At 68.8% G+C, this 54,240-nt stretch carries 64 protein-coding genes (2 of these 64 only partly in view); 38 read left to right on the top strand and 26 right to left on the bottom strand.

Annotated features, from left to right (window positions below):
* The 6 genes in view from D7I44_RS08885 to D7I44_RS08860 are tightly spaced (at most 8 nt apart) and all read right to left on the bottom strand, a layout consistent with a single transcriptional unit that may run on beyond the window.
* Positions 1–628: the 5' portion of a sugar kinase gene (locus D7I44_RS08885; protein WP_120789170.1), read on the bottom strand. 338 nt of this gene lie to the left of the window's left edge; the window shows 628 of its 966 coding nt (coding positions 1–628); it begins with the start codon at positions 626–628; its stop codon lies off the left edge, out of view.
* Positions 625–1,302, bottom strand: a complete 678-nt coding sequence (locus tag D7I44_RS08880; protein WP_120789169.1) for a bifunctional 4-hydroxy-2-oxoglutarate aldolase/2-dehydro-3-deoxy-phosphogluconate aldolase — start codon at positions 1,300–1,302, stop codon at positions 625–627. The genes D7I44_RS08885 and D7I44_RS08880 overlap by 4 nt, the downstream gene beginning before the upstream one ends.
* Positions 1,302–2,081 (bottom strand): ABC transporter ATP-binding protein, encoded by a 780-nt coding sequence (locus tag D7I44_RS08875; RefSeq protein WP_181445637.1) that lies wholly within the window; start codon positions 2,079–2,081, stop codon positions 1,302–1,304. Before D7I44_RS08875 ends, D7I44_RS08880 begins: the two co-directional genes overlap by 1 nt.
* Positions 2,078–4,003, bottom strand: a complete 1,926-nt coding sequence (locus D7I44_RS08870) for a dipeptide/oligopeptide/nickel ABC transporter permease/ATP-binding protein (RefSeq protein ID WP_120790868.1) — start codon at positions 4,001–4,003, stop codon at positions 2,078–2,080. Before D7I44_RS08870 ends, D7I44_RS08875 begins: the two co-directional genes overlap by 4 nt.
* Before the next feature lie 5 nt (positions 4,004–4,008).
* Positions 4,009–5,025 carry an ABC transporter permease gene (locus D7I44_RS08865; RefSeq protein WP_120789168.1) on the bottom strand — a complete coding sequence of 339 codons (1,017 nt, stop codon included), beginning with the start codon at positions 5,023–5,025 and terminating at the stop codon, positions 4,009–4,011.
* Between the two features lie 8 nt (positions 5,026–5,033).
* Positions 5,034–6,662, bottom strand: a complete 1,629-nt coding sequence (locus D7I44_RS08860) for an ABC transporter substrate-binding protein (RefSeq protein WP_120789167.1) — start codon at positions 6,660–6,662, stop codon at positions 5,034–5,036.
* 370 nt (positions 6,663–7,032) lie between these two features.
* On the opposite strand from D7I44_RS08860, the gene D7I44_RS08855 reads away from it, so the two are divergent.
* Genes D7I44_RS08855 through D7I44_RS08835 form a run of 5 tightly spaced genes read left to right on the top strand, consistent with a single transcriptional unit; the run spans position 7,033 to position 11,762 of the window.
* Positions 7,033–7,794, top strand: coding sequence for a ribonuclease activity regulator RraA (locus D7I44_RS08855; RefSeq protein ID WP_120790867.1), 762 nt, complete (start codon positions 7,033–7,035; stop codon positions 7,792–7,794).
* A complete protein-coding gene (locus D7I44_RS08850) occupies positions 7,791–8,948 on the top strand; it encodes a mandelate racemase/muconate lactonizing enzyme family protein (RefSeq protein ID WP_120789166.1) in 1,158 nt (385 codons plus the stop codon). The genes D7I44_RS08855 and D7I44_RS08850 overlap by 4 nt, the downstream gene beginning before the upstream one ends.
* A complete protein-coding gene (locus tag D7I44_RS08845) occupies positions 8,948–9,826 on the top strand; it encodes a fumarylacetoacetate hydrolase family protein (RefSeq protein WP_120789164.1) in 879 nt (292 codons plus the stop codon). The genes D7I44_RS08850 and D7I44_RS08845 overlap by 1 nt, the downstream gene beginning before the upstream one ends.
* The gene (locus D7I44_RS08840; RefSeq protein ID WP_120789163.1) at positions 9,823–10,776 is read left to right on the top strand and encodes an aldo/keto reductase; all 954 of its coding nucleotides are present in this window, start codon (positions 9,823–9,825) and stop codon (positions 10,774–10,776) included. The genes D7I44_RS08845 and D7I44_RS08840 overlap by 4 nt, the downstream gene beginning before the upstream one ends.
* Entirely contained in the window at positions 10,773–11,762 is a 990-nt protein-coding gene (locus D7I44_RS08835; protein ID WP_120789162.1) for a Gfo/Idh/MocA family protein, read from the top strand. The genes D7I44_RS08840 and D7I44_RS08835 overlap by 4 nt, the downstream gene beginning before the upstream one ends.
* 6 nt (positions 11,763–11,768) lie before the next feature.
* On the opposite strand, the gene D7I44_RS08830 is transcribed toward D7I44_RS08835, so the two are convergent.
* Genes D7I44_RS08830 through D7I44_RS08820 form a run of 3 tightly spaced genes read right to left on the bottom strand, consistent with a single transcriptional unit; the run spans position 11,769 to position 14,469 of the window.
* The gene (locus D7I44_RS08830) at positions 11,769–12,098 is read right to left on the bottom strand and encodes a GNAT family N-acetyltransferase (RefSeq protein WP_120789161.1); all 330 of its coding nucleotides are present in this window, start codon (positions 12,096–12,098) and stop codon (positions 11,769–11,771) included.
* A gap of 20 nt (positions 12,099–12,118) precedes the next feature.
* Positions 12,119–12,859: an MIP/aquaporin family protein gene (locus tag D7I44_RS08825; protein WP_120789160.1), complete on the bottom strand. Its 741-nt coding sequence runs from the start codon at positions 12,857–12,859 to the stop codon at positions 12,119–12,121.
* A gap of 2 nt (positions 12,860–12,861) precedes the next feature.
* Positions 12,862–14,469, bottom strand: a complete 1,608-nt coding sequence (locus D7I44_RS08820; protein ID WP_120789159.1) for a long-chain-fatty-acid--CoA ligase — start codon at positions 14,467–14,469, stop codon at positions 12,862–12,864.
* 106 nt (positions 14,470–14,575) lie between these two features.
* Here D7I44_RS08820 and D7I44_RS08815 point away from each other — a divergent pair, with 106 nt between their 5' ends.
* Positions 14,576–14,911: a ferredoxin reductase domain-containing protein gene (locus D7I44_RS08815; RefSeq protein WP_162940161.1), complete on the top strand. Its 336-nt coding sequence runs from the start codon at positions 14,576–14,578 to the stop codon at positions 14,909–14,911.
* Between the two features lie 174 nt (positions 14,912–15,085).
* On the opposite strand, the gene D7I44_RS08810 is transcribed toward D7I44_RS08815, so the two are convergent.
* Positions 15,086–16,750 (bottom strand): acyl-CoA dehydrogenase family protein, encoded by a 1,665-nt coding sequence (locus tag D7I44_RS08810; protein ID WP_120789157.1) that lies wholly within the window; start codon positions 16,748–16,750, stop codon positions 15,086–15,088.
* A gap of 26 nt (positions 16,751–16,776) precedes the next feature.
* A complete protein-coding gene (locus tag D7I44_RS08805) occupies positions 16,777–17,268 on the bottom strand; it encodes a MarR family winged helix-turn-helix transcriptional regulator (RefSeq protein ID WP_120789156.1) in 492 nt (163 codons plus the stop codon).
* Between the two features lie 58 nt (positions 17,269–17,326).
* Here D7I44_RS08805 and D7I44_RS08800 point away from each other — a divergent pair, with 58 nt between their 5' ends.
* Entirely contained in the window at positions 17,327–17,992 is a 666-nt protein-coding gene (locus D7I44_RS08800) for an NAD(P)-dependent oxidoreductase (protein WP_120789155.1), read from the top strand.
* A 115-nt stretch (positions 17,993–18,107) separates the two neighbouring features.
* Here the strand turns inward: D7I44_RS08800 and D7I44_RS08795 are convergent, their stop codons facing one another.
* Positions 18,108–18,998, bottom strand: a complete 891-nt coding sequence (locus D7I44_RS08795; RefSeq protein ID WP_120789154.1) for an oxidoreductase — start codon at positions 18,996–18,998, stop codon at positions 18,108–18,110.
* Between the two features lie 92 nt (positions 18,999–19,090).
* Between D7I44_RS08795 and D7I44_RS08790 the strand changes: the two genes are divergently transcribed.
* From D7I44_RS08790 to D7I44_RS08780, 3 genes are all read left to right on the top strand, one after another.
* The gene (locus D7I44_RS08790) at positions 19,091–19,687 is read left to right on the top strand and encodes a TetR family transcriptional regulator (protein ID WP_120789153.1); all 597 of its coding nucleotides are present in this window, start codon (positions 19,091–19,093) and stop codon (positions 19,685–19,687) included.
* 97 nt (positions 19,688–19,784) lie between these two features.
* Positions 19,785–20,756, top strand: a complete 972-nt coding sequence (locus D7I44_RS08785) for an IS481 family transposase (RefSeq protein ID WP_120789152.1) — start codon at positions 19,785–19,787, stop codon at positions 20,754–20,756.
* Between the two features lie 41 nt (positions 20,757–20,797).
* Positions 20,798–21,088, top strand: coding sequence for a DUF1905 domain-containing protein (locus tag D7I44_RS08780; protein WP_120789151.1), 291 nt, complete (start codon positions 20,798–20,800; stop codon positions 21,086–21,088).
* A 33-nt stretch (positions 21,089–21,121) separates the two neighbouring features.
* On the opposite strand, the gene D7I44_RS18155 is transcribed toward D7I44_RS08780, so the two are convergent.
* Genes D7I44_RS18155 through D7I44_RS08775 form a run of 3 tightly spaced genes read right to left on the bottom strand, consistent with a single transcriptional unit; the run spans position 21,122 to position 22,609 of the window.
* Positions 21,122–21,295, bottom strand: coding sequence for a hypothetical protein (locus D7I44_RS18155; protein ID WP_162940160.1), 174 nt, complete (start codon positions 21,293–21,295; stop codon positions 21,122–21,124).
* Positions 21,296–21,346: 51 nt separating this feature from the next.
* A complete protein-coding gene (locus tag D7I44_RS18150) occupies positions 21,347–21,520 on the bottom strand; it encodes a hypothetical protein (protein WP_162940159.1) in 174 nt (57 codons plus the stop codon).
* Between the two features lie 57 nt (positions 21,521–21,577).
* A complete protein-coding gene (locus D7I44_RS08775) occupies positions 21,578–22,609 on the bottom strand; it encodes a serine hydrolase domain-containing protein (protein ID WP_120789150.1) in 1,032 nt (343 codons plus the stop codon).
* A gap of 177 nt (positions 22,610–22,786) precedes the next feature.
* Here D7I44_RS08775 and D7I44_RS08770 point away from each other — a divergent pair, with 177 nt between their 5' ends.
* From D7I44_RS08770 to D7I44_RS08710, 14 genes are all read left to right on the top strand, one after another.
* On the top strand, positions 22,787–23,077 hold the full coding sequence (locus D7I44_RS08770) for a hypothetical protein (protein WP_162940158.1): 291 nt from the start codon (positions 22,787–22,789) through the stop codon (positions 23,075–23,077).
* Positions 23,074–24,117 (top strand): hypothetical protein, encoded by a 1,044-nt coding sequence (locus tag D7I44_RS08765; protein ID WP_162940157.1) that lies wholly within the window; start codon positions 23,074–23,076, stop codon positions 24,115–24,117. Before D7I44_RS08770 ends, D7I44_RS08765 begins: the two co-directional genes overlap by 4 nt.
* A complete protein-coding gene (locus tag D7I44_RS08760; protein ID WP_120789147.1) occupies positions 24,114–25,019 on the top strand; it encodes a hypothetical protein in 906 nt (301 codons plus the stop codon). The genes D7I44_RS08765 and D7I44_RS08760 overlap by 4 nt, the downstream gene beginning before the upstream one ends.
* Before the next feature lie 163 nt (positions 25,020–25,182).
* Positions 25,183–25,989: a nuclease-related domain-containing protein gene (locus D7I44_RS08755; protein WP_120789146.1), complete on the top strand. Its 807-nt coding sequence runs from the start codon at positions 25,183–25,185 to the stop codon at positions 25,987–25,989.
* A gap of 65 nt (positions 25,990–26,054) precedes the next feature.
* Positions 26,055–26,609 carry a CGNR zinc finger domain-containing protein gene (locus D7I44_RS08750; RefSeq protein ID WP_120789145.1) on the top strand — a complete coding sequence of 185 codons (555 nt, stop codon included), beginning with the start codon at positions 26,055–26,057 and terminating at the stop codon, positions 26,607–26,609.
* Between the two features lie 54 nt (positions 26,610–26,663).
* The gene (locus tag D7I44_RS08745; protein ID WP_120789144.1) at positions 26,664–26,993 is read left to right on the top strand and encodes a type II toxin-antitoxin system RelE/ParE family toxin; all 330 of its coding nucleotides are present in this window, start codon (positions 26,664–26,666) and stop codon (positions 26,991–26,993) included.
* A gap of 23 nt (positions 26,994–27,016) precedes the next feature.
* Positions 27,017–28,099, top strand: a complete 1,083-nt coding sequence (locus D7I44_RS08740) for an ImmA/IrrE family metallo-endopeptidase (RefSeq protein WP_120789143.1) — start codon at positions 27,017–27,019, stop codon at positions 28,097–28,099.
* Positions 28,100–28,181: 82 nt separating this feature from the next.
* Entirely contained in the window at positions 28,182–28,757 is a 576-nt protein-coding gene (locus D7I44_RS08735; RefSeq protein ID WP_162940156.1) for a nuclease-related domain-containing protein, read from the top strand.
* Positions 28,758–28,971: 214 nt separating this feature from the next.
* A complete protein-coding gene (locus D7I44_RS18655; RefSeq protein ID WP_281271708.1) occupies positions 28,972–29,094 on the top strand; it encodes a hypothetical protein in 123 nt (40 codons plus the stop codon).
* Positions 29,095–29,248: 154 nt separating this feature from the next.
* Positions 29,249–30,373 (top strand): nuclease-related domain-containing protein, encoded by a 1,125-nt coding sequence (locus tag D7I44_RS08730; protein WP_162940155.1) that lies wholly within the window; start codon positions 29,249–29,251, stop codon positions 30,371–30,373.
* Positions 30,374–30,558: 185 nt separating this feature from the next.
* Positions 30,559–30,810, top strand: coding sequence for an AbrB/MazE/SpoVT family DNA-binding domain-containing protein (locus D7I44_RS08725; RefSeq protein WP_120789140.1), 252 nt, complete (start codon positions 30,559–30,561; stop codon positions 30,808–30,810).
* Entirely contained in the window at positions 30,807–31,181 is a 375-nt protein-coding gene (locus D7I44_RS08720) for a type II toxin-antitoxin system VapC family toxin (protein WP_120789139.1), read from the top strand. The genes D7I44_RS08725 and D7I44_RS08720 overlap by 4 nt, the downstream gene beginning before the upstream one ends.
* A 202-nt stretch (positions 31,182–31,383) precedes the next feature.
* Complete coding sequence (locus tag D7I44_RS08715) at positions 31,384–32,073, top strand: hypothetical protein (RefSeq protein WP_162940154.1); 690 nt, start codon at positions 31,384–31,386, stop codon at positions 32,071–32,073.
* A 27-nt stretch (positions 32,074–32,100) separates the two neighbouring features.
* Positions 32,101–32,868 carry a hypothetical protein gene (locus tag D7I44_RS08710; RefSeq protein ID WP_120789137.1) on the top strand — a complete coding sequence of 256 codons (768 nt, stop codon included), beginning with the start codon at positions 32,101–32,103 and terminating at the stop codon, positions 32,866–32,868.
* On the opposite strand, the gene D7I44_RS08705 is transcribed toward D7I44_RS08710, so the two are convergent.
* Positions 32,862–33,806, bottom strand: coding sequence for an ADP-ribosylglycohydrolase family protein (locus tag D7I44_RS08705; protein ID WP_120789136.1), 945 nt, complete (start codon positions 33,804–33,806; stop codon positions 32,862–32,864). The genes D7I44_RS08710 and D7I44_RS08705 overlap by 7 nt on opposite strands.
* Positions 33,807–34,023: 217 nt before the next feature.
* On the opposite strand from D7I44_RS08705, the gene D7I44_RS08700 reads away from it, so the two are divergent.
* From D7I44_RS08700 to D7I44_RS08680, 5 genes are all read left to right on the top strand, one after another.
* Positions 34,024–34,380: a TM2 domain-containing protein gene (locus D7I44_RS08700; RefSeq protein ID WP_245980162.1), complete on the top strand. Its 357-nt coding sequence runs from the start codon at positions 34,024–34,026 to the stop codon at positions 34,378–34,380.
* Between the two features lie 155 nt (positions 34,381–34,535).
* Positions 34,536–34,802 (top strand): type II toxin-antitoxin system Phd/YefM family antitoxin, encoded by a 267-nt coding sequence (locus tag D7I44_RS08695; RefSeq protein ID WP_245980160.1) that lies wholly within the window; start codon positions 34,536–34,538, stop codon positions 34,800–34,802.
* Entirely contained in the window at positions 34,786–35,178 is a 393-nt protein-coding gene (locus D7I44_RS08690) for a type II toxin-antitoxin system VapC family toxin (protein WP_120789135.1), read from the top strand. The genes D7I44_RS08695 and D7I44_RS08690 overlap by 17 nt, the downstream gene beginning before the upstream one ends.
* 4 nt (positions 35,179–35,182) lie before the next feature.
* On the top strand, positions 35,183–36,526 hold the full coding sequence (locus tag D7I44_RS08685) for a M20/M25/M40 family metallo-hydrolase (RefSeq protein ID WP_120789134.1): 1,344 nt from the start codon (positions 35,183–35,185) through the stop codon (positions 36,524–36,526).
* A gap of 9 nt (positions 36,527–36,535) precedes the next feature.
* Positions 36,536–36,790, top strand: a complete 255-nt coding sequence (locus D7I44_RS08680; protein WP_120789133.1) for a glutaredoxin family protein — start codon at positions 36,536–36,538, stop codon at positions 36,788–36,790.
* 73 nt (positions 36,791–36,863) lie between these two features.
* On the opposite strand, the gene ypfJ is transcribed toward D7I44_RS08680, so the two are convergent.
* Positions 36,864–37,760: a KPN_02809 family neutral zinc metallopeptidase gene (gene ypfJ / locus D7I44_RS08675; protein WP_120789132.1), complete on the bottom strand. Its 897-nt coding sequence runs from the start codon at positions 37,758–37,760 to the stop codon at positions 36,864–36,866.
* Positions 37,761–37,863: 103 nt separating this feature from the next.
* Between ypfJ and D7I44_RS08670 the strand changes: the two genes are divergently transcribed.
* Positions 37,864–38,319: a heme-binding protein gene (locus D7I44_RS08670; protein ID WP_162940153.1), complete on the top strand. Its 456-nt coding sequence runs from the start codon at positions 37,864–37,866 to the stop codon at positions 38,317–38,319.
* A 6-nt stretch (positions 38,320–38,325) separates the two neighbouring features.
* On the opposite strand, the gene D7I44_RS08665 is transcribed toward D7I44_RS08670, so the two are convergent.
* Positions 38,326–38,796 carry a MarR family winged helix-turn-helix transcriptional regulator gene (locus D7I44_RS08665; protein ID WP_120789130.1) on the bottom strand — a complete coding sequence of 157 codons (471 nt, stop codon included), beginning with the start codon at positions 38,794–38,796 and terminating at the stop codon, positions 38,326–38,328.
* Between the two features lie 46 nt (positions 38,797–38,842).
* Between D7I44_RS08665 and D7I44_RS08660 the strand changes: the two genes are divergently transcribed.
* The 6 genes from D7I44_RS08660 to D7I44_RS08635 all read left to right on the top strand — a co-directional run bounded on the left by D7I44_RS08660 (position 38,843) and on the right by D7I44_RS08635 (position 44,264).
* The gene (locus D7I44_RS08660) at positions 38,843–39,592 is read left to right on the top strand and encodes a hypothetical protein (protein ID WP_245980152.1); all 750 of its coding nucleotides are present in this window, start codon (positions 38,843–38,845) and stop codon (positions 39,590–39,592) included.
* 4 nt (positions 39,593–39,596) lie between these two features.
* Complete coding sequence (locus tag D7I44_RS08655; protein WP_181445636.1) at positions 39,597–40,079, top strand: nitroreductase family deazaflavin-dependent oxidoreductase; 483 nt, start codon at positions 39,597–39,599, stop codon at positions 40,077–40,079.
* Positions 40,080–40,130: 51 nt separating this feature from the next.
* Entirely contained in the window at positions 40,131–40,523 is a 393-nt protein-coding gene (locus D7I44_RS08650) for a helix-turn-helix transcriptional regulator (RefSeq protein ID WP_120790864.1), read from the top strand.
* Between the two features lie 9 nt (positions 40,524–40,532).
* Positions 40,533–40,937, top strand: a complete 405-nt coding sequence (locus D7I44_RS08645) for a VOC family protein (protein WP_120789127.1) — start codon at positions 40,533–40,535, stop codon at positions 40,935–40,937.
* 36 nt (positions 40,938–40,973) lie between these two features.
* Complete coding sequence (locus D7I44_RS08640) at positions 40,974–42,014, top strand: hypothetical protein (protein ID WP_120789126.1); 1,041 nt, start codon at positions 40,974–40,976, stop codon at positions 42,012–42,014.
* Between the two features lie 66 nt (positions 42,015–42,080).
* Positions 42,081–44,264 carry a beta-glucosidase gene (locus D7I44_RS08635; protein WP_120789125.1) on the top strand — a complete coding sequence of 728 codons (2,184 nt, stop codon included), beginning with the start codon at positions 42,081–42,083 and terminating at the stop codon, positions 44,262–44,264.
* A gap of 68 nt (positions 44,265–44,332) precedes the next feature.
* Here D7I44_RS08635 and D7I44_RS08630 read toward each other — a convergent pair whose 3' ends face one another.
* A complete protein-coding gene (locus D7I44_RS08630; RefSeq protein WP_120789124.1) occupies positions 44,333–45,781 on the bottom strand; it encodes an MFS transporter in 1,449 nt (482 codons plus the stop codon).
* 138 nt (positions 45,782–45,919) lie between these two features.
* Here D7I44_RS08630 and D7I44_RS08625 point away from each other — a divergent pair, with 138 nt between their 5' ends.
* On the top strand, positions 45,920–46,513 hold the full coding sequence (locus D7I44_RS08625; protein ID WP_120789123.1) for a TetR/AcrR family transcriptional regulator: 594 nt from the start codon (positions 45,920–45,922) through the stop codon (positions 46,511–46,513).
* Between the two features lie 86 nt (positions 46,514–46,599).
* Here D7I44_RS08625 and D7I44_RS08620 read toward each other — a convergent pair whose 3' ends face one another.
* Positions 46,600–47,154, bottom strand: a complete 555-nt coding sequence (locus tag D7I44_RS08620) for a TetR/AcrR family transcriptional regulator (protein WP_245980150.1) — start codon at positions 47,152–47,154, stop codon at positions 46,600–46,602.
* 30 nt (positions 47,155–47,184) lie between these two features.
* A complete protein-coding gene (locus D7I44_RS08615) occupies positions 47,185–48,426 on the bottom strand; it encodes an MFS transporter (RefSeq protein WP_120789121.1) in 1,242 nt (413 codons plus the stop codon).
* A gap of 156 nt (positions 48,427–48,582) precedes the next feature.
* On the opposite strand from D7I44_RS08615, the gene D7I44_RS08610 reads away from it, so the two are divergent.
* Positions 48,583–50,184: an amino acid permease gene (locus D7I44_RS08610; RefSeq protein WP_120789120.1), complete on the top strand. Its 1,602-nt coding sequence runs from the start codon at positions 48,583–48,585 to the stop codon at positions 50,182–50,184.
* Here D7I44_RS08610 and D7I44_RS08605 read toward each other — a convergent pair.
* The 5 genes in view from D7I44_RS08605 to D7I44_RS08585 are tightly spaced (at most 34 nt apart) and all read right to left on the bottom strand, a layout consistent with a single transcriptional unit that may run on beyond the window.
* A complete protein-coding gene (locus tag D7I44_RS08605; protein WP_120789119.1) occupies positions 50,165–50,770 on the bottom strand; it encodes a hypothetical protein in 606 nt (201 codons plus the stop codon). The genes D7I44_RS08610 and D7I44_RS08605 overlap by 20 nt on opposite strands.
* A 34-nt stretch (positions 50,771–50,804) precedes the next feature.
* The gene (locus tag D7I44_RS08600; protein ID WP_120789118.1) at positions 50,805–51,689 is read right to left on the bottom strand and encodes a carbohydrate ABC transporter permease; all 885 of its coding nucleotides are present in this window, start codon (positions 51,687–51,689) and stop codon (positions 50,805–50,807) included.
* Positions 51,686–52,660, bottom strand: a complete 975-nt coding sequence (locus D7I44_RS08595) for a carbohydrate ABC transporter permease (protein ID WP_181445611.1) — start codon at positions 52,658–52,660, stop codon at positions 51,686–51,688. The genes D7I44_RS08600 and D7I44_RS08595 overlap by 4 nt, the downstream gene beginning before the upstream one ends.
* Positions 52,644–54,026, bottom strand: coding sequence for an ABC transporter substrate-binding protein (locus tag D7I44_RS08590; protein WP_120789116.1), 1,383 nt, complete (start codon positions 54,024–54,026; stop codon positions 52,644–52,646). The genes D7I44_RS08595 and D7I44_RS08590 overlap by 17 nt, the downstream gene beginning before the upstream one ends.
* A gap of 27 nt (positions 54,027–54,053) precedes the next feature.
* Positions 54,054–54,240, bottom strand: the final stretch of a protein-coding gene (locus tag D7I44_RS08585; protein ID WP_120789115.1) for a glycoside hydrolase family 13 protein. 1,511 nt of this gene lie beyond the right edge of the window; the window shows 187 of its 1,698 coding nt (coding positions 1,512–1,698); its start codon lies off the right edge, out of view; it ends in the stop codon at positions 54,054–54,056.

Genomic DNA, 54,240 nt, shown 5'->3' with positions numbered 1-54,240 from the left:
GCCCCGGCCAGTCGGCGATCGCGAGGCGCGCCTCGTCGACCCCGGCGAAGACGAGATCCGCTGCGGGCAGCAGCTCGCGGTAGAGGTCCGAGGCCGCGCTCTCCGACCACAGCGACGAGCGGTGGTTCACGTCGAACGAGATCGGCACACCGGCCGACTTCGCGACCGCGACCGCCTCGAACAGCGTCTGTCGAGCCGTCTCCGAGATCGCGGCCGTGATGCCGGTGAGGTGAAGCACCGATGCCCCGGCGACCACCTCGGCCGGGACGTCCCCCGGCCGCAGCCGCGACCCCGCGCTGCCCGTGCGGTGGTAGACCACGGACTGGGTGCCGGGCGTCGGCCTCAGCTTGAGCATGAGGCCGGTGCGCGCGCCGGCGTCCACGATCACGTGGGCCTGCACACCCTCGCCGCGGATGTCGCGGGCCACCATGCGGCCGAACTCGTCGTCACCCACCCTGCCGATCCAGACGACGGGAACGCCGAGGCGCGCCAGCGCGATCGCCGCGTTCGACTCGGTGCCGCCCGTCGTCGCGGTCAGCCGCGCACCGTGCCAGAGCGGACCGGCCGCCTCCGCGCTGAGCAGGCCCATGGTCTCACCGAAGGTCACGATCGGGCGCGGCTCGGTCATCGCGCGCCCCTCCGATCGCGGACCGCCGCGACGAGGCGGCGCGCACGCTCGGTGAGCGCGTCGAGGTCGCCGCCGCGGAACGCGTCCTGCAGCAGGGGCCCGCCGACGCTCACCGCGACGGCGCCGGCGTCGATCCACGCGGCGGCGTCGTCCGCCCCCACTCCGCCGGAGGGAACCACCGGCAGTCCAGGGAACGGACCGCGCAGCTGGCCGAGATAGTCGGGCCCGACGGTCGAGGCAGGGAAGAGCTTCACGGCCGACGCGCCGTGCTTCCAGCCCGCGAACAGCTCGCTGGGGGTGAGGCCCCCCGGGATCACCGGCACCCCGCGGCGCACGCAGAGCCCGATGACCGCGAGGTCGGTGTTGGGCGTGACGATGAACTCGGCGCCCGCGTCGACCGCCGCCGCGGCATCCGCCTCGCTCGTCACCGTGCCGATGCCGAACTCGGCCTGCTCGCCCAGCGCCGCACGCAGCCGCGGCAGCTCCTCGATCGCGCCGGCCGTGGTGAGCGTCAGCTCGATCGAGCGCACGCCGCCCGCCGCGAGCGCGCGCACGACCGGCAGGTACTGCGCGGCATCGCGCGCCCTGAGCACCGCGACCACGCCGGACGCGCACATCACGGCGGGCAATGGGATGCGGGCGCCGAGCGCGTCCGTGCGTGCGGATGCCGCCATCAGCGTGCTTCGAGCGCGAGCTCGTCGTCGTCCGCCAGGAGGCGGCGCTGGCCGATCTCCGGAATGGCGGCGAGCAGTGAGCGGGTGTACGGATCCTCGGGTCGATCGATCACGTCCTGGACGGGGCCGTGCTCGACGATCCGGCCGCCGTACATCACCGCGAGCTCGTCGGCCATGTACCGCACGACGGCCATGTTGTGGCTGATGAAGAGCATCGTCAGCCCCAGCTCGCGCTGCAGCCGTCGCAGCAGGTTGAGCACGACCGCCTGTACCGACACGTCGAGCGACGCGGTCACCTCATCGGCGATCAGGACGTCAGGCTCGGCCGCGAGCGCCCTGGCGATCGCAACGCGCTGCCGCTGCCCGCCGGAGAGCTGCCCCGGCCGCGAGTTCTGCAGACCGGGGTCGAGCGAGACGAGCTTGAGCAGCTCGGTCACCCGCCCCCTGTCGAACCGTGGCAGGCCCTCTGCGACGCACTGCGCCACCGTGAACCGCGGGTCGAGCGAGCTGCGGGAGTCCTGGAACACCATCTGCACGCGGCGGCGACCACGCCGCCGGGCGCCGGCGGACACCGCGGAAAGATCGAGCTCGCCGATGCGGATCGCCCCGCGCGATGGCGTCAGGCCGACGATCGCGCGCGCGGTCGTGCTCTTGCCCGAGCCGGATTCCCCGACGAGGCCCAGCACCGCGCCGGGGGGAACGTCGAAACTGATGCCCTTCACGACGGTGGACGACCCGAAGCGCACCTCAAGGTTCTCCACACTCAGACCAGCGGTCACGACAGCACCTCTTCGGGTTCCTTGAGACGGACGGGAAGCTTCTCGCCGGCGATCAGCGGGTGCCAGCACGCCGCACGGTGCGACGTGTCGCCCACGGGCTCGAGCGGCGGCCGCTCGCTGCGGCATCTCGCGTCGGCGCGCGGGCAGCGGTCGGCGAAGTAGCAGCCGGCGAGCTCCTGATCGGCGCGGGGCATGGTGCCGTCGAGGGAGGGCAGCGGCGCCTCTTTGTCGATCGACATCGTCGGGCTCGAGGCCACGAGCAGCGCGGTGTACGGGTGCGCGGGCGTCTCGAGCAGCGCGGCGGTCGGTGCCTCTTCGACGATGAATCCGGCATACATCACGAGGATCCGGTCGGAGATCTCGGACACCACGGCGATGTCATGCGAGATGAACAGGATGCTCGAGTGCGTCTCCTTCCCGACCCGCGAGATGAGCCGCAGGATCTGCCGCTGCACGGTCACGTCCAGCGCCGTCGTCGGTTCGTCGGCGATCAGCAGCCGCGGCTCGCCCATCAGCCCGATCGCGATGCAGACGCGCTGCTTCATCCCGCCGGACAGTTCGTGCGGATGCTGTTTGTAGCGTCGCGCCGGATCGTTGATGGCCACCGCCCGCAGCGCCTCGATCGCCCGCTCCCGCGCGCTCCGCTTCGGCTCGTGCAGGTGGATCATCGCGGGCTCGAGCAGGTGCGTGCCGATCGTGACGGCAGGGTTCAACGCCTCACCCGGGTCTTGGAAGATCATCGCGAGGCTGCGACCGAGCAGCTCGTCGGCGTTCTTCCCGGCCTCGAGCAGCTCGGTGTCGAGGAACTCCAGCTGCTTGGCATACACGGAGCCCGGCGCCTCGACGAGCTGCGCCACCGCCGCCGTCGCCTGGCTCTTGCCCGACCCCGACTCGCCGACGATGGCGACCGTCTCGCCGGCGTTCACGGTGAACGACACGTCGCGCACCGGTGTCGACACGCCGTCGCGGCTGCCGTACACGACGCGGAGGTGGCTGACCTCGAGCAGGCGGTCGTGCCCGGCGCTGAGCTCGGCAGCGCCCACGGTGTCGGCCGGCAGCTCGGCCGGCGCGGCCGAGACGGTGCGGGGCGCCTCGTTGCGACCGCCGATCAGGTCGGAGATCCACTCGCCGAGCATGTTGAACGTCAGGCCGGCCAGCACGATCGCGATCGCCGGGGCGATCGCTCCGCCCGGCGTCGTGTAGACGCTCGCGAGGCCGTCGCTCAGCATCCGCCCCCAGTCGTAAGCGGGTGGCTGCACGCCGAGGCCGAGGAAGCTGAGGCCGGCGAGCGACAGGATCGCCGTGCCGATGTGGATGGTCGAGTACAGGATGAGGGGCTCGGCGATGTTCGGCAGGATGTGCCGGAACACGACCCGCACGGGCCCCTTGCCGAGCACGTGCGCGGCTTCGACGTACTCGCGGGTCGCCGTCGACGCGGTCAGCGTCTGCGTCAGGCGGGCGAAGCCCGGCGCGAACGCCGCGCCGACGGCGAGCACGCTGCCGACCGAGCCGATGCCGAAGATCACGGCGAAGAAGATCGCGAGGAGCATCGCGGGGAAGGCGATGAGCAGCGCGATCACAGCGCCGATCAGCCGCCCGAGCCGGCGCGACATGCCCGCGATCAGCCCGAGGGCGACGCCGACGCAGCCGCCGATCAGGGTGGACAGCACGGCGAGAACGAGCGAGCGCGAGGTCGCGAGCAGGGTGCGGGCGAGGATGTCTCGCCCGAGGGCATCCGTGCCCATCCAGTGCTGCGCGCTCGAGCCCTGCGACGCGTGGGCGACGTCCGTATGGCCGGCCGCGGCGCCCCAGATCGCGGGCCCCGCGACGCACAGGAAGATGAAGAACGCGAGGAGCACGAGGGGTGGGATTCCACTCGTGATGAGACGGATGCGACGGCGCGTGGTGGTGGTCGTGGCCATGGTCGTCACCCGCCGATCCGGGACTTGGGGTCGAGGATGCCCAGCACGACGTCGACGATCATGTTGAGGATGAGCACGGTGGCGCCGAGCACGAGCAGCACTCCTTGGATCTCGGGGTAGTCCTTCTGCGACACGGCCTGCGAGATGACGGTGCCGACGCCGGGCCACGCGAACACGTTCTCGACGAGCACGGTGCCGGCGATGAGCCCGGCCAGGATCATCGCGCCGAAGGTCAGCGACGCGGTCATCATGTTGGGCAGCACATGCCGCCAGTAGCGCAGCAGCGTCGGGATGCGCCGCGCCTTCGCCGCGCGGATGTACTCGGCGTCGAGCACCCTGAGCGCCTCGACGCGCACGATGCGCGAGAGCGAGGCGGCCGGGCCGACGACGAGCGCGGCGATCGGCAGCACGAAAGAACGCAGCCCGTGGTCGCCCGCGGCCGGGAATGCCTGCAGCCCGATCACGAAGATCACGCTCAGCAGGGTCGCGAGCACATAGTCGGGAATCGAATTGAGCAGGCCGGTGATGCCGACGAACAGCGTTCGGGTGACCCGACCCCTGCCGCCGCGGGTTCGCACCGCCGTGAACAGGCCGACGGGCATGGCGATCACGATGACGAGCACGAACGCGGGCAGCGCGAGCTTCAGCGTGTTGGGGAACCGGGTGAGCAGCAGCTGCGAGACCGGCGCGTCGGCGATGATCGACTGCCCGAAGTTGCCCGTGACGACGTTCTTCAGGTAGTCGACGTACTGGATGAACAGCGGCCGGTCCAGCCCGAGCTGGTGGCTCCGCAGCGCCACCAGCTGGTTGGTCGCCTGGTCGCCGAGGGCGGCTCGAACCGGGTCGCCGGGGATCAGGTGGATCATGACGAACGTCGCCGAGGTCAGGATGAACAGCGAGACGATCAGCCGGACCAGCCGGCGCCCGATGAACAGAGTCCACCGGACGCCGGCCGAGCTGGCGGCGTCGCCTGAGCGTCCTTCCCTCGCCGGCTGCGTCACCGAGATGAGTTGAGTCGACATCCGACCGATTACTTGTAGAGGCGGATGCTGGTGGGAACCGCGAACAGGCCCACGGTCTCCAGCGACGCCTTCGACGTGTAGAACGGGCGGTCGCCCTGCGAGAGCGGCACGACGTCGGCGCGCTTCAGCAGAGCCTCGTGCGCACCGTTCCACAGCTTGCAGGCCTGCTCGGCCGGCGCAGCCGCGGCCTGCGCGGACAGGTTGTTGAAGTCGGCGTTGACCACGTCGCCGGAGTTGCGGCCGCCGTTCTGCGGGGTCGCGCCACCGTAGAAGGTCGACATCATGTACGGGAACTCGAGGTTGATGGCGCTGTAGAACATGTCGAAGTCGCCGGTCGAGTACAGGGCTTGCGACCACGCGTCGTTGGTCTCGCCCACCAGGTTCGTGCCGATGCCGACGGCCTTCAGCTCCTGCCCGATCAGCTCGGCCGCTGACTCGGTCTGCGGCGCGCCGGTCTGGTAGATGAGCTTCAGGGTCAGCGTCTTGCCGTCCTTCTCGCGGATGCCGTCGGAGCCGACCGTCCAGCCGTCGGCCTCCAGCAGCTGCTTGGCCTTCGACGGGCTGTACGAGGGCAGATTGCCCTTCGTCTCGTTGGCGGGGCACTGCACAGGCTGCTCGGCGAACATGTTGTCGACGGTGCTGCCGTGCTGGGCGGTGCTGACCGGCGCGATGTCCTTCGGGTTGAGCGCGGCCGCGGCGGCGAGCCGCACCTGCTCGTCGTTCAGGATGCGGCCGGGGGCCTCGTTCGGGTTGAGCTCGCCGACGATGACCGGCACGTCGTTCCGGTTGATGCCGGGCGTCTTGTCGAGCCGGTTGCGGTCGGGACCGGTGATCTGGGCCGCGTTGACCTCGCCCGAGATGAGCTGGTTCGCCATCGTCGACTCGTCGGCCACGAAGTTGATCGTCACGGTCTTGGGGGTGCCGGCCGCGGAGGTCTTGGCGCCGCTGGGACCCCAGGTGTAGTCCGGCCGGACGGCGAGGTCGTAGTGGTCGCCCTGCGCGTAGTCCGTGATCTTGAACGGACCGGTGCCGGCGGATGCGTGCGCGAAGGCGGCCGGGTTGGCGAGGCCCTGCGGGCACACCAGCGGAACCGCGCCCGCGCCCTGCAGCAGCGTGCCGAACGGGGTCGTCGAGGTGATGGTGAACGTGCCGGCCGAGTCGTCGGCCGAAACCGTGTACTTCACGGGCACGGAGAACTGAACCCAGGGCGAGAGCGTCTTCGGGTCCTTGATGTAGTTGAAGTCCGCCGCGATGTCGCTCGGCTTGAGCGTCGTCCCGTCGCTGCACGTGACGTCCTTGCGGATGTTGTACGTGACGGCGTCGGTCGTGACCTTCCAACTGCTCGCGACAGCGGGAACGGCATCGCCCTTCTTGCTGCGACCGACGAGCGAGTCATAGGCGAAGTCGTCGATCTGGCGGTTCGGGCCGCTGGTGCTCGCGTACGGGAAGATGCTGCCCGGGTCGGTGCCGAGGTCGAGGCGGAAGGTGCCGCCGGTCTCGAGCGTCTTGCCGGACTGGCTGCTGCCGCTGCCGTTGTTGCTGCTGCTTGCACTGCCGCCACTGCAGGCGGTCAGCGTGAGAGCCACCGCCAGCGTCGTGACCGCCACCGGGGCGACCAAGGCGAATTTGCGTTTCATGTCACTGCACTTTCTGCCCGCAACGCTGCGGGCGTCACCCTTGAGATGGCGAGTCGGTCTTTTTCGAGCCGATACTTTCGGGATCAAGACCCGACTTTTCGAGACCGTGGCAAAAGTACATCGGGCTCTCACCTCCGTCAAGACACATTTTCGAGCCGGTTTCGTAACGATTCGGAGCCGCGTTTACGCTGGACATTCCTGGCAACCCGACATTATGGTTGCGTCTTGCGGGCCGCTTCGCGCTCGAAACTCGGTCCAATGTTGTGTACCGAAAGCGCGAATGTTGGATCGCCTAGAGATGAAGAATTCGAAAATCCAACGAAAGTGGTCGGCTTCAGCCTCGATCAGGTTCGTGCACGAGAGGACCGACATGGCAGTCACGCCGATACAGACTCCGGACATCACCCGCCCGGATCCGGAACTGGTGCGGGCGCTGTCGCAGATCGGCAGCGCCACCGCCAGCAGCGAGCTCAACCGCCTCGGCATCCGCAGCGCCCACATCGTGGGGCCGACGGCGCACACGCCGGGCGCCTCCATCGCCGGGCCCGCGCTCACGCTGCAGTTCATGCCCAAGCGCGAGGACCTCTACCAGGTCGACGAGTACGCAGAGCCGGAGCGCCAGCTCCACCGCCACGTGATGTACCACACCCAGCCGGGCGACATCATCGTGGTCGACGCCCGCGCCAACATGACGAGCGGCGTCTTCGGCGAGATGATGCTCACCTACTTCGCCGGCAAGGGCGGCCTCGGCGTCATCGTCGACGGCTGCATCCGCGACTTCGGCCGCGCCAAGGAGCTCGGGCTCGGCCTCTGGATCCGCGGGGCGACACCGAACTTCCACTCGCAGACCGACATCTTCCCCACGGCGGTGAACGTGCCGGTGGCCTGCGGCGACACCGTCGTCGTGCCGGGCGACATCATCATCGCCGACGACGACGGCGCCGTGGTGGTGCCAATCGCACTCGCCCCCAAGCTGCTCGAGGAGGCCAGCAAGCACGCGGAATGGGAGGAGTTCTCGCGCCTGCGGCTGTCGCAGGGTGGGGACATGAGGCTCTACTACCCGCTCGCCGAAGCAGCCCGGCCCGAATACGAGGCCTGGCGCGCCGCCTCGATGGAGGACGCGCGTCGATGAGGATCAGCGAGCTCGTTCCCTGGCTGGTCCGCTCCTCCGGTTCGTACTGGGGCGAATTCCTGTTCCTCGAGGTGCGCACCGACGAGGGCGTCAGCGGCTGGGGCGAGATCACCACCACGACCCGTATGGCCAACCGCAGCGCCGCCGTCATCCTGCGGAACCTGAACGAGCTGCTCGTCGGCGAGGACGCCGCGGCGATCGAGCGCATCTGGCACAAGGTCTTCCGCTCGTTCACCTACATGGGCAGCCGCGGCGCGGCCAGCAATGTGACGAGCGCGGTGGACATCGCGCTCTGGGACCTGCGCGGCAAGGCGCTCGGACTGCCGGTCCACGCGCTGCTGGGCGGCCGGGTGCACGACGAGCTGCGGCTCTACACGCACCCGGATCAGAGCAGGTTCACGACGCCGGAGGGCCTCGTCGACGAGATCGGGTTGATCACCGGCTCCGGCCACACGGCGATCAAGTTCGACCCCTTTCCGCACCCCGTCGGCGCCCCGCCGACCAACGACGCCTATCTTGACGGCTACCTGCCGCGTCAGCTCGAGCGCGAGGCGATCGAGCTGACCGCAGCGATCCGCGAGGCGGCCGGCCCCGACGTCGAGCTGCTCATCGACGCGCACGGCCGCTTCGACGTGCCGACCGCGATCCGCCTCTGCCGCGCACTCGAGGCGGAGGCGGACATCCACTGGTTCGAGGAGCCCGTGCCGCCCGAGAGCTATCACGCTCTGCGGCAGGTGCGCCAGCGCACCGGCATCCCCATCTCCGTCGGCGAGCGCCTGCACACGCGCTGGGATTTCGTGCCCGTGTTCGAGCAGGAGCTCGCGGATTTCGCGATGCCCGACGTCACCTGGACCGGCGGCATCAGCGAGCTCAAGAAGATCTCGACCATGGCGGAGGCGTACAACGTGCCGATGTCGCCGCACGACGCCGCCGGCCCCGTCAACCTGCTGGCGGGCGGACACGTCATGGCCACGGTGCCGAACTTCTACCGCCTCGAATCCAGCAGCTACGACCTGCACGGCTACAACGAGCTGCTCACGGAGCCGCTCACCAACGTCGGCGGCGCGCTCCAGCTACCCGATCGGCCGGGCCTCGGGGTCGAGTTCGATCTCGACCACCTGCGCGCCAACGTCCTCGACGGGTTCGGTGGCTGATGCGGCTCGTCAGATACCGATCGGCGGCGCGCGCCGCCGCCGCAGTCGGGCTGCTCGACGACGAGCGCATCACCCCGCTGACGAGCGTCGCGACCCTCGGTCAGCTCTGGCGCCTGCGGCGCGACGAGCTGGCGGAGCTGCTTCAGACCGCGGCATCCGGAACCGCCACGCTCGACCTCGACGAGGTCGAATTGCTCGCGCCGATCGACGGCCGCACCGAGGTGTGGGCCTGCGGCGTGACCTACGAGATCTCGCGCGAGGCGCGCGTGGAGGAGAGTGAGAAGGCGGCCGACGTCTACACCCTCGTCTACGACGCCGAGCGGCCCGAGCTGTTCTTCAAGTCGGTCGCTTGGCGGGTCGCGGGCCCCGGCCGCCCGATCGGGGTGCGCGAGGACTCCCCCGTGAACGTGCCCGAACCCGAGCTGGCGATCATCGCGAACCGTTTCGGCGAGATCGTCGGCTACACGATCTGCGACGACGTCTCCTCACGCAGCATCGAGGGCGAGAATCCGCTCTATCTGCCGCAGGCCAAGGTGTACTCGGGTGCCTGCGCCCTCGGCCCCGGGATCGTTCCCGCGTGGGAGGTGCCGGATCCCTACGCGCTCGGCATCCGCCTCGCCATCGACCGCGGCGGCGATCGGCACTGGGAAGGCAGCGCCAGCACCGCGCAGCTGCACCGCCGACTCGATGAACTGCTCGGCTACCTGATGCGCGGCGACGTGCACCCCGACGGCGCCGTGCTCTCGACGGGGACCTGCCTGGTGCCGTCACCCCCGTTCACCCTGAGCGAGGGCGACACCGTCTCCATAACCATCGATGGGCTCGGCACCCTCACCAACCCGGTGGTGCGCGGCCTGGTGCCCCTGGAGGAATCATGACCGTGCTCGAGAAGCGCCCCCTCGGCCGGACCGGCCTGACGGTGCCCCCGCTGTGCGTCGGAACCAGCGCGCTCGGCAGCCTTCCCCGCCTCTACGGCTACGACGTCGAGACCGATCAGGCGCTCGTCACGCTGCGTGCCGTCTTCGACGGCCCCATCCCGTTCGTCGACACGTCGAACAGCTACGGCAACGGCGAGAGCGAGCGGCGCATCGGCGCCGTGCTGCGCGAGCTCGGCGGCCTGCCTGACGACTTCTTGCTCTCGACCAAGGTCGACCCGGATCGGTCGCAGCCGGTACTCGACTTCTCCGGCACCCGCATGCGCGCCTCTCTCGACGAGAGCTCGGAACGCCTCGGCATCGACTACTTCCCGCTCGTGTACCTGCACGACCCCGAGCGGATCAGCTTTGAGGAGGCGACCGCGGAAGGCGGCCCCGTCGAGGCCCTGGTGCAACTGCGCGACGAGGGTCGTATCGGCCACATCGGCGTCGCCGGAGGTCCCGTCGAGCTTCTGCAGCGTTTCGTCGGCCTCGGCGTGTTCGAGGCCGTGATCACCCACAACCGCTTCACCCTGCTCAACCGCTCAGCGGTGCCCCTGCTCGATCAGTGCGCCGCGGCCGGGGTCGCCGTCGTCAACGGGGCGCCGTTCGGCGGCGGCATCCTCGCGAAAGGCCCCGAGGCTGCCCCGCGCTACGCGTACCGCGAGCTGCCCGACGAGCTGCGCGACAGCGTGATCGCGATGAGCGCCGCCTGTGACCGGGCCGGCGTGCCGTTGGCCGCGGCCGCGCTGCAGTTCTCGATGCGCGATCCGAGGATCAGCGCCACCATCGTCGGCATCACCCGGCCGGAGCGTCTCGATGAGACGCTGCGGAATGCCGAGGCCCCCATTTCCAACGAGCTCTGGGACGAGCTCGACACTCTCTGCCCACCCGAGGAGACCTGGCTGCGATGACCGACACACACAAGCTGCGCTGGGGCGTCATCGGCACGGGCAACATCGCCCATCGCTTCGCGACCGACCTGTCGCTCTCTGCGGTCTGCGAGCTCGGGGCCGTCGGCTCGCGCGACGCGGCGCGGGCGCGCGCCTTCGCCGAGCGGTGCGGCGCCGCCCGCTGGTTCGCGGACCACGACGAGCTGATGAACAGCCCCGAGATCGACGCCATCTACATCGCGGTCCCGCACAGCGCCCACCACGAGCTCGCCGCCCGCGCGATCGAGACCGGCAAGCCCGTGCTGGTCGAGAAGCCGTTCACGATCAACCAGCAGCAGGCGGACGACCTGATCGGCCGCGCCCGCGACAAGGGAAGCATCCTGATGGAGGCCATGTGGACCCGCTTCCTGCCGCACATGGTGCGGGTGCGCGAACTGCTCGCCGAGCAGTACCTCGGCGAGCTCCGCCTCGTGACCGCCGAGCACGGCGTCTGGTTCGCGCACAACACGGCACATCGGATGTTCGACCCGCACCTCGGCGGCGGCGCGCTGCTCGACCTGGGGGTGTACCCGATCTCTTTCGCCTCGATGGTGCTGGGGTCGCCCGCCACGGTGGTCGCGAGCAGTCAGTTCGGCGACACGGGCGTCGACGGCCAGACCGCCGTCACGTTCGGCTACTCCGACGGCCGCCAGGCGGTCGTCAACGCGAGCATGCAGACCTGGCTCTCGAACCGGGCAACGATCGCGGGCACGGACGCCCGCATCGACTTCGACCCCACCTGGTATCGGCCGACCTCCTTCACCGTGACGCGCCGCGACGGGCGCACCGAGCGCTTCGAGTTCCCCGTAGAGGGCTTCGGCCTGCGCTTCCAGGCGGAGGAGATCGCGCGGCTCGTGCGCGAAGGCCGCACCGACAGCGACATCATGCCGCTCGCCGAGAGCTCGGCGATCATGGGAACCATGGACGAGGTGCGACGCCAGATCGGTCTGAGCTACCCCGGAGAGTGACGTCGGTCAGCGGTCCGAATACGCTCGCACCGCCTCGAGGACCGCGGGCGTGGGGCGGTCGATGAGCTCGTCCCATTCGTGGTTCTTCTCGAGGAACCCGGCCACGTACGGGCAGAAGTTCACGAGCCGCTTCCCCTGGGCGCGCACGTCGTCGAGCGCGGCCCGCACGAGCTGCCCCGCGAGCCCGCGGCCGCCGAACTCCGGGCTCACCTCGGTGTGCAGGAACACCCGACGGGGGCCCTGGTCGAGGTACTCGAGGAACCCGGCATCCGTCGCGCCGATCGCGATGAGATAGCGGGATCCGGTGTCGCGAACCGTGGTGTCGCTGTCGTCCATCTGCGTTCCTTTCTCCAGACCTACAGAAGCGGGCCGGCCGCGATGCCGCCGAGCAGCCCGCCGACGATCGGCGCGACGATCGGGATCCAGGCGTAGCCCCAGTTCGACGTGCCCTTGCCCGTGATCGGCACGAGCTGGTGCACGAGGCGCGGCATCAGATCACGCGCCGGGTTGAGCGCGGTGCCCGTCGGGCCGCCGAGCGACGCGATGAGCCCCGTCACCAGGAACGCGATCGGCAGGGCTCCGAGCGAGGCGAGGCCGACAGTCGGCCCGTGCTCACCGAACGCGAGGGCGACGAACACCAGCACGAACGTCCCGGCCGACTCGCACAGCCCGTTCAGCACCCAGCTGCGGATCGCAGGCCCGGTCGCGAACACCCCGAGCTTGTCGGCCGGTTCGGGGTGGTCGTCGAGCTGCTGCTTGTAGATGAGCCAGACCGTGAAGGCCCCGACGAAGCCACCGAGCAGCTGCGCGACGATGTAGCCGACCACGTTGCCGAAGGTGACCGGAACCCCCTCCGCGAACTCGCGCGCGCCGCTCGCCACGATGCCGAGGGTCACCGCCGGGTTGAGGTTCGCACCCGACTTCGTCGCCACCGTGACGCCGAGGAAGACCGCGAAGCCCCAGCCGAAGCTGATCAGCACCCATCCCGCGCCGTAGCCCTTCGACTTGCGAAGCGAGTTGTTCGCGCTGACTCCGCAGCCGAGCAGCAGCATCAGTGCGGTCCCGACGAACTCGGAGAGGTATGCGGACAGCGGCATACTCACATCGTGGCGTGAACGTGGTCCTCCTGCCACTTGGCGACCAGGACCCGCTTCAGCACTTTGCCCGATGGCCCCAGCGGCAGCGCGTCGACGATCTCGATATGCCGCGGGTATTTGAACGGCGCGACTTTCTCTTTCACATATTCGATCAGCTCGGCCGGGTCGACGGATGCCTCGGGCATCAGCGTCACCGCCGCCGCGATCTCCTGCTGGTGCACCGGGTCGGGCACGCCGAACACCGCGCAGCCCGACACGGCGTCGTGCCGCGCGAGCACCTCTTCGATCTCGCGCGGGTACACGTTGTAGCCGTTGCGCACGATCATGTCCTTCTTCCGGTCGACGATCGTGACGTAGTCGTCGTCGGTCATCGTGCCGAGGTCACCCGTGCGGAACCACCCGTCGACGACCGCCTCGGCGTCGGCATCCGGCCGGTTCAGATAGCCCTGGAAGACGTTGTGCCCGCGTACGCAGATCTCACCGAGCTCGCCCCGCGGCAGCTCCACAATGCGGTCGTCGAGTTCGGCGTCGGCGATGATCACCTCGGTGCCCCAGATCGGCTGGCCGATCGTGCCGGGGCGCGTGGGCCGGCCGTAGTGGTTGAACGTCGCGACCGGGCTCGTCTCGGTCAGGCCGTAGCCCTCGTGCACCGAGATGCCGAACTCCTCGGACATGCGCCCGATCACCGCGACGGGAAGCGCCGCGCCGCCCGAGAGCCCGTAGCGCAGCGGCGGCCGCTCAGGGTTCGCCTTCGCCGCCTCGAGCAGCCCGATGTACATCGTCGGAACACCGGTCATGATCGTGCAGCTGTGCGCGTTGAGCAGGGCGAGCGCGGTGGCGCCGTCGAATTTCGGGACGAGGACGACGGATGCCCCGCGCCGGAACGCCACATTCATGACACACATCTGGCCGAAGGTGTGGAAGAGCGGAAGGCACCCGAGCACGATGTCTTCCTCTTGCACGTCGATCGCCCCCGTGAGCAGCGTGTTGACGTGCTCGACGAGCGAGAAGTGCGAGCCGCGGGCGCCCTTCGGCTTCCCGGTCGTGCCGCTCGTGTAGAGGATCGTCGCCGTCGCGGTGGGCGGCAGGAATTCGTAGTGGCGGATCGGCTCGGCTCCTTCGGCGAGGTCCTCGAGGCGCGGGAACGGCGCCTCGGTGAGCTTGTCGTCCGGCACGAGCACCGAGAGCAGCGGCACCTTCGCGAGCGCGGCACCCTTGGCGCCTTCCGCCAGCAGCGGCGCGGCGACGATGAACTGGCTCGCTCCGGAATCCTGCAGCACATAGGCGATCTCTTCGGCCTTGAGCAGCGCGTGCACCGGTACGACGATCGCGCCGAGGCTCAATATCGCGAAGTACGCGCGCGGGAAGTCCGGCACGTTGGGCAGCAGCAGTGCGACGCGGTCACCGCGGCCGACACCGAGGTCGCGCAGCGCACCGGCATACCGCTTCGTCTCCTCCCACAGACGGCCGTAGCCGATGCGGTCTGCGCCGAAGATCAGCGCAGTGTTCTCGGGCACGCGCTTCGCTGTCTCAGCGAGGACGGCCGCCAGATTGACCGTGGCGAAGCCGGGCCGCTCGGGCTGTTCGGGTTGTTCGGACTGTTCGGGCATGTGGTCCCCTTTCGTTTTCGTCGTCGTTGACGAATCGATGCTCGGATCGTACGCGGCTGTGGACAGCTCACGCGAGGCCGTGGGTGCCCCGGTTAGCGTGTCGACCATGCAGTGGAGGTCGGCGACGTACGTGCGCGACAACTGGGCGCGCGTGATGGACGAGGCCGTGCGCGAGCCGATCGCCGTCACTTCGCACGGTCGCACGCGAGTGATCATCGTCGACGCGGCCCTGTCTCAGGAGCTGACCGGGGTGCTCGCCGACGCCGGCCTGCGCCTTCCGCAGGCGCCGCAGTACCCGTGGCACGACCCGTTGCTGTCGATGGAAGAGCGCATGCGGTTGCTGCGGGAGCGCAAAAAGGAGATCACCGCAAAGCCGCTCGACGACTGGACCGACGAGGAGATCAAGATCTTCTACACCGACGAGTTGTATCTCGACGAGTGAGCCTTCGAGGCGCTCTCGCGATTTCTGAAGAGAACACTCGCAAATCGCGATTTGTACAACTTGCCGCTTTTCCGGCGCCTTTGGTCAATTTGAGATTGATGCACCTTGTTTTTCGGCGCTGTCGGTGCGCGTTGATCGATCACTCGGCTCCAGCGCGAAGAGTCGCGCGGGCTATCAGGCGCGCGCGAGGATCTCGGTGAGGTCGACCCCCGGCGGCAGAGCGCCGTAGAGGCCCGATGGCCGGCCGATGCGGGCGGCCACGAAAGCGCCGGCCACGGTGGGCGGCGAGAACCGCAGCAGCAGGGATGCTTCGAGCAGCACGCCGAGCCGCTCGGTGAACTCCCGCGCGCGCCCCTCGGCCATGCTCGAGCCGTCAAGCAGGAACGACCTCAGCTGCCGCGACAGGTCCTGCACGGCATCCAGCTCCTCATCGAAGAGCTGGTAGCCGCCGCGCGCCTGCCCGAGCTCGGCGAAGAAGGCATGGAACGCCTCCGGCTCGCGCGCGAGTGCGCGCAGCACATCGAGCGCGATGACGTTGCCGCTGCCCTCCCAGACGGCCATGACCGGCTGCTCGCGGTAGCGCCGCGCCAGCGGGAACGCCTCCGTGTAGCCGTTCCCGCCGAGGCACTCGAGCGCCTCGTAGGCGTGGCCGGGGCCGCGCTTGCAGACGAGGTACTTCGCGACCGCGGTGGCCAGGCGGCGGAACGCGAGCTCGCCGGCATCCTGCTCGGCGATCTCACCGCGCGCCATCGGCTCGTCATGAGCGGCAGCGAGGCGCAGCGCTGTCAGGGTCGCCGCCTCTGCCTCGAGCTGCAGATCGGCGATCACGGCAGCCATCGCCGGCTGGTCGATCAGCGTGCGGCCGAACGCGGCGCGGTGCCGCACGTGCCACACCGCCTCGGCCACCGATTGGCGCATGCCCGCCGCCGTGCCGATGACGCAGTCGAGGCGGGTGCGGCTCACCATCGGCAGGATCGCGCGCACACCGCGCCCCGGCTCGCCGATGAGCCAGCCGATCGTGCGGTCGAACTCGACCTCGCTGGACGCGTTCGAGCGGTTGCCGAGCTTGTCCTTGAGCCGCTGGATGAGGAAGGTGTTCCGGGTGCCGTCGGGCAGTACGCGCGGCACGAAGAAGCAGCTCAGGCCTTCGGCGGTCTGAGCGAGCACGAAGAACGCGTCGCTCATCGGCGCGCTGCAGAACCACTTGTGCCCGGTGATGCTGAACGAGCCGTCGGCGTTCCGCGTCGCGGCGGTCGTGTTCGCCCGCACATCCGACCCGCCCTGCTTCTCGGTCATCGCCATGCCGAACAGTGCACCACGGCCGTACTCCCGCGACATGGCGCGCGCCCACCAGGAGTCCTTTTCGGGGAGCTCGGCGTCCTTCAAGATCGCGGCGCCCGCGTGCGTCATCGACACCGGGCACGCGTGCCCGGGCTCCACCTGCGCGAACAGGTAGAACATGGCGGCGCGGTCGGCGGATGCCCCAGGCTTCGGCTCCGCCCACGCGGACGTGTGCGCGCCGCGTGCGATCGCATCACCGATCACGCGGTGATACGCCGGGTGGTACTCGACCTCGTCGATGCGATTCCCGCGCCGGTCGTGGGTGTGCAGCACGGGCTCGTGCGTATTGGCGAGCTCGGCGTCGCGCTGAAAATCCGCCGCCCCGACGAGCGCTCCGGCCTCGGTGAGCAACTCCGATGCTGGAGGAGCGCCCGAAGGGCGCGTCTCGACAGCATCCGACCCCCACCGTCTCACCGCCTCGACAAGCGCGACGTTCGCGTCGAACTCGTTGACTCCGACGCGCTCAGGCGCCTGGTTGAAGACCTCGTGTGTGATCACCGGCGACCACCCCCTTTGCCCTGAGGCTAGCCAACCGACCGGGCGTTCTCGCGCCCGGCATCCGACACCTTGCGCATGAAGCCGGAGATGACGTCGAGCTCGGCGTCGGAGTAGTCGGCGAGGATCCCATCGACCGCATCGTTCATGCCCTTGAACGCGGCGAAGATCTCGCCCGCGTGCGCGGCCTGCGGCCTCACGACCATCGCGCGCCGGTCGGCCGGGTCGGGCTCGCGCACGATCCACTGCCCGCGCTCCAGCCGATCGAGCACCCCGGTGATGGTCGCACGATGCAAGCCCAGCCGGGTCGCCAGGGCGCTCGGGCTGAGCACCTTCTCGCGCGCCAGCACATCGAGGCACTCTAGGTCGATCTCGTTGAGTCGCAGTCGTGTGCCGACGCGGCGGGAGAGCGTGCCGAGATCCCCCTGCAGCTCACGAAGGGCGTCCTTCGCGTCCGCGACGGCACGACGCCGCTCCCTTCCAGGCCGGGCCCGCGATTGCGAATTTGGTTCGGATGTCATATTGTCTGAATTCCAAATAGTTTGAGTCTCTGAGTACAGAGTAGCGAGAGGGATCCAGATGCACATCACCGTGTTCGGGGCGACCGGCAAGACCGGCCGCCTTGTCGTCGAGCAGGGCCTGAGCGCGGGTCACCGCGTCACCGCCGTCGTCCGCTCTTCCGCGCGATTCACCGCCGATTCAGGCGCCCGCCCGGGCCTCGAGGTCGTCGAGCAGGCAAGCTTCGACGACCCCGAGGCCGTCGCGGAATCGCTCGTCGACCACCTGGTGTTCACCGACGCGGCGATCTCGGCGGTCGGGCCCGCCAGCCGCAAGGACGGCCCGGTCGCAGCGCCGGTCACACGTGGCATCCTCGCCGCACTCGACCGGGCGAAGGTGCGCCGGCTCGTGACGATCAGCGCAGCGCCGGTCTCGACCCCGGCGACCGGGCCCGAGGACGGATTCCTCGACCGGCGAATCGTCTACCCGCTGATCTCCGCCCTGCTCAAGCCGGTCTACGACGACCTGCGCGCGATGGAACAGGAGCTCTCGGCGAGCTCAGTCGACTGGACGGCCGCCCGGCCGCCTCGGCTGACCGACGGGGCGCATACCCGCAACTACCGCACGCGGCTCGATGGAAATGTGCCGAGAGGCCGCCTGCTGTCGCGGGCCGATCTCGCCGATTTCCTGCTGGCGGCCGCCGGCGACCACGCGTCGGCCGGGCACGCGGTCGGCGTCGCGTACTGAGCGACGCGCGGCGATACGCCCTGAACTCGACGGCGGTGCCCGGCGTCTGAGGCGTCACCGAACTCGGGCGGCGACAGCGACCACCGACGGCGACGGCGACGGCGACAACGACGGCCTAGTGGGTCGCAGCGCGCACCGGCTCGGCCATGCTCTCGATCGCATCGAGCTCGGCGACGGCATCCGCCGGCAGCTCGAGCGACGCGGCCGCGATGTTCTCGGCGAGGTGCGCGCGGCTCGACGTGCCGGGGATCAGCGCGATGTTCGGCGAGCGCTGCAGCAGCCACGCGAGCGCGACCTGCTGCGGCGATGCCCCGAGCCGTTCGGCGACCGACGCGAGCACGCCCGACTGCAACGGGGTGAAGCCACCGAGCGGGAAGTACGGCACGTAGGCGATGCCGAGCCCGGCCGTGCGGCGCAGCATCGGCTCGTCGCCGCGGCGCACGAGGTTGTACAGCGACTGCACGGTCACGATCGGACTGATCGAGAGGGCCTCCGTGAGCTGCGCGTCGGTGACCTGGCTGAGCCCGAGGTGCGTGATCTTCCCCTGCTGCCGCAGCTCGACGAGCGCGCCGAGCTGGTCGGCGACCGACTCGTCGACCGCGGCCTCTGGCGTGCCCATGCGCAGGTTGACGACGTCGATCGTCTCGAGGCCGAGGTGGGTGAGGTTGTCGTGCACCTGCGCGACCAGGGCCTCGGGGCTGCGGTCCATGACCCAACCACCGTCTGCGGTGCGGCTCGCGCCGACCTTGGTCACGAGGTGCAGCTCGTCGGCGTACGGGTGCAGCGCCTCACGGATGAGGTCGTTCGACACGTGGAATCCGTAGAAATCTGCCGTATCGATGTGGGTGACGCCGGCCTCGACGGCGGCGCGCAGCACGGCGATCGCCTCGTCGCGGTCGCGCGGCGGGCCCCACACGCCGGGGCCGGGCAGCTGCATGGCGCCGTAGCCCATGCGCGTGACGGTGAGGTCTGAGGCGAGGGTCAGGGTTCCGCCGGCAAGAGTCATCTCTGCTTCCTAACTATCTGGTTAGTCAGAGGCTAGAACAGGACTAACCATTTAGTCAAGCCGTAGGATCGGGATCGAGAAGAGGTGATCGGATGCCCGAGCCAGCAGCCCCCACCCCCGCGGCCATCGGCCGCGCAGAGCAGACGCGCCAGCGCATCCTCGAGGCTGCGTTCGCCGAGTTCGCGAGCTACGGCTTCGCGGGCGCCCGCGTCGACCGCATCGCGAAGGCCGCCGGCTGCAACAAGAACCTGATCTACATCTACTTCGACAGCAAAGAGGGGCTGTTCGACGCTGTTCTGCGCGGACGCCTCGGCCTGATCGCCGAAGAGAACCCCCTCACGCCCGAGAACCTGCCGGAGTTCGCGGGGAAGACCTTCGACTTCGTGATGGCGAACCCTGACATCATCCGGCTGACGGCGTGGACCAAGCTCGACCCCGACACGCCGGATCCGTCCACCCGCGGCGACAAGGTCAGCGCGAAGGTGGCCGCCGTGCGCAGGGCGCAGCAGAACGGCGAACTGACGGATGCCTGGGACGCCGAGTTCCTGATGACGTTCGTCATGTCGCTGGCGACGGCCTGGGTGCCCGCGTTCCCGTACGGCTCGGCGGGCATCGACCGCGCGCGCATCCGCGCGCAGATCGTCGCCGCGGTCGCCGCGGTCGTCACGGCCACCCCGACGGTCGACTAGCTGTAGTTCCTCGGCACGTTGTGAACGTGGGTTGATGTAGTGAAGACCTCCGGGACGATGTGGGTTACCACACTCACTTCGTTCACCGGAGGTCTTCGTGACTCACGCTAATGCCCATCTGACTCCGAAGGGCCGGCTGCGGTTGGCCCAGTCGATCCTCGAGCAGGGCTGGTCCTATCGGCGGGCAGCCGAGCGGTTCCAGTGCTCGCCGGCCACGGCCAAGAAGTGGGCGGATCGGTTGCGCGCGGGCCTGCCGATGACCGATCGCAGTTCCCGGCCGCGCTCGAGCCCGAACCGCACCAGTAGGCGCACCGAGCGGCGCATCGTCGCGTTGCGGTTCATCCGCCGCTGGGGCCCCCACCGCATCGCCTTCCACCTGCATCTGGCCCGCACCACCGTCGAGCGCGTCCTGAGCCGGTACCGGATGCCCAAGCTCGCCCATCTGGATCAGAACACCGGCCTGCCCGTCCGGAAGCCGAAGCCGGTGCGCTACGAGCGTCAGAAGCCGGGCGAGTTGGTGCACATGGACATCAAGAAGCTCGGCCGCATCCCCGACGGCGGTGGCCACCGGGTGCTCGGCCGGCAGCAGGGCAACAGGAACAACACCGGGCACGGCAAGGCCGGGCGCGGCTACGCGTTCCTGCACCACGTCGTGGACGACCACTCGAGGCTGGCGTACTCCGAGATCCTCGCCGACGAGCGCAAGGAGACCGTGGTCGCGTTCTGGCAGCGCGCGAAAGCGTTCTTCTCCGAGGCCGGCATCACGATCGAGCGGGTCATGACCGACAACGGCTCGGCCTACCGCTCACGGCTGCTGGCGAAGGAGCTCGGGACGATCAAGCACAAGTTCACCAAACCCTACCGGCCGCAGACGAACGGCAAAGTCGAGCGGTTCAACCGCACCCTGGCCGCCGAGTGGGCCTACGCCAAGCCGTACGCGTCCGAGGAAGCCCGAGCCGCCGAATACCAGGCCTGGGTCCATCACTACAATCACCACAGACCCCACACCGGCATCGGCGGCAAGAGCCCCTCAGAACGCGTTCACAACCTCACGAGGAACTACAACTAGCGCGCGCCGCGTATCGGGACCCGCCTCGCTAGCCTCAAGTCATGCCGTTCGAGTTCACCTCAGAGCTCTACGAGTGGTCCGCCCGCGACAACTGGTTCTTCGTCGACCTGCCCCACGAGGTGAGCGACGCGATCACGGCGATGCCGTTGATTCCGGGCGGATTCGGCTCGGTGAAAGTCGAGGTCTCGGTGGGCCATGTGACGTGGCGCACCTCGGTGTTCCCCGACGACAAGCGCGGCACCTTCGTGCTGCCGATCAAGAAAGAGGTGCGAGCCCGCAACTCACTCTTTGCGGGCTCGCGGGTCGAGGTGACTCTCGAGGTCGTGCGCTAGGCGTGCGTGGCGCGCCCGCCCCGAGGTATGGCCTCAGCTCTTCGAATCGGGGTCGCCGGCCCCGAAGGCGTTCGCGAGGCGCTCGGCGATGTTGTGCCAGTGCTCGTTGGCGTGCTTCTGCTTCGTGTAGTTCGCCTGCTGACGCAGCTCGAGAATCCAGTCGGCGTACTCGCGCTCTTCAGCCGGTGACATCGTGTTGTGCGACATCGTTGCCTCCAAAAACCGTGGCCTGTGCAGCCGTTCCCCTACCTTTCGAGACTAGGAGCGACCACTGACATCGGGCCACGGCGGGCGCACCCGGTAGGCGCCGAACGCGGCGTCATGGCGGGACTGCGCGAGCCGGTTCTTGGCGGCGCTGAGCTCGCGCTGGAGCGCCTTCACCGCTTCGGCAGCGTCGACGGGCAGTTCGATGGTGTTGTCGTAGCGGGTCATGATGTTCCCCCTTAGAACGTTTCCCCTGCCCTCCCGGTTGGGAAGGACCACTGACATTCAGGAGGTCGGAGCTAGCGCCTCGATCACGACATCGGAGAGGCGGGAGATGTGGGCGAGAGCCGATCGTCTCGGCAGGATGACCGAGTTCAGCCACACGAGAACGGTGTCGTTCACCGGGTCCGCCCAGACGTTGCAGACGCCGCTACCGTTGTGCCCGAACATGCTCTCGTTCGCGTGCGTGCCCATCGGCCGCACCCGCCCGGGGAAGCCGAGCTGGAACCCCGTGCCCCAGCGCATCGTGTGCCCGATGACGTGGTCGAGCTCGCCGTCTGCCGAGAGCTCGCGCGCGCCCGCGACCACGTCGGGCGGAATGATCCCGTCTCCGCCCCGCAGCAGCACCCGGTAGAACCGGGCGAGATCGCGCGCCGTCGTCTGGATCCCCGCCGCCGGAATCACCGCCTCGCGAACCGCGCGCCGATTGAATGCCGTTTCGCGTATATGTTCCACCGCGCGGCCGGCCATGAGACGGACGTGGCGCTCCCAGGCATCCGCCATCAAGCCCAACTGGGTGTCTGCGAGACCGAGCGGTCGCGCGAACTCGTCGTCGATGAAGCGGTCGATGGTGCGGCCGTCGACCCGCCTCACCAGCTCGCCCAGGATGAACCCGAAGCTCAGCAGTCCGTAGGCGACGACCGCGCCCGGTTGGTATCGCAGGTGGGCGTTCTCGGCGGCATGGACGGATGCCTGCCAGTCCGCCATCTGCATCGCGTCGCCCACCGCCTGGCCCGTTGAATAGGGCGCGCCGCTGCGGTGGGCGAGCACCTGCCGGATCGTGACCGAAGACTTTCTGTTCATGGCATATTCGGGCCAGTAGTCAGCGACGGAGTCGTCCAGATCGAGCTGGCCGCGGTGCGCGAGCAGGTGGATGGCGAGCGCGGTGAACGGCTTGCTGACGCTGAATGTGTAGAAGAGGTCGTTCGGCGCCGCGCCGACCAGCTGCTCGAAGACGACGTCGTCCCCCCGCATGACGATGGTCGACGATGCGTGGCCGCGCTCGGCGGCGACTCGGGCGACTGCGTCCCACCCCACGCCGACAAGCTAGCGCCGACGCGCCGTCTCGGCCATTGAGGCGCCGCGCAGCGGGGTCTCGAAATGATCCCGCCCAAGGCGATCTTCCCCAGCACGGCCCCCGAATCGCCCGGGTTCTCCCCATTTCGGCCTCCCAGGCCATCGCCGGGTCTGCCGCACTCCCTAACGTCGCCACCCATGACGACGCGAATGGATGCCCCGACCGTCGCCGGCCTGGTGAGCCGGCTGCGCTCGGCCGCCGCGGCCGCGAACGATGCCGAGCTCGCGGCCATGCTCGCGTTCGAAGAGCTGCTGGCCAAGGCCGGCGCCCTTCCCACGGTGCACGCCGCGCTCGCGCAGTACTGGGCGGCACGCACGGGCACGGGCTCAGCGATCTGCGGCCATATCGGCCAGGTGGCCGACGCGCTCGAATCCGCTGCTGATGAGCTGGAGCACGACGACCTGCTCGTCACCGGGGCGCTCACGTGACAGCGGTGGACCTGGCGCCACTCGCGGCCGCGGCGGCCGACTACCGTCAGGCGATCGGGCGGCTTGAGGACGCCTCGGCGGACGCCGAGGCGGTGTGGACGCTGCTGCCGGCGGCGCTCGACTCCCCCGGAACGCAGCTGGCGGTCGGCCGGTTCGTCGGTCCGGCGCACCAGCTTTCCATGGCTCTCTTGCAGGCGGCGGATGCCTTGCACGGCGCGCTTCTCGCCGAGGTGCAGCCGCTTCGGCAGCTCGAGGCGCAGGCGGCGCAGTACCCGGACGACCCGAGCTGGCAGACCCGCATTGACACCGCAGAGGCGAGTTGCGCGGTGACGATCGCGGCGATCCGCGGCGGCGAATCGGGCTCGGTCGACCTGCCGTGCCCCGAGCCGCAAGCGCCGCTCGGCAGTAGAGCCGCGCGCCCGGCCGGCTTCGCCCTGCCGCTCGCGCCGACGGCGGGGCTGCCAGCATTCGGCGGTGCCCTCATCGACGGCGCGACGGCCGCCGGCGCGGCCACCTTGGGTGGCCTGCTGGGCGCCCTTGGCCTGGTGCTTTCGATGGGGGGTTCGAGCGACGAGGTCGCTGCCGCGGTACCGAAGAGGCGCCGCCCTGGTCCCAATGACGTCGAGGGAAAGGACTTCGTCGTCACGCCGTTTCAGCCCTGCGACCCCGACAAACACGGTGACGGGTGCGAACCGCACCTGCTTGGGGATAAGCCCGGCACGGAACCCTTCGACGGTGACAAGGTGAAGGGCAACGAGGAACCTGGTGAAATGCCGGGCACCGAGTCGGGCTGGGTCAAGACCGAAGCAAGGAACGGACACGGCTGGGTCTACAGGGCCCCCGACGGAAGGAGCATGCGGGTCATGGAACCGGCACGCATGGACTATGACCGCCGCTACCCCTACGGCTACGTCATCTTCGAAAAGCCCGGCGAGGGCGTCGTGAATCTCGAGGGACTCACCGAAGAGAATCCCAACCTCTTCCACATCGTTCGCAACCGAAACGGCAGCTTCCCGATGCCGGAAGGATGGACCCAGTGACCCCAATCGACATCGGGCTCACCGGCGCCCGCGTGTGCGGGTATCTTGCCTACCCCGACGGCATTCGCATCATGTTCGTTCAGGGCGGTGCATACCTCGCGTCCGGCGGCACGTGGGGCGTCACATGGCCCGATGGCACCGGCCACCGGTTCGTCGCGGATGCGGGTATGGGCAATGACCCCGAGACGGGCCGCCTGATGGGCACCCTCCTTGCAGACGTTGTCGAGTCCGCCCGATCGGACGAGAAATCGAAGCTCGCTGTGGTCTTCAAATCGGGTCTTCGACTGGACTTTCACCCGCAGCCTGACGACTACGAGTACTGGGACTCGTACTCGACGAAGGGGGTACGGTCCTACGCCGTCATCGGAAAGGCACCTGGCCAGAACGAGGGCCCGCGTCCCGACCGCATCGGCTTGGAAGATGTCGAAGCCGAAGGCACCTTCGAACCCCCGATCGAGGGCGAACGCCTGATCGACCTCGAGCTATCCGACGTTGTCTACGGCGTGACCGTGCTCGCCGAGAGCATGCAGTTGGAGACCAGAAGCGGCGATCTCTTCTTCGCCGGACCCATTGAAGTCACCGACCCAAACGGATTGCGGGGTGTGTTCGATCCCAAGTTCGCAGCAACCGACTCCACGGCTGGCGCGGTGCTGAAGCTGATCATCGACGGCACGATCGAAGTGGCGACCCTCGCCCCCGACTCAAGTCGGCTCGACATCCGTTTCACAGACGGGCTCCGCTTGATCTGGAACGCGCCCTCCGCCCAGCAGGGCCTTTTTCGTGCCCGCAACCGCAGCAAGCGCGAGTTCTGGAGCAAAGGCGACGGGACGATCTACTGGTTCGGCGGCCCCGAGGGAACGCAACCGAAGTTCCTCGCAGGTGGTCCGAAACGCACCGACTGACCTCGCCCCGCGAAACGCCCGGGCATGCGCGCAGCGATGTCAGAGGGCAGCCAGACAATGACTACGTGACAAGCCCGATGCGCGCCCCGTCGGCGGGCCACCCATATGAGGGGTCCTCATGTTGGGACTGACGGGCCCCCCACAGGTGCCATAGGACAGTAGCGTGACAGATCTGCGAGGCTCGAACAGCGCGACGGCGGCAGCCGCCTCGCTGCGTGCGCAGCCCGCCGCGGCATCCGTCATCGCGACCTGCCTGAACGCGCAGGCGGAGTCGCGCCCTCGTTCGATCATCGGTCGCGCTTTCGGCGCCAGCCCGCTCTCAGAGGCATCCCGCCGGCCCTACGTCGCCGCGATCGGCGAGCTGCACGTGGCATCCGAGCTCGAGAAGTTGGGGGCCGACTGGGTCATCCTGCACGACGTGCCCGTCGGCGAGCGCGGCAAGGTCATCGACCACCTCGCGATCGGGCCGGCCGGCGTGTTCGCGCTCGAGGTCGAGCACCGCCCGGCCGACGCGATCGCCGTGCGCGGCGAGCTGCTCACCATCAACGGCGTCGCTCGGCCGCACCTCGTCACCTCGCGCGACCTCGCTACCGAGGCGGCCGTCAACCTCACCCGCGCGACCGGGCTCAACGTGCCGGCGCGGGGTCTGATCGTGTTCGTCGCGCCTCAGTCGGTGTCGACCCGCGACGAGCCCGACGACGTCGGCGTCACCAGCGACCGCGCCGTGCACAAGTGGCTCGCCGACCGCGAGCCCACGCTGAGCGCGACGCAGGTGGCGATGATTGCGGCTGCCGCGGCCGACCGCTCCACCTGGCGCGGCGCCATCGCGCGTCGCGCTCCCGGATTCAATGCTGATGCGTTCGACGCACTGCGCGTCGAGGTGCAGCGCGCGTGGCTCGCCCGCGGATTCTGGGGCACCGCGATCATCGCAGCGGCCGCGATCGCCGCGGTCCAGCTCTTCGGCGCCTGAGTGCCTAACCCTTCAATCCGGTTATTTCGCTTGCCTTCGGGTGCGTCACTAGTCAGACTGGTTACATGATTCACCGGTTCCCGTGTGGCACGCTCGCCCTCGACTTCGTCGGCACTCTGCGCGCGCGCCGCAACGACGAGCCGAGCGAGAAGCTCACCGAGCCGAGCGACCTCGACGCGTGGTTCAGCGAGTCGGGCATGCTCGATGTCGCGACGTCGGCATCGGCATCCGATCTCAAAAAGGCGATCGAGCTGCGCGAGGCGATCTACGCGCTCGCCTACGCGCGTGTGGCCGGTGACGAGCTGCCGACGGATGCCGCGGCGACGGTCGCGTCCTACGCCGAGAAGCTGCCCGTCTCGGTCGCGCTCGCCGACGGCAGGCTCGAGCGCTCGGGCACAGTGCCGCAGGCGCTCGCATCGCTCGCACGCGAGACGATCGAGATCGTCGGCGGCCCGAACGCCGGCCTGTTGCGCGAGTGCAGCCGCGACGAGTGCACGCAGGTCTACCTCGACACCTCGCGCGGGCACCGACGCGATTGGTGCTCGATGAAGACATGCGGCAACCGCGTGAAGGCATCGAAGTTCCGCGCGCGGCAGGCGGCGGTGACGGCTGGCTCCTAGCGAGTCCAGACCAGCCGTGCTATTATCGTTTACGTATTAGGTAAATGAGGTGACGTGGATGTTGATTTCGAGGATGAATCGTTTCGTCGCGAAGCCGAAAGCCATCGCACGCTCGTGCGCCGCAACGGTGACAAACGCGCCAGCCTGATCGAACGCAGGCTCAACACCCTGCGCGCGGTTGACAACGTCGCCGACCTAAGGCCACTGCCCGGCCGCTTCCACCCACTCTCTGCCGACCGCGCGGGCGAATGGGCCTGCGACCTTGATCATCCCTATCGCCTCGTTTTCGAGGCGACCCCTCCCACCCCAACCCTCCCCGACGGAGGAGTCGACTGGTCCTGGGTGACACGCATCACCATCCGCGGAGTAGTCGACTATCACTGAGAAGAAACCCTGGAGAGAACGTAATGTCCTACTTCGCTCCTGATTACGCCGTCGCTCCTGGCGAGACCATCCAGGAGTGGCTCGACGAGAACTCGATGACGCAGGCCGAGTTGGCCGATCGCATCGACCTGAGCAAGAAGACCCTCAACCAAATCATCAAGGGCATCGCGCCCCTCAGCCAGGACACTGCGCTGAAGCTCGAGGCCGTCACTCGCATCCCCGCGCGCACATGGAACGCACTCGAGTCCCAGTACCGCGGCGATCTCGCGCGAAATGACGCTCGCGCCGCGCTTGAGAGGCAACTCGACTTTCTAGATGAGTTGCCTCTTCCTGCGCTCCGCAAGAGCGGAGTGATTACTAGTTCCGCGCGCAGCCCCGAAGTGCTTCAAGAGGTCTATAGCTTCTTCGGGGTGGCCAACACGGAAGCCTGGCGTCGGCTTTGGGAGTCACCCGCCGCGGCCTTTCGGCAATCCACCGCATTTGCGGCAAAACCCGGCGCCGTCGCAGCCTGGCTGCGCCTCGGCGAGCTTGCTTCCAAGACGGTGGAGTCGAAGCCGTTCAATAAGGAGCTGCTCCGCCAGAACATCCCAGCCATTCGCGCGCTTGCCACAAAGTCGGACCCAAGCGAGTTCCTCCCGCAACTCGAACAGCTCACTCGCGACGCGGGCGTGGTCGTCCTGTTCGTCCCGGACGTACAGGGAACGCGCTGTTCCGGGGCGACACGTTGGATTGATGACCGCCCGGTGATTCAGCTGTCGCTACGACACAAATCAGATGACCAACTCTGGTTCACCCTTCTCCATGAGATTGCCCATGTACTACTGCATGGGAAGCGAGACGCGTTCATCACCGGCGACTACGCCTCAGAGGAACTGCAGCACAAGGAATCAGAGGCGAACGAGTTCGCCGCGGACACGCTCATTCCGAAACGGTACCAACCAGAACTCCCCTTGCTTGTTTCATTGCAGCAAGCGCGCGACTTTGCGGCAAAAATCGAGACGTCGCCTGGAGTCGTGGTTGGCAGGCTGCAGCACACGAAGATCTGGGCCTACAGCAAGGGCAATGGCCTGAAAGTCAAGTACGAATTCGCGCCCGCCGCCGATTGAACCGCCGGTGGCGCCCGACCGACCCGTCCGCCCCACCCACTGGCGCTGCAGGTGCGGCGCGCCCGCGCAATAGACAGAGGTGGTGACCGACCTCACACAATCCGCCGCGCCCACGGCATCGCTCGCAAGCCGGCCGCCCGCGGCATCCGTCATCACCCAATGCCTCGCCGAGCAGAGCAAGCTGACGGGGCGCAAGCGTATCGCCGACATCCTGGGTCTCAGCCCGCTCACGGACGACGCGCTGCCGTGGTTCACGGGCGCGCTCGGCGAGCTGGCCGTCGGCCGCGAGCTGGCGCGCCTCGATGCAGCCAAGGGGTGGGTTGTGCTGCACTCGGTGCCCGTCGGCAACCGTGACAGCGACATCGACCACGTGGTCATCGGCCCCGCCGGAGTCTTCACCATCAACACGAAGCACCACTCCGGCCAGCGCATCTCGACGGGCCGCAGCCTGATCTTCGTGAGTGGCCAGGCCAAGCCCTACATCCGCAACTCGGTGTTCGAGGCAGAGCGCGCGTCGAAGCGGCTGACCGAAGCGGTCGGATTCCCCGTCACCGCCCACCCCGTGCTCGCCTTCGTCGACCCGAAGGAGCTCGCGGGCAAGCGCGACCTCGACGGCGTCCACCTCGTCGACGCGGCAGGGCTGCGTTCGGCGCTATGAGTGACGACCCAGTGGGTCGTTCACGCGCCGGACGCCGAGCGGGCTGTGCCCGCGAGGATGGCTCACGAAGCAGCCGGCTTTATGGGGTGCGGATGCCTCAGCCACAGTCGCTCGCGCCGCGTCGGTCGCCGCGACCTTGCGTGCTTCGGCCCAGGTGCCGCCCCCGGCAATAGACCGTGCCAACGTCGCGGAGTTCTCGGAATTACGCGGGAGCGTGACCGTGATGAAGCTCATCCGCGGGGTGTGGGCACTCGGCGGGGTGTGGGCACTCGGCGGGGTGGCTGCGATGACCGGCGCCGTGTGGTCAGTTCTCGGATTCATCTTTCAGTCCGTCTGAGCCAACCCATCGCCGGAGTTCGGGCAGCGACGCGAGTCGACAACGTCCGTGATCGCAACAACGAGTTCAAACTCTGAGCGCGCGCCACCCAGCCTTCATCAGCGCACCCGCATTGGGGGCGCGGCGTTGCTGGCGGCAACGCTAGCTTTTCGTGGTGAGCGCGCACGCGGCAGAACCTGCGGGAGCGGACGAGGACCCGCTCGCGGTTCTCCCTGGTCCCGCGCCCGCGGCGCCCATGGGCTGGTACCTCACGCCTGAGAACAACGAGTTCTGGCGCTGGTGGGACGGGACCGCCTGGACCTTTTATCTCCGCTCGGTTGAGAAGGCGCCGCCTGGCGGGGCTCGAGCGCCATCCCTCACGGCGCCGAGTTTTTCGGTCCCTGCGGACGCAACACAATCACCAAGCCCGCGAACCACGACGTTGCCGCAACCCTCGCTCCCGGATCCACACGATCTGCGCAGCCGAGTGCCGGCACAGTCTCTGCTCGAGAAACTGACGGGTTTCGTCGAGTCGGGCGAACTGCGCATCGATGCCAACCCACGCAAGTCCTTCGTCAGCAAGGACGCACAGTCCTGGTACGTCGGCGCGCTCGGCGAACGGCATGTCGCCATGGTCCTGCGCGGGCTTCCTTCGGAGTGGACCGTCCTGCACTCTGTGCCCGTCGGACGCGGAACCAGCGACATCGACCACGTCGTTATCGGCCCGGCCGGCGTATTCACCTTGAATACGAAACATCATGCGGGCGCGGACGCCTGGGTCGGAGACCACGCGATGTACGTGGCCGGCGCGCCAGTCGACTATCTGCGCAAGTCGAGCCACGAAGCGTGGCGCGCGAGCCAGGCTCTATCGCGCGCGTCGGGACTCACCGTGCCTGTAACCGGCCTCATCACTTTGGTCGGGGTCAGGCGCCTCAACGTCAAGCAGCGACCGTCCGCAGATATGCATGTCGATGTTGTGCCGGTTGAGCACCTGCTGACCAGACTCCAGACTCGTCGTGAGTTCAGCGACGAACAAGTCGCGCGCGTCGCTGCAGCGGCGTCTCGATTCGGGACGTGGCACACCGGCAACCCCAGCTCAGTAGATATCTCGCCTGCGCTTGCTCAACTGGACATTGCCGAGTCGACGAAGTCGGCACCTGCCGGCTACACACCGGTTCGTCCACAGCGACGGCGCGGACGACGTCTCGCCGTCGGCTGCCTCGCCGTCATTGGCGGCTTGTTCACCGCCTACGCGGCCGTGGTGCTCAGCGCATACGCGATCTGGCACTTCACGCACTAGCGATTGAATCCTTTACACCCAAAACATCCCGAGAGAGCGCCCGCACCACTTCGCGATCTGCGACATCTTCCCCAGCACCGGAACGCTGCCCTCGAGTTATCCGCCCCAGGGGCTCCCGCCGCCGATCGAGCACCGTACGCCGGCCTACCCTGGCCGCATGACATTCTCAGTGGTACCGTCACCGCATGGGTGGGTCCTACTTCATGACGGTGGGAAACAAGGGGCGAGTCGTGCTCCCGGCTGACCTACGAGCGCGCTTCGGCTGGGAAGAGGGCGTCACTCTGATCGCCGTGGAAACCGACAACGGCGTGAACGTGATGGAGCGGTCCGAAGCGCTGAAACTCATCCGCGCAGAGTTGGCCGGTTCCCACATCCTGGAAGAGCTCTTCGCCGAGCGTCGCGCGGAGTCCGCACGCGAGGACGCCGGGGAATCATGACGGGCGTCGTGTTCGACGCCTCCGCTCTGATCGCCTTTCTCAAGGGGGAACCCGGAGCAGATGTCGTCGAGCGGGAACTCTCGGCAGGTGGGTTCTGCGGCGCAGCCAACTGGGCCGAAGTGGCGCAGAAGACGCGGTTCCTCGGCCTCAGATGGCAGACAGGGCGCAGCCTGCTGCGCAGCTACGGGCTCACGGTCACCTCCGTCCTCGAAGTGGATGCGGAACGCGCCTCCGCGCTGTGGGTGCGCGGCCAAGGCCTCTCACTCGCAGACCGGCTTTGCCTGGCGCTCGCCGAACGCCTCGAGTTGCCTGCGCTGACGGCAGATCAGGCCTGGAAGGGCAAGCACCCGCGGGCGCAACTCATTCGCTAGGAGCCCCACCCCGTTCCAAACCTGTTCCCTCATCGAAATGCGCGAGAGGGAACGCGCCGACCGCGTCCCACCCGGCATCCGCTCAGTTTCATCTTGTATCTTTGTTGCGTCTATTTAGCACATAAGGAAACCGACGTGACGAACATCGAATCCGGCAGCCGCCGCGGCAGGCGCCTTGGCCCTCGCCGCGGGCGCAACCGCCGTGGCTCTGATCACAGCCGGCATCATCACTTTCAACGCCACCACTGACGGAACCCTCGCGGAAGCCGACGAGCCGGCCGCGGCCACGGTAGTGCACCAGCCGACCGATCTGCAGTCCGAGGCGCTCGCGTGGGCGGAATCCCTCGGAGACTTCACAACCGCGACCCACTCCGGTTCGGGCGACGTGGTCGTCGAACTGCCCGACGGAGCCGACGCGGGCATCCTGATCGCCCGCCACCAGGGCGACGGCGACTTCGCCATGACCATAATCGACGCCGACGGCGAGTCGAGCGGCGAGCAGGTCGTGAACACCACAGGCGAGTACCACGGCACCACTGTCTGGGGTCTGCGCACTGCGCCCGAGGCCTCCAAAACGGCCGCCATTCAGATCACGGCCGACGGCGACTGGTCGCTGATCGTCGCGCCGCTCTCTGCAGCCATCCCGATGTCCGCCTCCGTCAGCGGTGACGGCGACGCCGTCTTCCTCTACGACGGCAAGCCCGGCCAGTTGGACGCCGAGCACGACGGCGACGCCGCCTTCGGCGTGACCGCCTTCGCGCAGAACCACCACGCCGACGGCCTCGAGTTCACGCAGACCGGCCCGTTCACGGGCGAGTCCCGTTTCGTCGACAACGTGCCGGCGATCATCGCGGTGACCGCGACCGGTGCCTGGACACTGACCCTCGCGTAACGCCTGCCCCGACCACAGGAGAACGACATGAACAGCGAAGCCGTCAACCGCAACCGCAAGCGGGCCGGATTCTGGGCGACCACCATCGCCGTCGGCGCACTCGTCGCGGGCATCATCACCGTCGGCGTGACCGCCGGAGGCGAAGAGGCCGAGGCAGAGCCGCTGCCCGTGCCCGCAGCGACGAACCCGATCATCGCCGACCCCGACGGGCCGCACGAGTCCACGATCTGGGACGCCCAAGTGTGGGCGAAGGACGCCTTCGGGGAGTTCAACGCCGTCACGCACCACGGCTCGGGGAACGCGCTGATCGAACTGCCGGAAGGCGCCCAGGCCGGTGTCCTGACCGCACGCAACACCGGCGACGGTGAGTTCGCGCTGACGATGCGCGGACCCGCGCTCGAAGTGACGGGCGACCAGCCCGTCATGACGACCGGTGCTTACCAGGGCACCACCGTCTGGGGTGTGCACAACACGGCGGATGCCGCATACCTGCAGGTCATCTCAGACGGCGACTGGTCGGTGACCATCGCCCCGATGAGCGCCGCACGCGTGATGCACTCGACCGGCGACGGAATCGGCGACACCGTATTCCTGTGGGACGGCGACGCCCGCGCGCTGAACGCCGCGCACCACGGCAACGGTGAGTTCGCGATCACGGGCTACACCGAGGACCCGATCGCCACGGTCGGCATCACGACCCACCGCGGGCCCTACACGGGAACCATCCACCTCGGGTCGTCCCCTGCGGTGATCGCCGTCACCGCGGTGGGCAGTTGGACGGTCGGACCTCAGTAGTCGACCGCTTTGCGCACGAGCTCAGCGAGCTCGGCGGCCCCGAACGCGCGGAACTCGTCTGCGGGCCACCCGTGCAGCACCTTGAGCCACTCAGCCGGCACCGCCGCGGCCCCGTAGACAGCTCCCGCCAGAGAGCCCGCGATCGCCGCGACGGTGTCGGTGTCGTTTCCGCTGCGCACGGCGAGCTCGAGCGCCTCGCGCAGGGAAGAACTGTGGGTCAGGGCCGACCACGCCGCCTGCAGCGAGACGACGACCCACCCGTTGTTGCCGCGCAATTCCCACGGCAGCACGGCCTCCGCGTCGTCGAGACGCGCGTGCCACACCGCGGCCCGCTCGGCGGGCAGCGTGTCGATGGCGGTGCGCAGCTCGAGCCCGCCGGTGAGGATCGCCGAGCGGATCGCCAGGCTCCAGATCACGCACGCGTCGCCGGCATCCGTCTCGTGATGCGTCAGCTCGCTCACGCGACGGGCGACCGCGGCCAAGGCATCCGCCTGCCCATCGCGCAAATAGCCGAGCGCAACCGGCCCCGTCCGCATGAGCGAGCCGTTGCCCGCCGACCGCCCTGCTTCGCGATGGACGGCCAGCGCCGATGCGCGCGCATCGTTCTCAGTGACATGGCGGATGCCTGCGAGCACCGCCCGCGTCTGCAGTCCGACGTCTTTGGCCTGGCGCGCCCAGCCGATCCATTCGCCGACGATCGCAGCCAGGGTGTGGGCGTCGTCGAGCGGCTTGTGCCGGGCCACCGCCTGCAGGATCGGCACCGCCATGCTGGTGTCGTCGGTCCACTCGCCGAGTCCCCACGGCGGTGCGGCATGGAGGGTGATCGGCGTCGGCGGCAGGGTTGACGCGCGGAACTCATACGGCGCTCCGAGCGCGTCCCCTGCCGCCGACGCAGTGACGGCGCCGACAGCTCGGTCCAGCTGCTGTGGTGTCAGCATCCGTCCCCCAACCCCTTGAGAGTTGACAGTAATTCAGCGAATGCGATTGCCTCTCCCCCCACTTCGCGGTTGCCGTGAGCACCGGGCGGGGTGCCAGGGTGCCGCACCGCCCGGCATGCGAGCGGTACTTCGGGCCCTGGTGCCCGGTACTTCCGTCCGTTGTGGCGGGCGTGCGGCGGCGGGATGCTTCCGGCATACGCACACGGAAGGACCCCTCATGACCACCACACCTGCCGCCCCCGTCGGCGGCTATATGCCGGCCTCGGCGCCGAAGTCGTTCACCGCGACCTGGCTGTTCGCGCTCGTGCTCGGCTGGGCGGGCGTCGACCGCTTCTATCTGGGGAAGGTCGGCACCGGCATCCTCAAGCTGATCACCCTCGGAGGCCTCGGCGTCTGGTGGGCGATCGACGTGATCCTCGTGCTCACCGGGCTCACGACCGACAACCTGCGCCGCCCGCTCGTCGGCGTCGAGAGCGACAAGGATCGGATGCTCGCCTGGATCGGCACCGGCGTGCTCGTTGTCGCCAGCTCGATCGGCTCCGCCTTCGGCCATTGGAGCGGCCCGATGCGCTGAGCTGCGTCGGACTCGCCCAGCACTGGCGCCCACACCGGTCGCCATCCACAATCTCGGTCGCGTCCGCGCGGCCGCACTCCTTCGGCCACTAGTTTCGCCGCATGAGCAATCGACATACCCTTAGTCCACCTGAGTTAGTCCATCAGGAGGACATCGTGAAGCAGGTCAACATCCACGAGGCGAAGACGCATTTCTCAAGGCTTGTAGAAGACGTCGAGGCGGGCGAGACCATCGTCATCGCGCGCGCGGGCAAGCCAGTGGCACAACTGACGAAGTTCACCGATCGCCCTTCACTGCCTCGATTGGGCGGGCTCGAGTGGCTTGGCAGGGACCCAGACGCGATGTTCACCCCTGAGATCGAAGCTGAAGTCAAGGCACTGTTCGACCAGTCGGAGATCTTCCCCAGTGAAGATCCTTCTTGACACTCATCTGCTGATCTGGGCAAAAACACTGCCCGCTCGACTGCCGCAAGCGGCTCGTGAGGCCATCGTCGACGAGTTGGCAGCGCCCTACTTCAGCACGGTCAGCATCTGGGAGGCGAGCATCAAGTTCGGACTCGGGCGAGACGACTCGTCCCTGGTCGAACCGCGACGATTGCGCTCTGTGCTCCTCGAAAGCGGATTCGAGGAACTCGATCTGAGTGCTCGGCACGCGCTCGCGGTCTCCGATCTTCCGCTGCACCACGGCGACCCCTTCGATCGAATGCTCATCACTCAAGCAAAGCTCGAGGCCATGCTCTTCCTCACTGCGGACAAGGAGCTGGCGGAATATGGCGACCCCGTTCGGCTCGTAGGCTGACGGAGTGCCCGAAACACCCGCGACGGATGCCTCGCCCGTTCGCCCTGGAATCGCCGAGCGCCTCAGTCGGCTGATTCAACTCGACACGGTCTCTGCCACTGTCGTCGCGAACGGCACCGGCGCCTTCGAGTCGCTGCTCGAAGAGCTGTACCCGCTCGTGCACGAGCACCTGAAGAAGGAGCGCATCGGCGAGCGCGGGTTCCTCTTCACGTGGGAGGTCTCGGGTGATCCGGTGGTGCTCATGGCGCACTTCGACACCGTGCCGGCGGTCGCCGCCGAGTGGGGCTTCGACCCGTTCTCCGGCCGCATCGAGAACGGCGTCGTGCACGGCCGCGGCGCCGTCGACGACAAGGGCGCGCTCGTCACCCTGCTCGACGCGGTCGAGAACCTGCTCGCCGCGGGACGCACCCCGGCGCGCACGGTGCTTGTCAGCCTCGGCGGCGACGAGGAGACGACGGGGCCGTCAGCGCGCACGATCTCGGAGGAGCTGCACGCCCGCGGCATCCGCCCTTGGCTTGTGCTCGACGAGGGCGGAGCCGTCGTCAACGCGCCGCTGCCCGCGCTCGACAGGCAGAGCGCGATGGTCGGCGTCGCCGAGAAGGGCGCCGTCACGGCGCGGCTCACCGCGACCGCGCCGCCCAGCCACGCCGCCACTCCGAGCCGCGCACCGAGCGCCCCGGAGCGGCTCGCGAAGGCGCTCACCCGGCTGCGCCGGAACCCGTTCCCGAAACGGCTGAACCACACGGCGCGCTCGATGTTCCAGGCGTACGACGGCGTCGCGACCGGGATCGGCAAGGTGCTTGTCACGGTCACTCCGCGACTGGGGCCCGTCGCGGCGCGGGTGCTCGCCCGCCTCGGCGGCGAGCCGGCCGCGATCGTGCAGACGACCCTCGCGGTCACGATGCTCGAGTCGGGCACGGCGCACAACGTGATCCCGAACACGGCGAGCGCCGTACTCAACCTGCGACTCGCGGTCGGCGACTCGGTCGAGCAGGTCGTCACGACGCTCACAAGGACGATCCGCGACGAGTCGATCACGATCGACCTGCTCGAGGGCTACCCCGCGAGCCCCGAGTCACGCACCGACAACGCGCAGTGGCGATCGATCACGGATGCCGTGGGGGCCGCCTACCCGGAGGCGGTCGTGGTGCCATACGTCATGCTGGCGGCATCCGACGCCCGTCACTTCCACCCGTTCACGCCGGACGCGACCTACCGCTTCGCGCCGCTCGCCATGTCGGCGGGCGAGCGCGCCGCGATCCACGGCATCGATGAGCAGGTGACCGTCGATGCGCTGGTGCGCGGCGAACAGTTCTACCGTCAGCTGCTGTTGCACGTGCCCACGTAACATCGAGGCATGGCCAACCCCGAGACCTTTGACAAGATCACCATGTTCGGCGCCTCCTGGTGCGGTGACTGCCGTCGCTCGAAGGCGCTGCTCGACCGACTCGATGTGGACTACGACTACGTCGATGTCGAGGCCGACCTCGACGGCGCCGCGCGCGCCGAGGCGATCAGCGGTCGCAAGAGCATTCCGGTGATCGTCTTCCCCGACGAGAGCCACTTCGTCGAGCCGACGGATGCCGAGCTCGAGGCGAAGCTCGCAGGTTGAGCTAGGACCGATTGCATCGCAATCGCGCGAAACCCGCCGAGGCGGCTATGCCGCCGAGGATCGCCGCATAGGCCTAACTGAGCTGCGACGCCGGGATGCCGAAGGTCTGGCAGTCGACCGGCTCGCCGTTCAGCCCCGTGGTGAACCACTTCTGACGCTCGGCGCTCGTGCCGTGCGTGAACGACTCGGGGTTCACAGCCCCCTGGGTCGCCTGCTGGATGTGGTCGTCGCCGACAGCGGCGGCGGCCTTCAAAGCATCCGCGATCTGGTCCTTGGTGACCGGGTTCAGGTAGTGCTGCCCGTTCTCATCGGTCTCGGCCTGTGCGTCTCCGATCCACGCGCCGGCGTAGCAGTCGGCCTGCAGCTCGAGTCGCACCGAGTCTGACGACGCCCCGGTCGCCGACAGGTTCTTGCCCTTCATCGTGCCCGTGATGTTCTGAATGTGGTGGCCCCACTCGTGGCCGATCACATAGAGCTGCGCGAGCGCGCCGGCCTCCTCGCCGAACTGCTGCGCGAGCTCGTCGTAGAACTTCGGGTCGATGTAGATCGTCTGGTCGGTCGGGCAGTAGAACGGCCCCATGTCGGTCGAAGCCGCGCCGCACCCGGTCGTCGTCGACTGATCGAAGATCACGATGCCCTGCGGGTCGGTGTAGCCCTGCACCTGCTTCGACCAGTAGTCCTGCAACAGCGCGGCCGCCCCTTGAATCCGGCAGTTCGCGTCCTTGTTCGCCTCCGCCGCGGTGCACTGCAGCTGCTCGTCACCGCTCGTGTCGATCTGCTGCCCCTGCAGGCCGGAGAGACCGCCGGCGACCCCGCTCACATCGACCCCCGTGAAGTGCTGCACCAGCAGCACGATGATCACGATCACGATCGCGCCGCCGCCCGCACCCCCGCCGATCTTCATCCCGCGGCCACCGCCGCGGCGGCTGACCTTCCCGCTCGAGATGTCGGCGTTCTCGTTGAACGTCATGCCGCAAAAGTACCGCCGAGGCGATGCAAAGGAACCCCTTCAGGGGCGCGCGCAGGTTAGGTTCGAGTCATACCCGAATCGATTCGACTTGAAAGGCCGACGGATGCCTCACGCAGAGCCCACCTACACCCTTGACCAGCTCGCCGCCGAGCCTCGTGCAGAGTTCGACGCCTTCACCCGCGACGACGCGGTGCGCCTCGGCGAGATCGCCGTCGGGATCATCCGCGACTGGGGTGTGAACCTGGCGATCGACGTGCACATCGGCGATGAGCTCGCCTACCGCGCGCAGCTCGGCACCACCGGCCAGGGGAACGCCGACGTGATCGCAGGGAAGCGGCTCACGGTGAAGCACTTCGGGCACAGCTCGCTGCTCGCCCGCTTCAAGAAGGACGCCGACCCGACGGTCGCCGACGGGCTCGGCGACGAGTACAAGTTCTGGGGCGGCAGCATCCCGATCTTCGTCGGCGGCGAGCTCTACGGCACGCTCTCATCGTCGGGCGAGCCCGACGTCGTCGATCACGAGGTGATCCGCGCCGCGCTGGACCGGTTCACCGCCTAGCGTCGCTCAACTGCGATAGCCGGGGTGCACGCCCTCTGCGAGGCCGTGCACCGCGGCGAGCTTGCCGAGCAGCGCGCCGAGGGTCGCGCGCTCGTCGGCGGTCAGCGAGCCCGTGAGGTCGCGGTCGTGCGCAGAGCCCACCTGGCGCATTCTCGCCATGACGTCGCGGCCGGCATCCGTCAGCGTCAGCTCGTAGTTGCGGCGGTCACGCGCGCTGCGCGCGCGCGCGACGAGGCCCTTCTTCTCCAGCCCGTCGATCAGGGCGACGACGCGGCTGGGCCCGACGCCGAGGAACCCGGCCAGTATCTGCTGGCTGAGCGCGCCCTCGTGCCGGCTGATGATGCGCAGAATCCCGACATCGCTCGGCTGCAGACCCAGCTCGCCGACCCGCTCGGCGAAGCGCTGCGCGGCGAAGCCGCCGACCTGGGCGAGCAGGAACGCCACCGGCTGCCAAGGCTCGGGCCCGCGGTTCGTCATGAAAAAACCCTAGCAGCCGCAATCATTCAGTGCTATGAATCATTTCGTGACAGAAACGAATGGCCTGCGGATGCCGCGCGACGCGTCTGCCCGCCGCCATCCGGACGGCCCACCGCTCGGGCCCGTCGCGACCGTCGCACTCGGGCTCGCCCTGATCGGGGTGCTGCTGCCCGCTGCGATCGCCGGCCGCGTCTACCCGTCCCCGTTCGAGTCGAGCTCGCAGGTCACGGGCTATTTCGCCGACCACCCCTTCGCCGCGGTGCTCACCGCGCTGTTCACGTTCGGCTCGGCGATTCCGCTCGCGATCGTCGCCGCATCGGCATCCGTTCGCCTGAATCGGCTCGGCGTGCGCGTGCCGGGCCCGACCATCGCTCTGGCGGGCGGCCTGCTCGCGTCGGCTTCGCTCGCGATCTCAGGGCTGGTCACGTGGGTGCTGAGCAGGCCCGAGCTTGCGGATGCCGGGGCCGGCATCACCCGCCGCGCCCTGCACGACCTGGCCTTCGCCCTCGGCGGCCCCGGCTTCGTGGTGCCGCTCGGGCTGCTGCTGGCCGGCATCGCGGTCCCGTCGGTGATCGTGGGGCTCGTACCGCGCTGGCTCGCCTGGGCGGGTCTCGCGCTCGCGGCCGTCTGCGAGGTCGCGACGCTGACCCTGCTCTGGGATGGCTTCACCGTGCTTCTTCCGGTCGGCCGCTTCCTCGGTCTCGTGTGGCTCGTCGTCGTCGGCTTCGCGCTGCCGCGTGACCGGCGTGAGGTGCCGCGCGGCGAGCGCAGGGCATGGCGCCGTACGTCACACTGAAGGGGTGGCCTCGCCCCTCCGCACCTTCCGCGCCGCCGTCGCGTGGGTCTCTCGCACGCGGTGGTTCCGCCGCGTCGGCCCGAGGATCATGCCGCCGTTCGAGCGGTTCATGACACGACTCACCGGCGGGCGGGTGACCGCGAGCGGCATCCTGATGCCGGCGCTCGTGCTGCACACGATCGGCGCCAAGACGGGCGAGCGCCGCCGGACCGAGCTGATGTGCGTGCCCGACCGCGGCACCTGGCTGATCACGGGCTCGAACTTCGCGCGCGACACGCACCCCGGGTGGACGGCGAATCTGCTCGCCCACCCGCGTGCAGAGATCGACTACAAAGGGCGGCGGATTCCCGTCACGGCCGCGCTCGTGCCGAGCGAGGAGCGCGAGGAGGTCTGGGCGACGATCCAGCGCCAGTGGCCCGGCTATCGGAAGTACGAGGTCGCGGCCGGCCGCACGCTGCGCATCTTCCGCCTGACCGCGCAGACTTGAGCCGTGCCTGACCTCGATGAGCTGCGCCGGCTGCGGCGAGCGCGCGACCGGATGGATCGCGAGTTCGCGCAGCCGCTGGACGTGCCGGCCCTCGCTCGCACGGCGCTCATGTCGGCGGCGCACTTCAGCCGCCGCTTCCGCGCCGAGTACGGCGAGACGCCGTACTCCTACCTCATGACCCGGCGCATCGAGCGGGCGAAATCGCTGCTGCGCCGGGGCGACCAGAGCGTGACGGACGTCTGCTTCGCCGTCGGCTGCACGAGCCTCGGCTCATTCTCGGCGCGTTTCACCGAGCTCGTCGGCGAGACGCCGAGCGCCTACCGGGTCCGCGACCACAGCGCCCTGCGCCCGGTCGCTCCGTGCCAGCTGATGCTGATCACCCGCCCGCGACGTGCCCGCCAAGAGAGCAGTTTTGAAGAAGCATCCGCTCTCGCCCCTGCCTAGCCTCGAAGCATGACAGTCTCACTCAGCGGCGTGCACATCCTGGTCGACGACCCCGACGCCTCGCTCGCCTTCTATCGCGACGTTCTCGGCTTCACGAAGCTCTTCGAGGCGGAGAACGGCGGCTACCGCTGGATCACGCTCAGCACCCCGACCCAGCCCGAGATCCAGATCGTGCTCGAGCAGCCGCACGGCGGCCGCTCGCAGGAGAACGGCGACGCGGTCGCCGCCCTGCTCGCCAAGGGCGAGCTGCAGATGATCAATTTCACGACGGACGACCTCGACGCGACGTTCGAGAGGATCTCGGCGGCCGGCAGCGCGGAGATCCTGCAGGAGCCCACCGACATGCCATGGGGGCAGCGCGACGCGGCGTTCCGCGACCCCGCTGGCAACCTCGTAAGGATCGCCCAGGCCTGACGGATCGGTCAGGCGGGTCCCCGTACTCTGGTGCGTATGCCCGCCGCCGACCGACGCCGCCGCCGCGCGCCCTTCATCATCGCGGGCGCGGCTCTCGTCGTCGTCATCGTCGCGGCAGTGGTCGGCTGGGCGCAGCTGCAGCGGCCGACCGCGCCCGCCCAGACGGCGACACGGTTCTGGCAGCTGCTCGCCGATGGCAAGGCGCAGGATGCGCTCGCGCTGAGCTCCACCCCGGCCGACTCGGTGCCGAACGGCCTGCTGCTCGGCAATGCGGTCTACGGCAAGGCCGACCGCGGCATCGCGAACGTGAGCGCCGGCACCTTTGTGCGGCATGGCAACGCGGCCTCCGGCACGGTCGCCTACACGCAGCACGGCGCGAAGCACACGGCGACCGTCGACCTCGCGCTCGTGCATAGCGGATTCCTCACCCGACCCGCCTGGCAGATCACCAACGCCCCCATCGCCCGCGTCGACGTGACGGTCGCGAGCGGCAACCAGGCGGACTCGCTCTCGGTCGACGGCATCTCGCTGCCGCTACCCGGCGGCGACGGGGTCGTCGCGGTGCCGGCGCTGCCCGGCACGTACTCGTTCGCGCTCGGCGCGTCGAGCGGCCTGTTCTCGCCGGCGCCGCAGAAGGTCTCCGTCACGGGCGCGACCGCCGCGGTCACGCTCGGCGTCACGCCGTCGAGCAAGCTGAGCCAGCAGTCCGTCGCCGACGCGACGACGCTGCTGAACGGATGCTTCACGCAGCCGACCCTCGCAGACGGGTGCAGTCTCGCCGACGGCATCCGCAATCTCTTCAATCTCACGGCGGAGCAATCGGTGACCTACCAGCTGACCCGCGCGCCGCAGCTCGCATTCGACGCGAAGGCGATGCAGGTGAAATCGACAGCCGACGGCGAGATCACGAGCCTGCAGTCGGATGCCGTCAACACGCCGTTCCACACCGTCGCGCAGTTCTCGCTCACGCTCGACGTCGCCGTGAAGAGCGGGAAGATCACGCTGACGCCGTATCAGGGCGGTCTGGTGAACTCCGATCAGGTCTGCATTCCCGAGGCGCACCAGTTCAAGTGCTAGCGGTCGAGATCGTCGCGACTGCGCACGGCCCTACGGCGCAGGCATCCGCTCTCATAGTCTGATGACATGTCTGAGTCGACGCCGTCGCCCTTCGAACAAGCCGTCGCCGGAGTCGTCGCCGGCGCCGATCTCGCCGCCGAGACCGAGGCTCTGCTCGGGCTGCTGACTCCCGACGAGAAGCTTGCGCTGCTCGACGGCGACCAGGAGTTCTGGGCGGGCATGACCGAGATGCGCGACGTCGGCTACAACACGACGCCGATCGTGATGGGCGCGATCGACCGGCTGGGGATTCCCGGCCTGCGGTTCAGCGACGGACCGCGCGGCGCCGTGATCGGCCACTCGACCGCGTTCCCCGTCTCGATGGCGCGCGGCGCGACCTGGAACGTCGAGCTCGAGGAGCGCATCGGGCGCGCGATCGGCGCTGAGATCAGGGCACAGGGGGCGAACTTCTTCGGCGGCATCTGCATCAACCTGCCGAGGCACCCGGCGTGGGGTCGCATTCAGGAGACCTACGGCGAGGACCCCGTGATCCTGGGCAGGTTGGGGGCTGCGCTGCTGCGCGGCATCCAACGCCATGCGATGGGCGTCGCCAAGCACTACGCGCTCAACTCGATGGAGAACGCGCGGTTCTCGGTCGACGTCACCGCCTCGGACGAGACCCTGCACGAGGTTTACCTGCCGCACTTCCGGCGGCTCGTCGAAGAGGGCGTCGACGCGCTGATGACCGCGTACAACTCGGTGAACGGCGAGTGGGCGGGGCAGAGCGCGCAGCTGCAGCAGCGGATCCTGCGCGACGAATGGGGCTTCACCGGGCTCACCGTCTCGGACTTCATCTGGGGTTTGCGCGACGCGGCACTCTCGCTGACCAACGGGCTCGACGTCGAGGAGCCGTTCGCTCAGCAGCGCGCTGCGCGCCTGCGCACGGCGCTGGATTCCGGGCACGCGTCGTGGGCCGATGTCGACCGCTCTGCGCGGCGCATCCTTGCCACGCAGCTCGCCTACCACGCCCGGCCGCTCGACGACGAGCCCTCTGCCGACGTCGTCTTCTCTGCCGAGCACCGCGCGCTCGCCCGCGAAGCCGCCGCAGAGGCGATGGTGCTGCTCAAGAACGACCCGGTCGCAGGCGATGCGGATGCCTCGGCCGACGCCGCGCCGCTGCTGCCCCTGCCTCGCGATCTGGCATCCGTCGCCGTCATCGGCCGCCTCGCCGACCTTGGGAACACGGGCGATCACGGCTCGAGCGACGTGCGCTCGCCCTCGGTCGTCACCCCGCTCGCCGGGCTGCGCGCGGCGCTGCCCGATGCGGTGATCACCGACGTCGCGTTCACCGACCTCGACAGTGCGGCGCAGGCCGCGGAGGACGCGGAGGTCGCGGTCGTCGTCGTGGGCTACACCGCGGAGGACGAGGGCGAATACGTCGGCGGCGAGTCGATGAACGACCCCGCGCTGTTCGCGCTGTACCCGCCGGCCGGCCCCGAAGTCGACCCGGCGCTGGTCGCGAACCCGTCGGGGCTCATGGGGGGCGAGATCGGCGGCGACCGCTCGTCGCTTCGCCTGCTGGGGGGCGATGTCGAGCTGATCAGGGCCGTCGTGGCAGCGAACCCGCGGACGGTCGTCGTGCTGGTCGCGGCCGGCGCGGTCATCACCGAGGAGTGGCGGCATGACGTGCCCGCGGTCGTGCTCGCCTGGTACTCGGGGTCGGAGGGCGGTCACGCCCTCGCCGACGTGCTGCTCGGCGCTGTCGACGCGACTGGCCGCCTGCCGTACTCGGTGCCGACGACAGAAGAGCACCTGCCGTTCTTCGACAAGAACGCCACTGCGATCACGTACGACCGCTGGCACGGCCAGCGGCTGCTCGACCGCGACGGGAATGCCGCCGCGTTCCCGCTGGGGTTCGGGCTGTCGTACACCTCGTTCGCGCTGTCGGGCGTGACGGTCGGCGCTGTGGCGGACGAGTCGTTCGAGGCATCCGTCACCATCACCAACACGGGCGACCGTCGCGGCCGCCACGTGGTTCAGCTGTACGGCGTGACGGATGCCGCGGATTTCCCGCATCGCGTGCTGCTGGGCTTCACCCCGGTGTGGCTCGAGCCCGGCGAGACCGCGACGGTCACGGTGCAGGGCTCGACGAGGCCGCTGCAGCGCTGGACGTCGGGTGGTTGGCAACCCGCTGCCGACGCCGCGCTGATCGAGGCATCCGCCTTCAGCGGTGACCCGGCCGCGGTCTCGGCGCCTCTCGCGCTCACCTGAGCCAGGTCGTCACCTAGTCGTCTTTTGAGCGCACAATCGCCGACTTATCGACGACTGGGTGCTGGGCCTCAGGCCGCGTCGAGGAACTCGACCTCGACCTCGTGACGAGGCTCCGGCGCGGAATCCACCTGCTCGATCACCGCGGAGCGGCGCGGCACCAGCAGCGCCGCTCCGATCGCGATGAGCGCGAACACGGCGACCAGCAGGAATCCGCCGATGTAGCCGCCCTCGACCGGCAAGCCGGTCGCGGTGGCGTGCGCGGTCACGACGCTGGTGACTGCCGCCGTTCCGACCGCGCCCCCGATGACGCGGATGTTCGCGTTCATGCCCGTCGCGACACCGGTCTGGTGGTGCGGAACGCTCTGCACGACGAGGCTCGAGAGCGCCGCGTAGGCGAAGCCGAGCCCGACCCCGTAGAACAGGCCCCATGCCGCGATCACGAGCGCCGAGTCATGCACCAGGGCGATGCCGGCGGTGGCGACCGTCGAGATCACCGAGGTCCACACGAGCTGCATGCGGAAGCTGACGCGGTGCGAGATGCGCGCGCTCATCGGCCCGGTGACGCCCATGCCGACGACCATCGGCAGCAGCACGAGGCCGGCGCCGGTGACCGTGAGGCCGAGGCCGTAGCCCGACGCGGTCGGCGTCTGCACCAGCTGCGGCAGGAAGGTGAGGATGCCGAACATGGTCGCACCGAAGAGCAGGGCGACGAGGTTGGTGGTCCACACGGCGGGCGTGCGCATCAGGCGCATGTCGATGATCGGGTGCTGCGCGCGCGACTCGACGACGATCCAGAGCACGAGCAGCACGGCGGCCACGACGAACAGGCCCTGCGTGGCGGGGCTGGTCCAGCCCCAGGTGCGGCCCTCCGACAGCGGCAGCAGAAGGGCGACGAGCCAGCCGGCCATGAGCACGGCGGCGCGGCCGTTGAAGCGGCCTTCGGTGCGGGCGCCCGACTCGGGCAGCAGGAACACCGCGGCGATGCCGAGCAGCACGACGAGGATCATCGGCAGCCAGAACAGCCAGCGCCAGTCGAGCGCCGACTCGATCGGGCCGGCGAGCACGACGCCGATGCCGCTGCCGATCGCGAGGATCGACGAGAGCAGCCCGATGGCACCGGGCACGCGGCGTGCGGGGTAGATCTCGCGGATCATGCCGAACGCGAGCGGGGTCACGGCGTAGCCGAAGCCCTGCAGCACGCGACCGACGAGCACGATCGAGAGGTTGGGAGCGAGCGCCGACACGAGCGTGCCGACCGCGATGGCGCCGAGCACCGCGAGGATCGCCCGCTTGCGGCCGAACAGGTCGCCGGCCTTCCCGATGAGCGGGGTGGCGACGGCGGCGGAGAGAAGCCAGGCGGACATGATCCAGGTGGCGCCGGTCTGCGTCGTGTGCAGGTCGGCCTGCATCGCCGGCAGCACGGGTGCCATGAGCGACTGCAGCGCGGTCAGCGAGGCGACGGCGAGCGCGAGGATCGTGAAGGCGATGGTGGGATTCGCGGCCTTGGTTGCAGGCATACCCAGGGTTCTAGACATAGAACGGCCCGCCTTTCAAAGTTGGGAGGGTGTACGATTGGTCCGAACCGGAGAGTTCTCCGGTGACTCCTAGAACAGTAGCGGAGAACTCTCCGCTTAGCAAGTACAGTTTGTCGACGGATGCCTGAAACGAAGCCCGAAGTCAAGAAGCGCGCCGACGCGCAGGCCAACTACGACCGCATCCTCGGCGTGGCCCTCGAGGCGCTCACCGCCGACCCCGACGCATCGCTGAACTCCATTGCGAAGACTGCGGGCGTGGGCGCTGGAACTCTGTACCGGCACTTCCCGACGCGCGACCACCTCGTGGTCGCCGCGTACCGCCATGAGGTGGAAGAGCTCGTCGATGCGGCCTACTCCCCGTGGCTCGCCGACCTCGCGCCGACCGCGGCGCTGCGCACCTGGTTCGACCGCATGGCGCAGTACGGCATGACGAAGGTGGGGCTCAAGAGTGCGCTCGACGCGGCCACGCAATCGGTGCCGTTCGAGCGCGACGAGATCCACAACACGCTCACGGCGGCGATCTTCCACCTGCTCGAGCGCGGCCAGGCCGCGGGCGAGCTGCGGGCCGACCTCAGCGCCGAAGACGTGCTGCTCGCCGTCGGGTTCCTGTGGCGCCTCGACCCGGCATCCGACTGGCGTCCTCAGGCGGCACGCCTGCTCGACCTCGTCGTCGACGGCCTCCGCGCTGCGCCGGTCCCTGCCGCAACGGAGTGACTGCGGTCGATGGGCGCTGCGGCGCACCTTTTCCGCGAAAACGTGCGCCCTGCGCGGCTTCCACCACGTGATCCCGGGGCCGCCGCCTACGCGATCGGCACCCGCGCGAACAGCCGACTGACGAGGCGCGGCGCCGTCGTCTTGTCGACCGTCCACGGCGAGAAGATGATGCGGTAGATGATCGGCGCGATGACGTAGTCGATCAGCTCTTCCGGATCGAGCCCGAAGGACTCGGGCGCACGCTCGATCAGCAGCGACGCCTCGACGCGACGATTCCGCAGGCAGTCGCTCTCGACGTCGCCCGCGGCGCCGGCGCCGGCGCGCAGCAGCGCGGCGTTGACGGGCTTCGAGTAGTGGGCTACGAACTCCTCGGCCCACAGTTCGACGTCGCGACGCAGGTCGGAGGTGTTGGGAAGCGGCCGATTGGGGTCGAGCCGGTAGGTCGCGATGTCGTTGATCATCGTCTGCAGATCGCCCCAGCGCCGGTACACGCTCGTCGGGTTCACGCCCGCGCGCTCTGCCACCATCGGGATCGTGATGGCGCCCCGCCCGCGCTCGGCGATGAGCTCTTCGACGGCCGCCTTCACCGCCGCGAGGACGGCCGCGCTGCGGCCGCCCGGGCGGGTGGACTTCGTGGTCATGTCCGTCATGCTAATGCCGACCATTTTGCGTTAGGCGCTCCGCTCGGTGAGGGCGGATGCCTGTGCGAGCCGCCACTGCGCCAGGAATCCGATCGCCGCCGCAATCACGATCGCGACCGCATAGCCGACCGCGACGGGCAGCAGCCCGAAGGCGCCGACGAGCTCGCCGGCAATGATGGCGGGGACGCCGAACGAGAGGTAGGCGACCACGTAGACGGCGGCCGACAGACCGGCGCGCTCGTCGGGGCGGGCGAGCGGCAGCACGCCGCGCAGCGCCCCGGAGAACGACGTGCCGAAGCCGACGCCGGCCACCGCGCCGCCGCCGATCAGCAGCGCGTAGTCGGCCTGCACGATGCCGAGGGTGATAAGCGTCGACCCGACGGCGAGCGCCGCGGTGCCGATGAGCACCGAACGCCGAGGCACGAAGCGGCCGAGCAGGTAGCCCGCGACGGTCGCCGCAGCCGGCTCGACGAAGGTGGTCACGCCACTGACCAGCCCGCTGTGCAGGTCGAAGACGGCGCCGAGCACAGTGGGCACGAGACCGAAGAAGAGGCCGGCGAGCATCCAGGTGGCGAGGTGCACGGGGACCGCCGCGAGGAATTCGCGCTTCGCCGCGTTCGGCACAGCCACCCGCGGCATCAGCGAGCGCCACGAGAACCGCTCGCGCACCGCCGTCTCAGGAGCGAGCGCCGCTGCGGCGGCGCCGAACAGCATGATCAGCGCGAGCGTGGCGAAGACGATCTGCGACGCGTGCGAGCTCAGCTGCACCGCGGCGCCGGTGAGCAGCGCGCCCAGCCCGAGGCCCGCCGCAGGGGCGAGCGAGGCCAGCAGCGCGCCGAGCCGCTTGCGGCTCTCCGGTGCGAGCTCGACGATCCAGGCGGAGAACGCACTGGTCGCCGCGCCCGTCGCGACGCCCTGCACCACGCGGGCTGCGATCACCCAGCCGATGCCGTTCGCGCCGAAGAACATCAGCATCGCGACGACCTCGACGATGAGCGCCGCGGTGATGACCGGGCGACGGCCGAGTCGGTCCGAGAGCGAGCCGACGACGAGCAGCGCCGCGAGCAGGCCGCCGGCGTACGCGGCGAACGCGACCGTGAGCACCCACTCGGGGAAGCCCCATTCGCGCTGGTAGACGACGAGCAGCGGGGTCGGCGCGCCCGCCGCGAGGTACAGAGTGGCGAAGGTCGCGGCCGCCGCGCCGAAGGCGGCCGTCCGCGAGATCCGCGCGGTGCGAGGCGCCGCCCTGGTCAGCGCGAGTTCTGAAGACATCCGATGCTCCTTCTCAAAAGCAATGCTGGTTGCTTTAACAGAGCATGCATCGCGCTATTCCATTAAGGCAAGTTTTTTTGCTTTTAATGCGGATGTCTGTTGAAATCCCCTCCTCGCAGGCCAAGCTGGGCTTCTCAGGCAGGGAGAGGGGACGCCATGTCTTCAGCACCGCAAGACCCGGACGCAGGCGCGGGCCTGCGCGACACGCCGGCGGACTACGACATCGCCGACGTCCAGGAGAACCGACTCGAGCGGTTCGGCGACAGGCTCGCCGCCGTCGAGGACTTCAGCCATGAACAGGCGGGCTACCACAAGGGCCTCGGCGCCCGGCAGCTGCAGATGATCGCCATCGGCGGCGCGATAGGCACAGGCCTCTTCCTCGGGGCGGGCGGGCGGCTGCACACCTCCGGCCCCATCCTGATCTTCGTCTACGCGATCTGCGGCTTCTTCGCCTTCCTGATCCTGCGCGCCCTCGGCGAGCTGGTGCTGCACCGCCCGTCATCCGGATCGTTCGTGAGCTACGCGCGCGAGTTCTACGGCGAGAAGGCGGCCTACGTCTCGGGCTGGATGTACTTCCTCAACTGGGCGATGACGGGCATCGTCGACTCGACCGCCATCGCCGTCTACGTCAAGTTCTGGTCGGCGTTCTCCGCGGCGCCGCAGTGGCTCATCGCCCTGATCGCGCTCGTCGTCGTGCTCGGCGCGAACCTCATCTCGGTCAAGGTCTTCGGCGAGATGGAGTTCTGGTTCGCCCTGATCAAGGTGACCGCCCTCATCGCGTTCCTGATCATCGGCGCGATCTTCCTCGCCTTCCGCTTCCCCACCTCCGCCGGCGCGACCGGCTTCGGCATGCTCGCGGACCACGGCGGGCTGCTGCCGCACGGCGTCGGAACGATCCTCGCGGCCGTCATCGTCGTCCAGGGCGTCGTGTTCGCGTATGCCGGCGTCGAACTGGTCGGCACGGCGGCCGGCGAGACCCCGGAACCGCAGAAGGTCATGCCGCGCGCCGTGAACTCGGTGATCTTCCGCATCGCGGTGTTCTACTGCGGCTCGATCTTCCTGCTTGCGCTGCTCTTGCCCTACACGATGTACAGCGCCGATCAGAGCCCGTTCGTCACCTTCTTCTCGCACATCGGCAACCCTGAGGTCGGCGCGATCGCGGGCAACCTGATGAACTTCGTCGTGCTCACCGCGGCGCTGTCGTCGCTGAACGCCGGCCTCTACTCGACCGGCCGCATCCTGCACTCGATGTCACAGGCAGGCGCCTCACCCGCGTTCACCGGCCGAATGAACTCGCGGGGAGTGCCATGGGGCGGCATCGTTCTGACGTTCTGCGTCGCGCTGCTCGGCGTCGGGCTCAACCTCGTCGTGCCCGCGCAGGCGTTCGAGATCGTGCTCAACGTGTCGGCGCTCGGCATCATCTCGAGCTGGGGCACCATCATCCTCTGCCAGATGAAGCTGAAGAAGCTGGCCGATGCCGGGCAGCTGGAGCGACCGCACTTCCGGCTCTTCGGCGCCCCGTTCACGTCGTGGCTCACGCTCGCGTTCCTCGTCGCGGTGCTCGTGCTGATGGCGTTCGACTACCCGACGGGCACCTACACGATCGTCGGGCTCGTCGTCATCATCCCGCTGCTGATCCTCGGCTGGTTCCTGCAGCGCGACCGCATCCTGGCGATCGCCGAAGAGCGGCTGGGCCACACGGGCGCGTTCCCGACGATCCCGGGGCGGATACCGCCGATCACTCCGCCGAATGAGTAGGCGCGCTCGCACGCAACGCCGCGAGGTCCTCGTCGATGAAGTGCGCGATGCGCTCGTCGCGGAACGCCGCGTAGTCGGGGTCGTCGTCGACGCGCGGGGCGGCGAGCCGCGCGGCCAGGGTGCCGCCGATCTCGTCCCACGCGGCGGCCTTCGCCTCGTCGACCAGCAGCTTGAGACCCTCGTGGTCGACGGCGGCCGCGTCGTAGGCATCCGCCACGGCACGCAGCGCGAGCGGCTTGCGGCGATGGTCGGGCTCGATGACGACCGGCTTGCCGCCGGGGTAGATGCGGTCGCCCATCTTAGACTCGTCGCGATCGAGGTCTTCCTGCGCCCGCACCGCGGCGTCGCGGTTGGTCGCGGCGAGCTCACGGTACTCGACGCGCGCGAACTCCTCGAGCTCGGCCTCGTCGAACGGCTTCCCGTCGCGCACCGCGTTGACGATGAGGTGGTTCTTCACCGCCATCCGCACACCGTGGAACGCGATCTTCAGCGCATCGTCGACGACGTCGTCCAGCGGGGCGAGCGGTTCCGGCGCCGGCGGTACGAACGCGCCGACGTTCCTCCGCTTCCGCCTGAAAAGTGCCACCCCTCCATCGTGCCGCACTCCCGGCATCCGCTCGCTACCCCTTCACCGCACCGCCGAGGCCACCGCCGCGCAGGAAGGTGCGCTGGAACAGCAGGAAGATCACGACGGGGATGAGCGAGGCGATCGCGAGCGCCGCGAGATAGACGCCGAGGTCGGTCTGCGAGGCGATCGCGGGCAGGCGCACCGACAGCGGCTGGATCTGCTGGTTCGGCAGCACGAGCATCGGCCAGAGGAAGTCAGCCCAGGCCGCCGAGATCGCGAACACCGACACCACGCCCAGGATGGGCCGCGACATGGGCAGCACGATCGACCAGAACAGCCGGAACGGCCCGGCCCCGTCGGTCTCTGCCGCCTCGAACACCTCGGTCGGCAGCGCCTGGAAGAAGCGCATGACGAGCAGCACATTGAAGGCGGATGCCCCGGCGGGCAGCCACACGGCCCAGTAGGTGTTGAGCAGCGAGGTGCCGATGAGCGGCGGGTGCAGGATCGTCAGGTACAGCGGCACGAGCAGCACCACGGCCGGCACGAACAGGGTCGCGAGCACGAGGCCCGAGATCACCTTCGCGTAGGCGGGCTTCAGCACGGCGAGCGCGAAGCCGCCCGTCGTCGCGACGATCAGCTGCACCGCCCATTCGCCCGCGGTGACCCAGATCGTGTTCACGAAGTAGGTGCCGATGTGCACGTCGTTCCACGCGTGCGCGAGGTTCTGCCACGCGAAGCCGTTGGGGAACAGCGCCATCGGGGTCTGCAGCGTGTCCTGCGTGGGCGTGATCGCCGACTTCGCGAGCCACAGCAGCGGCAAGAGCCCGACCGCGATCAGGAGCAGGAGCAGCACGATGTGCAGCACGGTGTTGGGGATCCGCACCCCCGGCCGCTTCCAGTCGGTGTCCGAGATGATCGTGCGGTCTGTGCTGCTCATGAGTCGCTCCAGCGGCGGGTGAGGCGGAAGTACAGCACCGACATCAGGGCGAGGAACGCGGCGAGCATGAGGCTCAGCGCGGTCGCGGCGCCGTAGTTGCCGCCGAGGCTGTTGGTGAAGGCGTAGCGGTAGACGAGCAGCAGGATCGTGGTCGTCGAGTCGACCGGGCCGCCCGCCGTGAACAGGAACGGCTGCAGGAAGACCTGCGCGGTCCCGATGATCTGCAGGATCAAGGTGATGAAGAGGATGCCGCGCAGCTGCGGCAGCGTGACGTGCCAGATCTTCTTCCAGATGCCGGCCCCGTCAACCTCGGCCGCGTCGTACAGCTCGGGGGCGACGCTCGTGAGCGCAGCGAGATAGATGATGATCGTGCCGCCGGCCGCGGCCCAGGTGGCCTGCAGCACGAGCGAGGGCATGGCGGCTACGGTGCTCTGGATCCAGGGCTGGGGTGGGATGCCGACCCAGCCGAGGATCGTGTTGAAGACCCCCTCCGGCCGGGCGTCGTAGAAGAACTTCCACAGCAGCACCGACACCACCGGCGGCATGACCACCGGCAGGTAGGCGAGCACGCTGTAGAGCCCTTTGAGCCGGCGCACCTCGCTCATGATCACGGCGAGCACGAGCGGCAGCGGGTAGCCGAACACGAGCGCGAGCAGCGCGAACCAGCCCGTGTTGCGCACCGCGATGTAGAACGTCGGGTCATGGAACACGTAGGCGAAGTTCTGCCAGCCGACGAACACCGGCGCGGTGACGAGGTTCGTGTGCTGGAAGCTCATGACGACCGAGCGCACGATCGGCCACCACGAGAACACGCCGAAGACGACGAGCAGCGGCAGCATGAAGACGAGCTTCGACAGGCCGCCGCGCCGCACCCACGTGATCGGGGTGCGGCGCGGCCTGACCCGCTCGGCGGGGCGCGTCGCCCCGCCGAGCTCGGCCGTCTGCTCGGTCAGCTCAACCCTGGTCAGCATCGACGAGGGCCTGGATCTTCTGGTCCACGGCCTTCAGCTGCGCGTCGACGTCGACGTTCTGCTTCGTCAGCACGGCCTGCACAACGCTGTCGAGCGCGCCGTAGAGGTCCTGCGTGTGGGCGGAGGGCTCCGGCACGATCTGCTGGTCGAAGATGCCGTCGGTGAACGGCTTCAGGTTCGCCGTCGGGATGTTGTCGTACGGCGCGATCCAGGTCTGGTTCTGCTGCCAGGTCGCCTTGTCGAAGACGGGCAGGGTCGGCGCGTTGACGGCCTGGTTGCCGGCCTTCAGCGTCTGCGCGTTCTTCACCGCGGCATCCTTGTCGACCGTCGGCTGGGTGCGGTAGAAGTCGATCCACTTGACCGCCGCGGCGATCTGCGCCTTCGAGTCCTTGACGTTCACCACGTCGACGTTGCCGCCCGACAGGATGCCGGCGTCGCTGGAATCCGACAGCGGGAAGGTCGTGACCCCGTACTTCGTCTGGTCGAATCCGTTCGCCTGCATGAGCGAGCCGATCACGTCGGATCCGCTCATGTACATCGCGACCTGGCCGGAGGCGAAGGCCTGGTTGATGCCCGACCAGTCGAACAGGAAGTTCGAGCCCATCGAGTTGTCGTCCCAGCGCAGCTTCGCGAGCCACGCGAGCGCCTGCTTCGTCTGCGCGTTGTCGGTCTTCACCGTCACCTTGCCGTCGCTGCCGACGGTCTCGAGACGGCCACCGAGTGAGTTCGTCAACGTCGCGAGCTCCCATCCGCCGGTGTTCCCCGAGGTCATCTGCATGTAGCCCGCGGTGCCCGGCACCTTCTCGGAGATCGTCTTGGCGTCCGCCTCGATCTCGACGAGCGTGGTCGGCGGCTTGTCGGGGTCGAGGCCGGCCTTGGTGAACGTGTCGCGGTTGTACGACAGCGCCATCGCGTAAGGACCCCACGGGATGCCGTAGATGTGGCCGTCCTTGCCGGTGGCCACGTCGAGCACGTTCTTGTTCCACTTGTCCGCCGTCGACGTCTTCTTGAAGTCGGTGGTGATGTCGGCGAGCTGACCGTTGTTCGCCAGCGTCTTCGAGTCGGTGAACGGCACGTTGAACACGTCGGGCAGCGTGCCGCCCGCGAGCTCCGCGGCGAACGTCGTACCAGTCCACTGGTACTCGATGGGCTTCACGATGATGTTCGGGTTCGCCTTCTCGAACTCGGTCACCCGCTCGTGCAGGGCCTTGAGCGCGTCGGCGGTGGCGCCCGGCAGCACCGGGGCGACCGTGAGATAGACCTTGCCGTCCTTGGCGCCTGCGTTGCTCGACGACGAGCAGCCCGCGAGCAGGCCGACGCCGACAGCGGCGATCGCGAGCGCCGCGATGGCCTTCCGTGACTTCATTGTCATGTCCTTCTTGTTGTTGTGATTTCAGTTCTGGCTGTTGATGCGCAGCCATGCGGTGGAGTCGGGGGGAAGCTGCCCGCCGATGAGCGGGCTGCTGGCGAGGAGCACCTCGTCGTGTGCGGGCAGGGTGAGCGGATGCCTGCCCAGGTTCGTCACGCTGACGAATCCGTCGCCGCGCCGGAACGCGAGCAGCTCGTCGCCGGCGGCCGTC

This window comes from Gryllotalpicola protaetiae (assembly GCF_003627055.1).
GTDB classification, from domain to species: domain Bacteria; phylum Actinomycetota; class Actinomycetes; order Actinomycetales; family Microbacteriaceae; genus Gryllotalpicola; species Gryllotalpicola protaetiae.
Note: the sequence above shows the minus strand (reverse complement) of the source record. Positions and strands in the feature narration are given on the sequence as shown.

Excerpts from the sequence above, each read along its gene's own strand:
- D7I44_RS08880 (WP_120789169.1), bottom strand. The coding sequence starts at position 1,302 with ATGGCGGCATCCGCACGCACGGACGCGCTCGGCGCCCGCATCCCATTG.
- D7I44_RS08870 (WP_120790868.1), bottom strand. The coding sequence starts at position 4,003 with ATGGCCACGACCACCACCACGCGCCGTCGCATCCGTCTCATCACGAGT.
- D7I44_RS08865 (WP_120789168.1), bottom strand. The coding sequence starts at position 5,025 with ATGTCGACTCAACTCATCTCGGTGACGCAGCCGGCGAGGGAAGGACGC.
- D7I44_RS08860 (WP_120789167.1), bottom strand. The coding sequence starts at position 6,662 with ATGAAACGCAAATTCGCCTTGGTCGCCCCGGTGGCGGTCACGACGCTG.
- D7I44_RS08855 (WP_120790867.1), top strand. The coding sequence starts at position 7,033 with ATGGCAGTCACGCCGATACAGACTCCGGACATCACCCGCCCGGATCCG.
- D7I44_RS08850 (WP_120789166.1), top strand. The coding sequence starts at position 7,791 with ATGAGGATCAGCGAGCTCGTTCCCTGGCTGGTCCGCTCCTCCGGTTCG.
- D7I44_RS08845 (WP_120789164.1), top strand. The coding sequence starts at position 8,948 with ATGCGGCTCGTCAGATACCGATCGGCGGCGCGCGCCGCCGCCGCAGTC.
- D7I44_RS08840 (WP_120789163.1), top strand. The coding sequence starts at position 9,823 with ATGACCGTGCTCGAGAAGCGCCCCCTCGGCCGGACCGGCCTGACGGTG.
- D7I44_RS08835 (WP_120789162.1), top strand. The coding sequence starts at position 10,773 with ATGACCGACACACACAAGCTGCGCTGGGGCGTCATCGGCACGGGCAAC.
- D7I44_RS08830 (WP_120789161.1), bottom strand. The coding sequence starts at position 12,098 with ATGGACGACAGCGACACCACGGTTCGCGACACCGGATCCCGCTATCTC.
- D7I44_RS08825 (WP_120789160.1), bottom strand. The coding sequence starts at position 12,859 with ATGCCGCTGTCCGCATACCTCTCCGAGTTCGTCGGGACCGCACTGATG.
- D7I44_RS08820 (WP_120789159.1), bottom strand. The coding sequence starts at position 14,469 with ATGCCCGAACAGTCCGAACAACCCGAACAGCCCGAGCGGCCCGGCTTC.
- D7I44_RS08815 (WP_162940161.1), top strand. The coding sequence starts at position 14,576 with ATGCAGTGGAGGTCGGCGACGTACGTGCGCGACAACTGGGCGCGCGTG.
- D7I44_RS08805 (WP_120789156.1), bottom strand. The coding sequence starts at position 17,268 with ATGACATCCGAACCAAATTCGCAATCGCGGGCCCGGCCTGGAAGGGAG.
- D7I44_RS08800 (WP_120789155.1), top strand. The coding sequence starts at position 17,327 with ATGCACATCACCGTGTTCGGGGCGACCGGCAAGACCGGCCGCCTTGTC.
- D7I44_RS08795 (WP_120789154.1), bottom strand. The coding sequence starts at position 18,998 with ATGACTCTTGCCGGCGGAACCCTGACCCTCGCCTCAGACCTCACCGTC.
- D7I44_RS08790 (WP_120789153.1), top strand. The coding sequence starts at position 19,091 with ATGCCCGAGCCAGCAGCCCCCACCCCCGCGGCCATCGGCCGCGCAGAG.
- D7I44_RS08780 (WP_120789151.1), top strand. The coding sequence starts at position 20,798 with ATGCCGTTCGAGTTCACCTCAGAGCTCTACGAGTGGTCCGCCCGCGAC.
- D7I44_RS18155 (WP_162940160.1), bottom strand. The coding sequence starts at position 21,295 with ATGTCGCACAACACGATGTCACCGGCTGAAGAGCGCGAGTACGCCGAC.
- D7I44_RS18150 (WP_162940159.1), bottom strand. The coding sequence starts at position 21,520 with ATGACCCGCTACGACAACACCATCGAACTGCCCGTCGACGCTGCCGAA.
- D7I44_RS08770 (WP_162940158.1), top strand. The coding sequence starts at position 22,787 with ATGACGACGCGAATGGATGCCCCGACCGTCGCCGGCCTGGTGAGCCGG.
- D7I44_RS08750 (WP_120789145.1), top strand. The coding sequence starts at position 26,055 with ATGATTCACCGGTTCCCGTGTGGCACGCTCGCCCTCGACTTCGTCGGC.
- D7I44_RS08740 (WP_120789143.1), top strand. The coding sequence starts at position 27,017 with ATGTCCTACTTCGCTCCTGATTACGCCGTCGCTCCTGGCGAGACCATC.
- D7I44_RS08725 (WP_120789140.1), top strand. The coding sequence starts at position 30,559 with ATGGGTGGGTCCTACTTCATGACGGTGGGAAACAAGGGGCGAGTCGTG.
- D7I44_RS08720 (WP_120789139.1), top strand. The coding sequence starts at position 30,807 with ATGACGGGCGTCGTGTTCGACGCCTCCGCTCTGATCGCCTTTCTCAAG.
- D7I44_RS08710 (WP_120789137.1), top strand. The coding sequence starts at position 32,101 with ATGAACAGCGAAGCCGTCAACCGCAACCGCAAGCGGGCCGGATTCTGG.
- D7I44_RS08705 (WP_120789136.1), bottom strand. The coding sequence starts at position 33,806 with ATGCTGACACCACAGCAGCTGGACCGAGCTGTCGGCGCCGTCACTGCG.
- D7I44_RS08700 (WP_245980162.1), top strand. The coding sequence starts at position 34,024 with ATGACCACCACACCTGCCGCCCCCGTCGGCGGCTATATGCCGGCCTCG.
- D7I44_RS08680 (WP_120789133.1), top strand. The coding sequence starts at position 36,536 with ATGGCCAACCCCGAGACCTTTGACAAGATCACCATGTTCGGCGCCTCC.
- ypfJ (WP_120789132.1), bottom strand. The coding sequence starts at position 37,760 with ATGACGTTCAACGAGAACGCCGACATCTCGAGCGGGAAGGTCAGCCGC.
- D7I44_RS08670 (WP_162940153.1), top strand. The coding sequence starts at position 37,864 with ATGCCTCACGCAGAGCCCACCTACACCCTTGACCAGCTCGCCGCCGAG.
- D7I44_RS08665 (WP_120789130.1), bottom strand. The coding sequence starts at position 38,796 with ATGACGAACCGCGGGCCCGAGCCTTGGCAGCCGGTGGCGTTCCTGCTC.
- D7I44_RS08650 (WP_120790864.1), top strand. The coding sequence starts at position 40,131 with ATGGATCGCGAGTTCGCGCAGCCGCTGGACGTGCCGGCCCTCGCTCGC.
- D7I44_RS08645 (WP_120789127.1), top strand. The coding sequence starts at position 40,533 with ATGACAGTCTCACTCAGCGGCGTGCACATCCTGGTCGACGACCCCGAC.
- D7I44_RS08640 (WP_120789126.1), top strand. The coding sequence starts at position 40,974 with ATGCCCGCCGCCGACCGACGCCGCCGCCGCGCGCCCTTCATCATCGCG.
- D7I44_RS08635 (WP_120789125.1), top strand. The coding sequence starts at position 42,081 with ATGTCTGAGTCGACGCCGTCGCCCTTCGAACAAGCCGTCGCCGGAGTC.
- D7I44_RS08630 (WP_120789124.1), bottom strand. The coding sequence starts at position 45,781 with ATGCCTGCAACCAAGGCCGCGAATCCCACCATCGCCTTCACGATCCTC.
- D7I44_RS08625 (WP_120789123.1), top strand. The coding sequence starts at position 45,920 with ATGCCTGAAACGAAGCCCGAAGTCAAGAAGCGCGCCGACGCGCAGGCC.
- D7I44_RS08620 (WP_245980150.1), bottom strand. The coding sequence starts at position 47,154 with ATGACCACGAAGTCCACCCGCCCGGGCGGCCGCAGCGCGGCCGTCCTC.
- D7I44_RS08615 (WP_120789121.1), bottom strand. The coding sequence starts at position 48,426 with ATGTCTTCAGAACTCGCGCTGACCAGGGCGGCGCCTCGCACCGCGCGG.
- D7I44_RS08610 (WP_120789120.1), top strand. The coding sequence starts at position 48,583 with ATGTCTTCAGCACCGCAAGACCCGGACGCAGGCGCGGGCCTGCGCGAC.
- D7I44_RS08600 (WP_120789118.1), bottom strand. The coding sequence starts at position 51,689 with ATGAGCAGCACAGACCGCACGATCATCTCGGACACCGACTGGAAGCGG.
- D7I44_RS08595 (WP_181445611.1), bottom strand. The coding sequence starts at position 52,660 with ATGCTGACCAGGGTTGAGCTGACCGAGCAGACGGCCGAGCTCGGCGGG.
- D7I44_RS08590 (WP_120789116.1), bottom strand. The coding sequence starts at position 54,026 with ATGAAGTCACGGAAGGCCATCGCGGCGCTCGCGATCGCCGCTGTCGGC.